Origin of the sequence: Lunatimonas lonarensis, assembly GCF_000390185.1 — a bacterium.
Taxonomy (GTDB): Bacteria; Bacteroidota; Bacteroidia; order Cytophagales; family Cyclobacteriaceae; genus Lunatimonas; species Lunatimonas lonarensis.
Genome location: NZ_AQHR01000070.1, coordinates 1 through 57671, shown reverse-complemented (window position 1 = coordinate 57671; position 57671 = coordinate 1). Strand labels below are relative to the sequence as shown.

Below are 57671 nucleotides of genomic sequence, written 5' to 3'. Positions count from 1 at the left end.
CGGCGCCTGATTCGATTACGGCGGTGCCTGCGTGAAAAACAAGTGCATTGTTTTTGCCATCCGGTTCCAAGCCAGTAATTTCCTTGTCTTTTTCGTAGCTTCCGGGGTAGCCACCGGCAACCATCACCACAGTGGTGGTAATGAAGTCTTCGAGTTCGAGGCTGTAGTTTTTCAGTTCTTGGTTGGCGATCCCATGCAGCAACGCGACGAAGTCACTTTTGATCCTTGGCAACACAGCCTGTGTCTCCGGGTCACCCATGCGCACATTGTATTCGATCACGAAGGGTTCGCCATCCTGGTTCATCAGTCCAATGAAGATGAAACCTTTGTAATCGATGCCTTCCTGCTTAAGCCCGGAAAGTGTTGGCTCGACGATTCGCTGGGATACTTTGGCCATAAACGCTTCATCGGCAAATGGCACCGGACTGACGGCCCCCATCCCTCCGGTATTGGGGCCGGAGTCACCATCGCCAATCCGCTTGTAATCTTTCGCTTCCGGAAGGATTACAAAATCCGAGCCATCCAGTGCCACAAAAACAGACAGCTCTATCCCGGTTAGAAATTCTTCAATAACCACTTTTCGGGAAGCCGCTCCGAATTTTTCATCCAAAAGCATGGCTTTGAATTCCCGTTCAGCCTCCTCATGGCTTGGACAAATCAATACCCCCTTTCCTGCAGCCAACCCATCGGCCTTTAGCACAATAGGCAGTGGCTGCTTATGTATATAGGATATGCCCTCCGATGCGGTTTCTTTGGTGAAGGTTTCATAGCCGGCGGTTGGGACGCCGTATTTTTTCATGAATTTTTTCGAAAAATCCTTGCTTCCTTCCAGTTCAGCCCCATCGCTACCTGGCCCAACGATGCCTATATGGCGGGTACGGTCATCTTCCTGAAATCGGTCCCTTAGACCTTTAACCAGTGGTTCCTCTGGGCCTACCACCAGCAGATCAATACGATGACTCACGCAGAAATCCTGCATGCCGGCAAAGTCCGTAACGTTAATGGCAATATTTTCTCCAAAAGCAGATGTCCCGGCATTTCCCGGAGCTATGTAAAGTTTTTTGCAAAGCGGGCTTTGCGCAATCTTCCAAGCAAAGGTGTTTTCTCTGCCACCACTGCCGATCAATAAAATGTTCATTGTTGTTTGGTTTAGTTTGCGTGGTCAGAGATGAATTTAATCCGATAGACACGAATCTCTTCTTCGGAAAAATCCTCGTCTTCCAACTCTCTTAGCGCGTCCTTGATATGGTCTGACTCAGCGGACATAAAGTAATCATGGAGAATATCTTCGCGCTCGTCATCCATGATATTGTGGACGTAGTAATTGATATTCAGTTTGGTACCACTATATATGATCTGTTCCACTTCGTGGAGCAGTTCGCCCATGCCAATGTTTAGGTTGTTGGCAATTTCATCCAGATCGATTTTGCGGTCTATTTGCTGGATGATGGAGATTTTTACCTTGGACCGGGTGCCGGAGGATTTGACCACTACATCCGAGGCAGTGATGATATCGTTTTCCTCTACGTAGTTCTCGATCAATTTCAGAAAGGTGGAACCAAACTTGGTGACTTTTCCCATCCCAACCCCGTTGATCTGGGCGAGTTCCTCGCGGGTCGTCGGGTACACCGTCGCCATTTCTTCCAACGATGGATCTTGGAAGATCACGTAAGGGGGAAGCCCTTTTTGTTTGGCGACTTTCTTCCGCTCGGCCTTTAGCAATTCGAACAGCTTTTCGTCGTACGCCTTTCCCACGCTGTTCAACTCCTCTTGGGATACTGTCTCGGCGATCTCGTCGAAATTGTGGTTTTTGCTGATCAGCACAGGGTAGGGCTTCTCAGCGAATGCCTCACTCTCGTCGGAAAGCCGTAACACACCGTAATTCTCTATATCTTTCTCCAAGAGGCCGAATATCATTGCCTGGCGGATCACCGTTTTTAGGTGTACTTCGTCTTTCTCTTTTGCTTTGCCGAATACGGGCAGCTTGTCGTGTCCGTAACTGCTTATGTAATCACTCAATTCACCCCGAAGGATCTTCACGATATGGTCTAGGTTAAAGCGCTGCTGGGTAGCCCTGACTGCTTCGATTACCAGTAGGATGTCTTCCTGCCCGTCAAATGTCTCCTTCGGTTTTTTACAGTTGTCGCAAAACCCACAGTCTTTATCGAGTTTTTCACCAAAGTAATGAAGCAGGAAGCGCCGACGGCAAACAGAGCTTTCGGCGTAGGCCGCCATCTCCTGAAGCAGGATTTTGGCGTTTTCCCGCTCATTTACAGGCTTGTCCTTGTTGAATTTTTCCAGTTTGATGATATCGTCGTACCGATAAAACATCAGGCAGTGGCCTTCCAGCCCATCCCGACCCGCACGGCCGGTTTCCTGGTAGTAGCCCTCCAGTGATTTGGGGACATCGTAGTGAATTACGTAGCGGACATCTGGCTTGTCTATGCCCATACCGAATGCAATGGTCGCGACGATGACATCCACCTCCTCGTTCAGGAAATCGTCCTGGTTTTTTATTCGTACATTTCCATCCAGGCCTGCATGGTAAGGAGCGGCATTGATACCGTTCACTTTGAGCAGTTCAGCGATTTCTTCCACCTTTTTTCTGCTGAGGCAGTAAATGATGCCAGACTTGCCTTTATGCGACTTAATGTACTTGATGATCGCTTTCTTCGTCTCGTTTTTGATTTTCGGCTTCACCTCATAAAACAGGTTGGTCCGGTTAAACGAAGACTTAAACAGGTCTGCTTCCTCCATCTGAAGGTTTTTTTGGATGTCCTGTTGTACTTTAGGCGTGGCGGTGGCAGTCAGCGCGATCACAGGCAGGTTATTGCCCACCTGGCTGATAATGGATTTGATCCTTCGGTATTCCGGCCTGAAGTCATGGCCCCATTCTGAAATACAGTGCGCTTCGTCGATAGCCACAAAGCTGATATTGGAGTTGCTCAGAAATTGGATATTTTCCTCTTTCGTAAGTGATTCGGGCGCCACGTAAAGCAGTTTGGTTTTTCCCGAAGTCACTTCGCTTTTGACTTTGTTGGTCTCGGATTTGCTTAGGGTGGAATTTAGAAAATGGGCGTTTACGCCAAATGAATTCAGTTGATCCACCTGGTTTTTCATCAACGCGATCAACGGGGAAATCACAATAGCTGTTCCGCCTTTGATAACCGCAGGTAGCTGATAGCAAAGGGACTTTCCAGCCCCCGTAGGCATTATTACAAAGGTATTTTTTCCTTTCAGGATATTATCGACGATAATTTCTTGGTTTCCCCTAAACTGGTTAAAACCAAAAATTTTCTTTAAATTTTCTTTTACAGTAGAATCCACTCCATCACTTATTTAAGGATTTGCACCGTTTTTACCCTGTAGGCATGTAGGATTTCTTTCCTACTTTTGTACAAATTTAACGATAAACAACAGCAAAATTGAAGTTAGCAAAAAATATTAAATTAAGTGCTATAAAAGTTCTTCAAAACGAGGCTGAAGCCATTCAGGGGCTGATTCATCAGTTGGATAGTCAATTTGAGGAGGTGGTCCACCTGATTTTGAATTCTTCTGGCAGGGTGGTGGTGACGGGAATCGGTAAAAGTGCGCTTATTGCTGGGAAAATAGTGGCTACTTTTAACTCTACCGGCACACCGGCACTCTTTTTACACGCTGCCGACGCGATCCATGGGGATTTGGGTATGATTAAACCGGAAGATGTTGTAATTTGTCTATCCAAAAGTGGCAATACCCCTGAAATCAAGGTGTTGGCACCTCTTTTGAAGCGTTTGGGGTCCAAATTGGTTGCGCTGGTTTCCCAACGGGACAGTTATTTGGCACAGCATGCGGATTACGTGTTGTTTGCAGGGTTCAAAGCGGAGGCCTGTCCCAATAACCTCGCGCCTACCACCAGCACCGCTGTGCATATGGCGATGGGGGATGCACTGGCAGTTTGTTTGTTGGAGGCCAGAGGGTTTTCGGCAGAGGACTTTGCGAGGTATCATCCGGGTGGTTCCCTGGGAAAGCAGTTGTACCTAACGGTAAGTGACTTGGTCACAGGCAATCAACGTCCGTCTGTTCACCTAGAGGCAGACCTCAAAGAGGTGATTTTGGAGATTAGCAGCAAGCGGCTAGGCGCCACCGTGGTGTTGGATCCAAGCGATCAGGTCGTCGGGATCATTACCGACGGAGACTTACGGCGTATGCTGGGGAAATACTCGGATTTGGAAAAAGTGAAAGCAAAGGACATTATGACCCTAAACCCAAAAACCATCGCCGTATCGGATTACGCAATCCGAGCATTAAATCAGATGAAGTTATTTAACATTACCCAATTGGTCGCCCTAGAGGAAGGAAATTATAAAGGCCTTGTGCATATCCACGATCTCATGAAAGAAGGCATTGTTTAATCAAATCCCCATGCAGCCATACATTGTCATTCTTGCAGGTGGATTGGGAGCCAAGCTGTGGCCGGAGAGTCGGCACAGTAAGCCCAAGCAATTTTTAGATCTTTTGGGAACAGGGAGGACCCTGCTTCAGATGACCTATGACCGCTTTCTCCCCAAGTTTTCCAAAGACCGCTTCTTGGTAATCACCACTAAAAAATACCTGAACTTGGTAAAGGAACAGCTTCCCGAACTGGATGAACAACAGATCCTGCTGGAGCCAATCCGGAGAAACACGGCTGCATCGCTCGGACTTGTCGCTTACCTCATCCGAAAGCTGGATCCGGATGCAGAGGTGATTGTCAGTCCTTCCGATCAGGTGGTGTTTAACGAAACGGCTTTTTTTGGGGTGTTGGATGTAGCTCTCCAGGCGTCAAGGATCGGTCATCGGCTCGTAACCGTTGGCATACAGCCACATAGCCCTGAAACGGGGTATGGGTATATCCAATACTTGGAAGGAACGACCGACCCTGTCAAAAAGGTGAAAACGTTCACGGAAAAACCAGACCTGGCACTCGCACAGACCTTTTTGGAAAGCGGAGATTTTTTGTGGAATTCGGGAATTTTTATCTGGAAGAATGAAAGCTTTATCCGTGCCATTGAGTTGCATATGCCCGAAATGGCCGAGGTGTTTGAGGAAGGGGATCCCTACTTCGAGGGTCCTGAAGAGGCCGCGTTTTTGAGGAAAGCCTACAGCCTGATCAAAAACATTTCTGTCAACGCCGGTATTCTCGTGAAATCAGACGACGTATACGTGGTGACGGGGAATTTCGGGTGGTCTGATTTGGGTACCTGGCGCACCCTGTTTGAGTTCAAAAACAAAAACCATGGAAGCAACGTCGCCGAAGGGCATGCTCTGTTGTTTGATGCGGAAAACTGTTTCGTAAAGGCAGGGCCCAATCGTTTGGTGGTTGTTCAGGGATTGAAGGATTATCTGGTTGCGGATAGCGAGAACGTGGTGCTTATTTGCAAGATCGAGGAGGAGAACCGATTTCGGGAGTTTTTAAATGGGGCAAAGGATAAGGGGGCGGAGTTCATCTAAGGACGGGCTACTGGGTTAGCCCTCTTCGTTTTCCTTTCCCCGTAGATGTGCAGTAAGCGGGTTTTTGGCAGAAACGCCCAGGTCGCGCAGCTTTTCGGCTTGGCTGAGTAGATTTCCCTTTCCGGTGGCCAGTTGGTTCATGGCCTGTTCGTAGGCCCTCGATGACCGGTCCAGGTTTTTGCCGATTTCCTCTAAATTTCCCACAAAGCTGGAAAATTTATCGTACAACAAGCCTCCTCGTCGGGCGATCTCCATGGCATTTTTGGACTGATCGTCCCGCACCCAGAGGTCTTTGATCATTTTGAGAATGGCTATCAAATTACTACTGCTGATCAGAAGCACTCTTTTTTTGTAGGCATATTCCCAAAGCTGGGCGTCGGTCTGCACAGCCGTCATGTAGGCGGCTTCCAGCGGAACAAACATAATTACGAAATCCAATACATTGGAATACGATTCATACTGCTTGCCCGAAAGTTCATCAATATGGTTTTTGATGGCCTTCAGGTGATCCCTTTGAGCCAAGGACCGTTCGGTTTCAAGTTCTGCGTGGAAGAATTTTTCATAGGCTAGCAAGGATACCTTTGCATCTATGAGGACTTTTCGCTGGTCGGGGTAGATGATGGTCACATCCGGCTGCATGCGATTTCCTTCGGGTCCACGAAGATAGTTTCCGCGCTCATCCCGCAAAAATTCCTGAACAAGATAGTGCCTACCGGGTTCAAGCCCAGAGTTCTGGAGTATGGTCTCCAAGATGGCCTCTCCCCAGTTGCCTCTAACCTTGGCATTTCCCTTCAACGCGTTGGTCAAATTTCTGGCCTCATCACCAATTTGCCTGTTTAGTTCAGCGAGCTCCTTCACCTTCTGTTCCAGCGAAAAACGCTCCTTTGACTCCCTGTCGTAGGTCTCCTGAACCTTTGTGCGAAAGGATTCCAGTTCCTTTCCGAGCGGGTGAAGGATCCGCTCGATGTTTTCCTGATTCTGAAGGGTAAATTTTCTGGATTTCTCCTCTAGAATACGGTTGGCCAAGTTTTCAAAGACGAGCGCATTCCTGTCATTGAGCTTGGCGGCTTCGGTCTGGGCGAAGCTGAGCTTTTCTTCCAGTTGCTTTTTTTCTTGGCAGATTACCGCATTCTCCACCAGCAACTCCTGTACCTGTTGCTGTAGCTGATCCTTCTGTTGTTGGGAAATTCCCTGTATCCTGAAAGCCCAATAGAGGATCGCGGATATCAGTAAAATAGTGGCTCCGGCCAAATATTCCATACGCTGATTGCGGATAGCGGCGTTACCGGCGTTGTCTCAAGGCCTCGTAAATCACTACTCCTGCGGCCACCGACACATTCAGGCTGTCCACCTGACCCTGCATGGGGATTTTTACGAACTCATCGCTGACGCTCATCAGATCCTGTGAAATGCCGTCTTCTTCAGAGCCCATGACCAGTAATGTAGGAGCAGAAAAATCCGCCTGGTACATCTCTCGATCGGTCTTCTCGGTGACGCTGACTACATTTAACCCCATTTTCTTCAATTCCTTTACCGCATAGTAGAGGTTCTTGGCCCTACATACGGGCAGGAAATTCAATGCCCCTGCCGAGGTTTTGATTGCATCGGAGTTGATCTGTGCGCTGCCTTTTTCGGGAATTACGACGGCATGTACCCCCGCCACCTCCGCTGTTCGACAGATGGCACCAAAATTCCGCACATCGGTAATCCTGTCCAGCAGCAGGATTAGAGGAGCCACACCTTTCGAAAAGCACCCGTCAACCACATTGTCGAGGGATGCGTACTCGATTGCGGAAGTGTATGCGATGACACCCTGATGGTTCTTGCGCGTAATTCGGTTAAGCTTTCCATCCGGCACTCTGGAAATCGGCACGCGGTGCTCCTTCGCCAATTGGATCAGTTCATCGGTCAGTTCGTTCTTTTGCTCCTTTAGGATAAGGATTTTATCGATTTCCTTCCCGGCATGCAGGCTTTCCATGACTGCCCGAATCCCAAAAATGTAGTCTTTTTCGCTCTCCTGTTTGTTGATCAGAAAGCCACTATTCCGTTTCTCCATGCTGTGATGTTTCTGAACCACTCGGGTTGATAGGCCCGGGAGCGGTTCAAGGTGTAGTAATGCGGGCTTAAATTGTTGCGTACGCGCGCAAAGGTAAACGTAATTTTTGAATTTGAATTCGAGGCCAGGTAATTCCAAACCTCCCGATCAGCTTGGAAGAAGACCTCCTGCGGAGGCCCCATGATGATATAAACCATCCCTCGATCGGTTGCCCAGCCCTCTCGGAAGTCTGTAAACAGAATGTTTGCAAACTCAATCTGCCGAAAATATTCACGGATAAGTACTCTTGCCTTTTCTTCGCTTCGGGTCATGCGGATCCAGTATTCATCCAGTGCGAGCTTTTTGTTTTCCGCCTGCAGGAGCGTTTCGTGTTCCCGCCTGGTAGATATGTAGGTTACCATTTGAACCATTTCCTCCCAGGTAGAAACCCTGGGGAAGGCTTTTTGGGCCGTCTTCACCAACAGTCCTGTGTCGGATGCGGTATCGGATTGTACAAAGTAGTATCCCCGGTCTTCAAATGGCTGAGGTACATTTAGGAGAAAAGAACCCTTGTATTCCACGTCGATTTCTTTTTCTACGGAAGCGGGCTTGGTCTCCATAGGGGGCAGTGGAACCGGAAACTCCTGGGGATAGAAGAAGTGGTGTAAGCTAACACTGCCAGAGCCTTTGAAAAGAAGCGATTCACCGACATTAAGGTACAATTGATCAAAGGGCACATCGTTTCCAAAATAGGCCCCATAGCTTGGCAGATCCTGAACGAATGGGCTGATCAGGTCGATATGGTACACGTATTCGTCGCCCTGTCGAGTGTCCTTGGCCATAAACACCGCAAAGGCTTCGGTTTGGGCGGCAGGGATAGTCACCTCATCTTCAAAAACAAAATGCCTATTAGTGTCCTTGCTGAGGGCGTCACGGTCGAGTGCGATAAGCATATCGTCGGAGATTTCTTCCTGAAATCCGGAGACGATGGCATAGCTGAACAGGTAATTGTCAAAATCCATGTCCTCCTCGATTTTGTCGACCACCAATTGCAACCGGAATGCCCGGTCGCCCGTCTTTAACGGAATGACCTTAAGAGCAATCCTCGAATACCTTGAGTACCTCAGGTTTTGATTCATCTCTCCAAGTGTCGCTTGGCCGAATGCATGGGAGCAGGAAAACAGCGCCAAAAACAGGCCTGTAATAATTTGTCTCATAGTCAACCTCGTTGTTTATTGTCGTGGGTTTTTAAAAATAACCTTATTTTTGTCGAAAATAACAAAATTTTCAATGGCTACCTATACAACGGAAATCACCTCCGATAAGTTGGTAAGTGATAATCCTATCCATCAACGTCTTTTGAAGGCATACATTGCGGCAAAGCCGTGGATAAAAGGAAAACTTCTCGAGGTTGGATGTGGAGAGGGACGAGGGGTAGAGGTCTTAGCCCCCAATGCAGCCTCCTATTTGGGTCTTGATAAAATTCCCGACGTTATCGACAGACTTAGGGAGCGGTTTCCGGACTGTTCCTTCGAGCAGAGTGTGATCCCCCCGCTGTCTACCTTGCCATCAGATACGTTTGACTGTGTGGTCAGCTTTCAGGTGATCGAGCACATTCAAGATGACCGGCATTTTTTGGAGGAAATCTACCGGGTATTGAAGCCTGGCGGTAATGCTATTATTTCGACGCCGAATATCCATTTTAGCCTCTCACGTAATCCCTGGCACGTAAGGGAATACACGCCTGGAGAATTGAAGCAACTATGCGGAACAGTGTTTTCTGCCGTAGACGCAAGGGGGATCGGAGGAAATGCCAAGGTAATGGCCTACCACGAAGCCAACCGGGCCTCCGTACAAAAAATAATGCGCTGGGATTTTTTGGGTTTGCAGCGAAGGCTTCCTGCTGCCCTGCTTAGACTACCCTATGAATTTCTCAACCGCTTGAACAGAAATAGGCTGCACCGCTCGCAGGGTGATCAGGTGACAGAGATTAGCCACGAGGATTATCTTTTGATGGATGATCCGAGCCAAGCTCTGGACCTCTTTTACATCCTGACAAAATAAAAGGGTTGGTAGCCTGCTGGGCAAGCTACCAACCCATACTATATTTAAAGCTTAGCGGCGATTCATTCTAGGCATTCCTCCCTGCGTCCCCAAAAGCCGGTCAAACTCGTTTTGGATGCGTGTAGAAAGGTCTGTGTAGCCTCTTTCCCGGAGTACCGGTATGAAATAGCGTAGCATCTCTACGGAAATACTGGCCTCCCGGTCCATGGTCCTCCCGGTTTGGTCGTAGAAATCCAGCAATTGGATGGCTTTGTCGGACATCTTCTCTATAATATCCAAGGCCTGCGCGTCTTTACCGAGTTCGAATAGCAGGGGTACCGACTGCCCACTGGCAAGATCATAGGGGATTGCTTCGTGGGGGAATTTTTCAAGGCTCAAATCCATGATTTCGGCCGCACGCACCGTATCTTCCTCGTCGATCATCGCGATGGTAATGCTATTGAGCACGCTGCGGTGGTTGGAGGTGAAGCGCCTGTATTCATCGTCGAAATAATTTTCCGGACGGTTCATGTTGCGATAGGCAAATTCGTTCATCACATTGTGGTAGGCCAAATCAGTGTTTACCAACTCATCCTGATTGTCCGGTTTTTGGACAGGCAATAGCCTGTAGGTAAGTCCTTCCATGACCACGTGGTTGCTCAGATCAAACCCAATGGTCGCCAACGAGGTATTGTTGAAGTAAATGGGACGCTTCCAATCGTTGGTCGCGATGAGATCCAAGAGCATCAGGCTTCCTTTGGTGATGTAATTCCCCCGTATTCGGATATTCAATTGCGGGATGACCAAATCCTCAAACTGCGGCGGTATGATTCCCTGTTCCATAACTGATTCCGGGTCTATGTTAAGCGTCAGGTTTCTGGAGGGAACAGTAAATAGATTGCCTGAATAGTTTGAAGTTAGCCTCAGAAGGTCACTGTTGTTTTTCAACAGCTTTAGGTATTCTTTCAACGGAATTGATTCCAGGTTTCTTTCCACCACATACAACACATCGTTGGTGCCCTTCTTGTAGTTTTCGTATTCGAGGGTAAACTCCAGCGCGGCTGATTCGTTGACCGGCCGTTCCATTTGTTTTACGTACCAATCGGTATCGAAATAGCTCAACACGATTACCCGCACATCTGTACGGAAGCCCTCTACTTCCTGCACATACCATAGTGGGAAGGTATCGTTATCTCCACCTGTAAATAGGATGGCGTTAGGTTCACAGGAGGCAAGGAAATTTCTGGCTGAGTCGACCGAGAAAAATCGGTCACTTCGGTCGTGATCATTCCAGTTTTGGGTTGCCATTATCAGGGGTACGGGGAGGGTGATTCCCAGGGCGATCGCCGAGGCCATCACTCCGTTGCGGTTTATTCGGGTCAGCTGACTGGCCAGTGCCATTACGCCGAACCCGATCCAGATCGCAAAGGCGTAAAAGGAGCCTACGTAGATATAGTCCCGTTCGCGGGGCTCTACGGGTGGGGAATTCAAGTACAAAACCAAGATGACACCCATCATCAAAAAGAGCATCATCGTCACCCAGAAAGAGCGACTATCGTACCTTGCCTGAAAAAACATACCTATCAACCCTAAAATCAGGGGAAGCATGAAGTAGTTGTTATGCGCCTTATTTTCTTTGATGTAGGCCGGGAAATCAGTAGTTAGTGTATTCCAGATGCTTAGGTACGGGGCATCTGAAAAATCACTTTCTCTGCCGGAAAAATTCCACATAAAATACCTCCAGTACATGTGGCCCAGCTGGTGGGAAAACATGAAATAGAGATTATCCGCGAACGTGGGTTCCTCACCTTCCCGAAGGCCCAGTTTGGAGCGGTAGATCTGCCTATGCCTTTCCTGGGTGGAATAAATACGGGGCAGGATGGTGGTCTTGCTGGGATCATAAATGCTTACCAGCTGATAGTCCACGATTTCGTATCTGTCCTTTCCTTTAGCATAAACGGGAGCACCTTCCTTCTGATCAATCACATCAGCCGTGAAGTACTGTCCATGCAGAAGCGGCCTGTAGCCATACTGCTCCCGCTTCAAGTAGCTTACGAAGCTGATTACATCCCGGGGGTCATTTTCGTTAATGACGGGGTCTGCATTGGCACGGATTACGATCAGCGCGTAGGACCCATATCCGATCAAGATGAAAGTCAGGCAAAGCAGTACCGTATTCAGGATGACCTTTTGATGATTGAGGGAGTAGATGATGGCCGCTACCAACGCACCCACAAAGACAATCACGAAAAAGATAATCCCTGAACCAAAAGGCAGGCCGAGGCTATTGACGAAGAAAATCTCCATCGATCCAGCCACACTTGGTAGTCCGGGGATGATAATATTATTGATAATCACCAAGGCAATACCCCCTAGCACGAACGCGATGAGACCACCGATCAGCGTTGGCTTTTGATATTTTTTAAAATAGACCACCAGGGCAAGTGCTGGTAGCGTGACCAGGTTCAGCAAGTGAACGCCGATGGAAAGACCGACGAGGTAGGCGATAAAGACCATGTATTGATTCTCTTTTTGAGGATCTTCTATCACATCCCATTTGAGAAATGCCCAAATGACAATCGCAGTAAAAAACGAAGACATGGCATATACCTCGGCTTCTACCGCGGAAAACCAAAAGGAATCCGAAAAGGTGTAGCACAGCGAACCGATTATTCCGGCACCCATGAGCATGGCCGTTTGCCCCGAAGTTTCCGAACCTTTTTTAACCTGCAACAGCTTTCTTCCCAGTAGGGTGATGGTCCAAAAAAGAAAAAGAATAGTAAACCCAGAAAACAGCGCACTCGCGATATTCATCCAATAGGCAACCTGCAGTACATCCCCAAACGCAAGGAAACTGAACATCCGGTAGATTATCAGGAAAAATGGGGCTCCCGGAGGATGAGGCACCTGTAACTTGTAGGAAACGGCAATAAACTCTCCCGGATCCCAAAAACTAGCGGTTTCCTCTACCGTCAAAACATAGGTAAGTGTAGCGACAAAAAATACAGCCCATCCTGTAAGGTTATTTACCTTATTGTATTCATGCATGTTGGTCTTATTTGATAAGGGAAAGCGAAAATAAAAAAATATTCAGGAATAACTTTTTTTTTAACTTAATTTAAAAGTCGAGGAGAGATAAGGCTGGATTTGTGAGCCGTCGAGTGTCGTTTTTTCCCTGATTTCGAGGGATTAAATTTTTGTTGGTTTTTACAAATCAGGAGTTTTTGTAAAAGATAAAAAAAAATATTATTTTAAAAAATGAAATAAATGGATCTTAATTGGTGCGAAAAAAAATTAAAAAATACTTTTTTATTTTACATTTTAAGTTTATTCGATATTTAACCCTTTTTTCCGGAATAAATTTCAAAATATTTTTTTTGTATTTTGAACACAGAAATTTGGTGTTTAAATTAATTTTTTCCTTACCTTTACATCGGTGATTTTATCAAACATAATTTTTAAGTCAAAACGCAAACAGCCATGAAAAACAATTTCGGAAAACTGATCAGAGTAGGGATCGTAGGAACAGGAGGTATTAGTCGGGGTTTGGCAAAGTTGATTGCCAGACGCAAAGATATGGTTATCTCCAAGATCTTGACAAGGAGAAAGGGTGCTATCAGCGATTTGGGCGTTAGTCAGGAGTACCTGACCAATGACATGGATCGAGTATTGGAGTTATCAGATGTAGTGGTAGTAAGTACGGGAGATGCCATCTACTCAACCAAAGTGATAAATAGAGCTTTTACCTATGGTGTTCCTGTAGTGACCATGGATGCAGATACGCAGGTTTTGACTGGGTCTTGGTTATCTAAGCGAGGTCTGATAACAGAGGCTAATGGTGATCAGCCTGGCGTTTTGGCATCCTTGAACAAGGAGATTATCCAGATGGGATTCAAGCCGTTGGTTTACGGGAATATCAAAGGATTCCTGAATCAAAATCCTTCTTTGGAGGATATGCTCTACTGGGCCCAAAAGCAGGGCTATAGCCTGAGTTCCGTCACATCCTTTACGGATGGGACGAAGCTCCAAATAGAACAAGCACTGGTAGCCAATGGCCTAGGTGTTGACATTTTGCAGCGTGGGTTGACAGGTTATGAGACCAATGATTTTCAAGAAGGTGCTTTTGCCCTGGGAAAAGCAGCAGATGAGGCAGGGAAGGTCATAAGTGATTATATCATTTCCAGGGAATCGCCTCCAGGTGTGTTCATTACGGCCACACATCAAGAGGATTTAGCTCCAGAGCTAAAAACCTATAAACTTGGCGACGGTCCGTATTATCTGATGTACAAACCTACTCATCTGTGTTTCTTTGAGATACCCGGTACCATCCTCGATCTACTCTACCGGGATGAAATTCTCTTGGATAACGGAAGTGTACCGCATGCTTCTGTAGCTACCATTGCGAAAAGAAGGCTGGAAGCAGGTTCCGTGATATCCAAGGGCATTGGAAGTATGGATGTTCGTGGCGAGGCGATATCCATTGCGGAAGATCCAAACCATGTTCCTATTGGATTGATGAGCGAGGCTTACCTGAAGAGATCCATCGAACCCGGACAGTTGATCACATTTGACGATATCGAAATACCGGATTCTTTGGCCTACGATGCATGGAAGGAAACTTTAGTGAATGTGGATCAATCTCCTTGGTCAAAGGAAACGGTTAAGAAATAAAAGGTAAGCTGTTAATTTTTTTATATAATTGCCAATCAAGTCTATTTGCTTGGTTTTCCGTAAGGAAGGCCGGGTAAGTAGGCTTGTTTTTCGTTTATGGGATTTTTCGCTTTTAGTACACAATAGATAAAAAAACGGATTCGTTTGAAATTAATTGAAATTGAATATTGTTTCCTCTCTTGATCCATTAACTAATGCGCGATGATTGAAACGGCCATAAAGCTGTATAAGAAGTATTGCCCTGCGCCTGTAGGAATGTCTGTAATGCTTTCATTGTTTTTTGTGCTGTTTTTTTTAGACAGTACCTCTGCTCGTGCACAAATGGAAACCGATAGTATCTTTACGGATATCGGAAAATCAGACAATTATCTTCTGCTGGACAAATCGCTCCAGTTTAGAATCACCGACGCGGTGAACAGTATGTACAATTTCGATTTTGCCACGGCCGAAAGGGGGTTTACCGTTTTGAAGTATACCTATCCGGATCATCCACTCCCTTATTTTTTGATGGGTCTTAGTCAGTGGTGGAAAATTGCCGTGGATATGGAGAACAAATCCTATGATTCAGCCTTCCTGAGTCAAATGGATGAAGCGATCGAAAAAGCGAAGGCAATGTACGACAAGGATCCCAACAACAAAGAGGCGTCGTTTTTTTTGGCGGGGGCTTATGGGTTTCAGGGCAGGTTGCATAGTGAACGCCAGAACTGGACGAAGGCTACCTTCGCCGGTAAGAATGCGCTGAAATACTTGGAGTTGAGTAAAGGCGAGGACGAGCTCAATCCAGAGCTTTTGCTTGGAGATGCCTTATTTAATTACTTCTCGGTATGGATCCCCAAAAACTATCCTTTGCTCAAGCCGGTCATGGTGCTGTTTCCAAAAGGAGATAAAGACCTTGGCCTTAGGCAGTTGGAGGACGTAGCCACCAATGCATTTTATGCAAGGGTAGAGGCACAGTACTTCTTGTTTAGGCTATATGCCTCGGAGGAGCGTCAGCCGTTTAAAGCACTCACCATAACCTCCTACCTACACGATAAATACCCCAATAACCCGTACTTTCACCGGTTTTTTGCCAGGCAATTGTATTCGGTTGGTCGTGGAGACGAAGCCAAGGACGTCTCCCTGGAGATTTTGCGTAGGATCGACGAAGGATGGACTGGCTATGAGGGGAATAGCGGAAGGTACGCTGCGTTCTTCGCTGCCCAGCATTATGAGCGAATCGGAGATACCGCGACTGCAAAGAGGTACTATCTGAAGGCGGTGTCCTTTGGAGAAGAGACAGAAAGCCAAGAAAGTGGCTACCATCTGTATGCGTTGATCCAATTGGGGAAAATCGCCGTAGCCGAAAATGACAAAAAGAAGGCTAAAGTATATTTTGATCAAGTGAAAAATTACGCGAAGCGCAAACATCCTGCGCACAAAGAAGCAAGGGATTTTATCAAAAAGAATAAGTTGTAGGTTTTATTCTGGGAGGTATTATTCTATAAATCAACAGGAAATTTGAAATTTGTGTGTATTAATAAGTTGTTCAACCTATTTTTTTCGATTAATCATATAAATATGTAACAATATTTCGTCCGCATCTTCGTTTTTTCCGTAAATACCTTTAAAATAAATTCAAAATAGATTAAATTTGCACCGCATATAATTCGGTAAATTCTTTAAAATATGGATAATTACGTAAAAGTGAAATTTGACAAGATAGATCGAAAAATTCTGGAGATCTTGCAAGCAAATGCGAAAATCACAAATGCCCAGTTGTCAAAGGACATCGGTTTATCACCGGCCCCTACGCTTGAGAGGGTGAAGAAGTTGGAACAGAGTGGTATTATCAAGAGTTACCACGCGAAGTTGGATCCGGAGAAAATTGGGCTAGGGGTAAGCACATTCGTACTCGTAGGATTGGTTGGGCACAACAAGGCAAATATAGAAGCCTTTATGAAAGAAATCGATCAGATTTCAGAAGTGATCGAATGTCACCATATTACCGGTACAGGCGATTTTATCCTGAAGATAATTTCAAAAGATATTACTTCGTATCAGAAACTGATGCTGGAGAAGGTAAGTGAGATAAAGGAGGTGGATTCGATGCAGTCCATGGTGATCTTGTCTACGTTCAAGGACAGCAAAGTACTGCCTATCCCGGCCTAATCCGAAAATCATCTTTACAAATTAAGATAAATAAAGGTGGCCAATCGGTCACCTTTTTTACTGTGATGCAGAATCCCTGGAAAACACTTTCAAAGCAGGAAATCTATTCCAATCCCTGGATAAGGGTGGAGGAACACCAGGTAATCAACCCCAAGGGCGGCCGGGGCATATATGGGCAGGTACATTTTAAGAATATTGCCATAGGCATCATTCCTTTGGATCTACAGCTCCATACCTGGATCGTCGGTCAATATCGGTATACCCTCGATGAGTATTCGTGGGAAATACCTATGGGGGGCAGCCCAATGGATGATATGCCGGAGGAAGGGGCACGAAGGGAGTTGAAGGAAGAAACAGGCATGACGGCGAAGATTTGGCGCAATATCCTGAAAATCCACACCTCCAATTCCGTTACCGATGAGGTGGGTTATGTGTTTTTGGCGGAAGATCTCACACAGGGAGAGACCGAGTTTGATGAAACGGAGGACCTGAAAATCGTACGCTTGCCATTTGTGGATGTAGTCGAGATGGTATTGGAGGGAAAGATTACCGACGGTATCAGTATTGCGGGAATCCTAAAGGCGGAGAGGATTTTAAAGGAATCAGGCCGCCTGTAGTTTTTTTGTGATGGTAGGTGCAAATTATACAAAACACGTAGGGGTAACCTTCCGGTTGGCCTATCCTGTGATGCTGAGCCAACTTGGTCAGGTGCTCGTCGGGGTAGCAGACAATATCATGGTGGGCCGACTTGGCGCAGAGACCTTGGCCGCTGCCTCCCTGGCCAACAGTATCTTTTTCCTCATTTTGATGTTTGGGACAGGTGTATCCATGGCCATTACGCCTTTGGTAGCCATGGCCGATGGGGAAGGAAACAAGCGTAGCATATCTACGGTTTTTCAGCATGGTTTTGCGATCAATACGGTGTCGGGGGCACTGTTGTTTTTGCTGATTCTTTCCCTTTCGCCAGGCCTTCATTTTCTGGGTCAGCCGGATGAGGTCGTCGTTTTGGCCATCCCTTACCTGCTGATCATCACGTTCTCCCTCGTGCCTTTGATGTTTTTCCAAACCTTCAAGCAGTTTATCGAGGGCCTATCCCAAACCAAGCAGGCCATGAACATCACCTTGGCCTGTAATGCGATAAACATATTCCTAAACTGGCTGTTGATTTACGGGAAATTAGGTTTTCCGGCCATGGGGCTCAATGGTGCAGGCTGGGCTACATTGATTTCCCGTGTTTTGATGGCCTTGATTATTCTCTATTACGTCCGAAGGTCCAAGCGGTACCGTTCTTATCACTTGCCTTTTAGCTTTTCGAAACTCCGAAAGAAAATAGTAGGCCGTCTGTTGAAAATCGGTATACCTACCGGGTTCCAGTTTGTATTTGAAGTTGGGGCGTTTAGTACTGCCGCGATCATGATGGGCTGGTTGGGGGTAAATGCGCTTGCGGCCCATCAGATTGCGATCAACCTGGCTTCCGTCAGTTATATGATGGCTTCCGGGCTGGCGGCCGCAGCAATGGTTCGGGTAGGAAATCAGTTGGGGAGGAGAGATATCCATACGCTCCGGGAGGTGGGATTTTCGATTTTCGGAATGGTTGCATTGTTTATGTCTGTGTTTGCGATCGTGTTTATTGGACTTAGAAATTACCTGCCCCTCATTTACATAGATGACCCGGGCGTTGTACAGACTGCCGCTGTCTTGCTGGTAATTGCGGGGATCTTCCAGGTTTCGGATGGGATGCAGGTGGTGGGCCTCGGTGCGCTTAGAGGGCTATCTGATTTAAAGGTGCCAACCTTGGTTACCCTAGTGGCCTATTGGGTTGTAGGCCTTCCCTTGGGCTACCTGCTGGCCTTTCCGTTTGGACTGGATGAGCTGGGTATTTGGATTGGTCTTTTGACCGGCCTGACGGCCACAGCAGTTTTGTTGTTTTGGCGTTTCCATCGTATCAGTAAGCGCATGCTTTCTACCCATCACGAACCGGTAGATAACACGTCCATAAAACCTGCGGGAGCGGGGTAAAACCAACTGGATGAGCGTAAAAAAGGAAAATAGCTATGAAGAAAGACTTATATATCGTCACTGGCAGCAGTGAGGGACTGGGGAAGGCCCTGGTAGAAAATCTTTTGTCCGATCCAAGGGCATTGGTTATTGGCGTGTCCAGATCGGCGCAAATAAGTTCGGATCGGTTTACCCCGATCGAACTTGATCTAGCTGACACAGAAGCCTTGATCCAACGAATGGCGGATTTTTTTCCCTTAGGCGATTTTGGGTCGGTCACCCTGATCAATAATGCCGGATGGATAGGGGAGATCTCACCGCTGGGCGACCTGTCCGAGCTGGGTATTTTGAAAGTTCATTTGATAAACCACGTAGCTCCTTCTATTCTGGTGAATGGGTTTGTGCGACAATACGGGGAGTTGCCCGCACGTAAGTCGGTTATTAACATAAGTTCGGGTGCAGCGAATAAGGCGGTGGACGGCTGGTCTGGGTACTGCTCTTCCAAGGCAGCCCTAAACCAACTCTCTCTGGTGGCACAGGCAGAATCTGACCTAAAAGGTTACGGTATTCGTTATGTTGCGTTGTCTCCTGGCATCGTGGACACGCCTATGCAAGCGGAAATTCGATCGGCTTCAGAAGATAACTTCAGCCAGCTGGCGAAATTCAGGACCTTTAAGGATGAAAATCAGCTTAGCACTCCCGCAGATGCTGCTGCAAAAATAATTTTTCTGCTCGCCAACTTGGAAAGTATGCCAGGTGTATTACATGATATTCGTTCCTTTTGATTTTGGGAAGTCAAAAAACCAAAACTGTGCGTTATGGGCATTAAGTTCTTGCCACCGGGCGGCTGAACAGACAAATCCAAACTGGCCACAAGTGGGCAGATTGTCCAACGAAGATCCCAATGCCACTATAAGATCGGTCATACCGGGATTGTGCCCAAAGACGAAAAGGGTTTCTACACCGCCGTCCGTTTGCCGAATGGCTTTAAGCAGGGAATGGGGCGAAGCGTGGTAAAGCGACGGCGAAGCAAGAATGGCTTTTTCGGGGTATTGGAAGACTTTTGCGGCCATTTTGGCGGTTTCGAGGGCCCGTACCGCATTCGAACTTACCATGAGATCCGGCAATACACCTTTTTCTTTCAGTCGTGTGGCCATGTCCGGTGTGTCCCGTATTCCCCTTGGCGCCAAGGGACGTTCGTGATCACTCAAGAACACATCATCCCAGGAAGATTTGGCATGTCGCCACAAAACCAAGCGTTTCATTTGTCTATAATTGTTTTTCAAAGGTCACAACTTAGTCCCGTTTTATCGGGATGGAATCTCGCATGGCAGCCCGGGATAGCTATCGGGGCATCCCAGTGTGTGACGGCTATATAACGCTTTCACGCCCAGGGCTGGCTCGATCGAACGGGCCTGATTGCCAAACAACGTTATAAAAATGCATGATTTGTCAAAGCGAATCAACTTTTTCTTAAATTATCCGCTGAAATCATGCATAATTCATTCCCTATGAAGAGTTGCTTCTTGCTTAAATATGGTGTCTTAATCGTTATTGTCCTGGCACTGGCGGCGTCCTGTTCGGTTGATTCAAAAGAGGAAATCGGAGCCTACGATAATTGGGCGGTCAGTTTGGGAGATAAATTCAGCTCCCAATATTCCCATTTGGCGCAGATCAACCGAGATAATGTTGACCAACTAGAATTAGCCTGGGTTTTTAGATCGGGAGATCTCTCCGATTCACGCAATACGCAGATTCAATGCAATCCAATCATTATAGATGGCGTGCTGTATGCCAGCACCCCGACTATGAAAGCAGTGGCCCTGGATGCAGGCACAGGGGCACTGCTTTGGGAGTTTGATCCCAAGACGGAGTTTGCTGTGCCCATTACCATGAATCGAGGTCTGACGTTTTTTGAGGATGGTTCGGGGGGAAGGATTTTCTTCTCTGCTGGCCCGTATTTATTTGCCTTACATGCAAGTAGCGGCGGTTTGGTTGAGGAATTTGGCGATGGGGGCAAGGTGTCTTTGAAAAAGGGACTGGGAGAATGGGCTCAAAACCTCTACGTGATCTCTACCTCACCAGGCATTGTATATCAGGATAAAATTATCGTAGGCACGAGGGTTTCTGAAAACGACGATGCCGCTCCTGGCTATATTCGGGCTTTTAATGCCATTACAGGAAACCTTGATTGGGTTTTTCATACCATTCCGCGTCCAGGGGAGTATGGCTACGAAACGTGGCCTGCCGATGCCTACACGCGGGCAGGCGGAGCTAATAGTTGGGCCGGTTTTAGCCTAGACGAGTCCCGCGGGATCGTATTTGTGCCTACGGGATCAGCCTCCTTTGACTTTTGGGGAGGAAGACGCTTGGGTGACAACCTGTTTGCAAATTCAGTAATTGCGTTGAACGCAGCGACAGGAGAGCGAATCTGGCATTATCAGACAGTCAGGCATGATATGTGGGACAGGGATCTTCCGGCACCGCCAAATCTGGTTCGCATCCAACGAGGTGGCAGAACCATTGACGCGGTGGCCCAAATCACGAAGACAGGTAGGGTTTTTGTTTTTGATAGGGATACCGGAGAGCCACTTTTCCCTATCGAGGAATTGGAGATTCCCGCTTCGGATTTACTTGGTGAAGTAGCCGCCACGTCCCAGCCGCTGCCCGTATTGCCTCCACCTTTTTCCCGGCAGGTTTTTACAGACGATGAAATAACGGACATATCCCCGGAGTCAGAGGCCTACGTGCGTGAAGTGCTTCAAGGCAAGCGCTACGGACACATGTTCATGCCGCCGAGTACGGAGGGGACGGTCATTTTTCCGGGGTTTGATGGGGGAGGAGAATGGGGAGGAGCTGCTTTTGATCCGAGTTCTGGATGGCTCTACGTAAATGCCAACGAGATGCCATGGATACTTACCATGGTCCCCACCTTTGATCAGGCATCCATGGGCGTGGGTAGATCGGTTTATATGCTCCATTGCAGTATGTGCCACGGCCTGCAACTAGGAGGGGATCCGACCGGCGATTATCCGTCGCTGGTTGGTATAGCCGACCGGTTTAGCAGTTCAGAAATAGAGCAGTTGATAGCAAACGGTAAGGGTAGAATGCCTGGTTTTCAGCATCTAAAAGCATCAGATCGGGAGGCACTTGTTGCTTATCTCACCGACACGGACGAGTCTGCCGTAGATGGACACGAAGTAGGAAAGGAATCCAACACTGGTGCCGTGTTGTACTCCCATACGGGATATAATCGGTTTTTTGACCAAGATGGCTATCCGGCCGTGAGGCCTCCCTGGGGGACATTGAATGCCATTGATCTAAACGAGGGAAGAATAGTTTGGCAGGTGCCCTTGGGAGAGTTTGCCGAGCTGACAGAGCGTGGTATTCCGAAAACCGGAACCGAGAATTACGGAGGGCCGGTTGTCACAGCAGGAGGCCTTGTTTTCATAGGTGCCTCAAAGGACGAATATTTCAGGATCTTTGATAAACAGACAGGCAGGGAATTGTGGAAATATAAGTTGCCAGCGGCCGGCTATGCTACCCCTGCGGTGTACGCCGTGAATGGGAAACAATACGTAGTGATCGCCGCGGGTGGAGGAAAGATAGGCACCCCTTCGGGAGATTATTACCTGGCTTTTTCGCTAAGAGAATAAGCAAATGGTGAATACTTTTCGCATGCTCAACGCTATCGGAAATTGTTCCAAGGGTAGGGAAGGTATTACGTCGGACTGCCTTTCACAGATCTCCTTATGATGAGAGAGCTGAAACGAAAGTTGTTCGAGCCAATTTCCATTGTTCCGTTGGCTCTTTTTCGTATCGGTTTTGGGCTCCTGTTATTTTTGGAGGCAGTTGGTGCGGTTTTTACGGGTTGGGTAAGGGAAGTATTCTTGGAACCATCTGTACACTTTTCTTTTATACCATTTTCCCAGTGGCTGCGGCCTTTGCCAGGAGATGGGATGGTTTACTATTACCTGGTTATGGGGGCGATTGGGCTGTTCGTAATGCTGGGGCTTTGGTATAGGCCGGCCATCATTGCCTACTTGGTATTATGGACACTAGCCTACTGGATGCAAAAATCCCACTACAATAACCACTATTACCTGCTCATCCCATTAATGGGTATTTCCGCGTTGCTTCCCGCAGGAAGGTTCTTTTCGCTGGATGTGCGATTGGGTTTTGCAGATCGCCTTTTCGATGTGCCCCGTTGGAGTTCGTGGGTGTACATAGTCCTACTGTTGGTGGTCTATACAGCTGCTTCTCTGGCAAAGGTGCAGCCCGACTGGTTGGACGCCAAACCTTTACAAATATGGTTTGCTGCAAAGAAGGACTATTTGCTGATCGGTGACCTTCTTCAGGAAAGATGGCTTCAGCTGGTTTTAGCCTATGGAGGGATTTTATTCGACGGGCTGATTATACCTGCATTGATATGGAATAGAACCCGTTGGACGGCGATCGTTTTTGCACTCTTTTTCCATCTTTTTAACAGTTTTGTTTTTCATATAGGCATCTTCCCCTATTTGATGTTGTTTATGTCCGTATTTTTCTTTCCCGCCCACCAGGTTAGAGACGTTTTCTTTCCCAAGTTGAGGGTTGCAAATGAAGGCATATCCCTGGTTCAGTTTCATGCGTCTCGTCAAAACCTGCTTATCTTGCTGTTTTCCGCTTTTTTCCTTTTAATGATCTTTCTTCCCCTTCGCCATCACCGGTATACCGGCGACGTCAATTGGACGGAATCGGGACATCGGATGGCGTGGAGGATGATGCTGAGGAATAAAGTTGGTACGGCGTCCTTCGAAGTGGTGCTGCCCGACGGTCAGCGAATTTCCCATCTCCCTTCCCAGGATCTTACACCAAAGCAGGTTTCGATGGTAGCTACCAAGCCTGACGTGATATGGCAATATGCCCAATACCTCAGTAAGGTATATGCGGAGGAGGGGATGGGAGATGTTGAGGTTTACGCTTTTGTCAAAAGCAGCCTCAATGGAAGGCCGCTAAAGCCGCTCGTAGACTCCCAGGTAAATTTGGCAGCAGAGCCATGGAGGTATTTTCAGACGCAGCCCTGGATCATGCTGTATGAAGACACTGGCTTTTGGGGCAAGTAGTCTTTATGTTTGCGGAGGGAAGTTTACGAAAAGTTTTTAGCAGCTCTGTTTTTTAGTTAGTTTTGCCTTCCTAACACTAGCTGAATAACCTGATGAACAACCTAAACCCTACCCTCACGAACGCTTGGAAATCCCTGAGTGTGCTCGCCCAGAAAGAACGGTCGATACGTCAGCTCTTCGAAGCGGATAAGGCACGCTTTGACAGGTATCACGTCACCGTCAAGGATGTTTTACTGGATTTCTCCAAAAACCGGGTAGATGACGAGGTATGGAATACCCTTATTCAACTGGCACATGAGACCGATCTCGGCGGTGCGATTGAGGCGATGTTTTCGGGAAAGCCGATAAATGGCACCGAAAATAGGGCTGTTCTACACACTGCTCTTAGAAACAGAAGCAATACGCCGGTGTACGTGGACGGCAAAAACGTGATGCCGGATGTAAACCAGGTATTGGCCAAGATGAAGACCTTTGCCGATAAGGTATCCAAAGGGGTTTGGAAGGGATATACCGGCAAATCGATCCGATCCTTGGTGAACATTGGGATTGGAGGCAGTGACTTGGGGCCGGTAATGGTGACCGAGGCGTTAAAGCCATACCAAAACCCCAATTTGGATGTATATTTTGTCTCAAATGTGGATGGAACCCATATCACGGAGGTACTGAAAAAGGTGAATCCCGAGACGACGCTCTTTTTTATTGCCTCCAAAACCTTCACAACACAGGAAACAATGACCAATGCCCACACCGCTAGGGATTGGTTCTTGAAAAACGCCCACAGTGAAGAGGAGATCGCCAAGCATTTCGTAGCACTTTCTACCAATTCAAACGCCGTGATGGAGTTTGGAATTGATATTGACAATATGTTCGGTTTTTGGGATTGGGTAGGTGGTCGTTATTCTCTATGGTCTGCGATCGGTTTGACGATTGCTTGTGCCATTGGTTTTGATAATTTCAGGAAATTGCTGGAAGGTGCCCATGAAATGGACAATCATTTTCGTAAGGCTCCATTTGAGCAAAATATGCCCGTGATATTAGCCTTAATCGGAATTTGGAACACCAATTTTTTAGGTGCCGCATCCGAGACCATTTTGCCTTATGATCAGTACATGCATCGATTTCCGGCCTACTTCCAACAGGGCAATATGGAAAGCAATGGTAAGTGCATTGACCGTAGCGGAAATCGGGTCGATTATACCACCGGTCCCGTCATTTGGGGTGAACCGGGTACGAACGGGCAGCATGCCTTTTACCAGCTTATCCATCAGGGAACCCAATTGGTGCCCTGTGACTTCATCGCTCCGGCGGTCAGCCATAACCCGGTAGGCGACCACCACATAAAGCTGATGTCTAATTTTTTCGCCCAGACAGAAGCTCTGATGAATGGCAAATCACTGGAGGAAGTCAAGGATGAAATGATCCGTGAGGGAAAATCCCCAGAGACCATTGAGAAAATCGCGCCACATCGCGTTTTTGAAGGAAATCGTCCAACCAATTCGATTCTTGTGAAAAAGATAAATCCGTCGACCCTCGGTGCATTGATTGCGTTGTACGAGCATAAGATTTTTGTGCAAGGTGTGATCTGGAATATCTTTAGTTTCGATCAGTGGGGAGTAGAACTGGGAAAGGTACTTGCCAAGTCCATCCTTCCCGAACTGGAAAGTGACGAACCGATCAGTTCTCATGATGCTTCCACGAATGGATTGATAAATGCATTTAAGGTTTTCCGAAAGGTGTGATCGAGAAAATAGATTGCTTATCTCATGGTTTTCAGCATCAGTGATTTGATATGCAATATGGGTTTGGGGCTTCCCATTTCCGGATAATGTTTGCATGGGAAGCCCTGAAATCGAGTTTGGTGGGAGGATTGATTTTACTTGGCTGTCATTTCTAGGACTGTTCGCGAGATTCCGCCGCTCGATGGGTCAATGTAGTAGGAAACCATCTGTTTTTTGGCGTTTGAGCTTTCTATCCCAGATGCGATTCCGGCTCCGATTAGCCCACCGATCAAGGCCCCCGTGGAGACTCCCTGACCGCTTGGAATTCCATATCCTTGGAAAAATAGTTCATAGTGGGAAATTGATAATGGGAAAAACTCGCGTTGATGATAGACATACACCTCACCATCCAGTGCGATTGCCCACACTTTTTTGACTTTTTGGTTAGAACCCTCAAACTTTGGGATGACTTCAAAGGTCCCCAGCCAGGGGTTGGATTGCCTAGGCCTTTTTTCGATGTAGAATGAATCCATATTCGATGGATTATTGTTTTTCAGTTCTTCATAGTCGGCGTATACACCGTTCTTTATGGGTTGAGTGAAAATAGGGTAATTGTATTTGATGGAATCGGGTAAGTCTGTACCAATGTCCGATAAGGCAATGGCATAAAGGTTTTTTTTGTCTGACAAATCGACCGAGGAGAGACGCTCAAAGCTCATCTTGAATGCACTGGCGATGTTTGTCGGGTGTTTTTTGGTGACATCGGTTCCGGTAACCTCAGCTACGACGGTAGTTTGTAGCACCCTGTATAGCGAAGAAGCATCCTCTAAAAGGAAATCGACCGAAAGCTCACAGGTTCCGGTCTCCTTCGAAAATCCTGTCTTTTCAGCGATCTTCAAATTTCGGATGACGACTTGGATTTCAGGTCCTTCCGAACCAAGGTTGTTTCTCAAAAAGTCAAGGATTTCGACGTCAAATGGATTGGTGAAACCTGCGTTGACCCTCATATTGCCCATGCCTTTTTGAGTCCAACCGATATTGGATTTATCTACCCGTTCATCGATCACTTTGGTGATTGTAAAAGGTGTGGCAGAGAGATCAATTCGCTGATCATTTAGCGTTAGAAAATGGGTTTGTCCGAAGACAGGCGTGTAGCCTATCAGTAGGCTGGTCACCAGAATGGAAAGGATGCGTTTCATAAAAAGAATTGATTGATTGTGTGTTTGGGAAGTTATAGCTCCCCTGTTTTGGAAAAAGGATTTATACGTTAAAATTTGAAAACAATCAACAGGTTGCGTTTAAAAGAGGAGCCTATACAGGGCATCTTTTATCCGTATTCCAAAGGTTACCCTTTGGAAGGGAACGCGGTAGTTTCAAAATAAAGGCAGAGCCAACTTTTGAAAAAAGCAGTCAGAAAGTGAGTCAAAAGTCTTGGCCTACTTTTTCCCTCCGCTTGGTTTCTTTCCCCTTGCCCGAGTTGCATTCCGATATTCTTCGTCGGTATGGTAGCGGGTTTTGGCTCGATTCAGTGTCTTTTCTCGGTACTCGGGGTCATTTTGATACCTTTCCCGGTAGGTTTCCCTCGCTTTTTCTCTAAATTCCTCGTCCTCCCTATATCGTTCTTTAAGTTTGCGGAGAATTTTATCCTTGTTTTTTTCGTAGTAGGATTTGGATTTTTGATCTGCCATATTATTATCGATCCAAGGTGTCCTGAAAAATCTTTCTTTACTATCGAGCCGATAGCACTATCCCAAATATACTTAAAATCTCTTATTTAAATCTCTGATATTGTATAAAATTATCCTTAAAAATCTGGTTTGTTCACAAGAAATACGGATTGAAAGCCTCGTAAAAGGTTGTAACCTGCCTTTGGAGCGATCACAGTATGCGTATCACCTCATTCATTACGCGGGTCATAACCGGTTCGGCGGTCTTGGCGGCGTCGATGACATCCGCTAGGGAAATCTTCTTAATCTTGCCTGGTACGCCCAAATCCGTAATGGCAGAGATGCCAAACACAGGGATATCCATGTGTCGGGCTACGATTACTTCGGGAACTGTGCTCATGCCGACTGCGTCTGCTCCAATAGCCCGCAGGTACCTATATTCAGCGGGCGTTTCCAGTGTTGGTCCCGTCACTCCAGCGTACACACCCCGATGGAGGGTTAGCCCGTGTTTTTTTGCATAGTTAATCGCTGCTTCCACTAGGTCTATACGGTAGGGTTCGCTCATGTCCGGAAATCTTGGCCCCATCGAATCCAAGTTTTTGCCGGTTAATGGATTTTCGGGAAAAAGGTTTATATGGTCATCGATGACCATGCATTCTCCGACCTTATAGGCGGGATTTAAGCCACCGGATGCGTTGGAGACCAACAGGTGCTTTATTCCCATTTGCTTCATGACACGGATAGGGAAGGTGACTTCTTTCATGGTATACCCTTCATAGTAGTGGAAGCGACCCTTCATTGCCACGACGGACTTGCCCTGGACAGTGCCGAACACCAGCTTTCCGGCATGTGAATCTACCGTAGATAGCGGAAAATGGGGTATGTCCTTGTAGTTGACCTCACTTTCTACTTGGATAGAGTCCAATAAACCGCCCAATCCGGTGCCAAGTACAATTCCGATCTCTGGCGAAGTATCGAAGCAGTCGGTAAGGTATTGAAAAGCGTCGCCGATTCGTTGAATGTAAGGTTGGTTACTAGGCATAATGACTAAGGTTAGTGAGGTTTTAACATGTCAAAAGTAGGACTTTAAAAAATAAAACTGGATATGTTCCCGATTTAAACCTGTTTTTGAGAAACTTTACCCTGCTGTTGGTTGTAGTAATGGGGTTACGAAAATTTTCCAAAAGCATTTATGATTAAAATCATAGTCGGCACAAACCGTAAGCCTTCCATTTCTGAAATGATTGCCTTGCAATACCGTGAAATTCTAACGGATTTGGGACAGCCCTCCGAGATTGTTTCACTCAGCGACTTGCCGGACGACTTTGTGTTTTCGGCACTCTACGAGAACAACGGAAAGAATCCCGCTTTCAACAAAGTACACGAGCAGGTTAAGGAGGGCAGTAAATACGTTTTTATTGTGCCGGAGTATAACCACTCCTTTCCGGGGATATTAAAGGCCTTTATAGATGGTATGACCTATCCCAACAGCTTCCGGCACAAAAAGTGTGCGTTAGTGGGGATATCCTCAGGCGTCGGCGGTGGCAGTATAGCCATGAGCCACCTTACCGACGTTTTTCATTACCTGGGAATGCATGTTCTCGCCTTTAAGCCAAGACTGGCAAAGATTGAGGAAAATATGTCAGGTAATCTGCTCACCAACAGATTGTATCTTGACTTATTGCGGGAACAGGCGGATTTGCTGATTGCTTTTTAGTCCACGTTATCGTGCAGAAAACGGTTGTTGCTGATTATCTCGTTATCATCGTTCAGGTTAAATTTGGATAGGTTTCGTTCGGAGCTGTGCCCTACTTCCTGTAGCTGTACATTTTTGCGCAGGTAAGCCGGAACCTCCAGTTTTTCCTTGAACTCTTCGGGCGACTGGTCTACGGATCTTTTTTGTTTCAGCCGTTCGAATTTTTCGTAAACCCTTTTTACCGCGGAGTCGCGCATTTCGTTGTAATACGAGAGGTGCGGGTTGGTCTCCGGCTCTGCTTTAGGCTTCGGTGGCACGTAGTTGTTGTCCGCCTTGTCGAATAGCGTCAATACCTTTCTTGGTTCAGGGGTCGGCACAGGTTTTTCAAAGATATACTCCTCGTCGTTTTCAGCGGTACTCTTCAGGTTATGCACAACGGGGGTTTCTGGCCTGGATTCTGGCTCTGCGTGTGGTTTTTCCTCCGCTTTGGGTTGATCTGCCTGTACTGGAGTGGGGATGATAAACGAAAACTGTTGACCTGTTTGAGTGCCGACTTCCTCCACCTTAGAAGTTTTTCCGGACTCTAGGTCGATGACTTTTTTTGACTCGTCAGCCTTTTGGCCCATGATCTGATGTTTCTCCGTGATCGACTCCGGCTCAAAACCGGTGGCAATTACGGTAACTCGGATGCCCTTCTTCAAGTCTGGATCCATACCTTGCCCAAAGATGACGTCCGCATTGTCTCCCGCTCGTTTGGTGATATATTCGGTAATATCGCTCAGTTCATCCATGGAAAGCTCCTCTTCTTCGCCAAACATGATGGAAAGGAGAATCTTCTTCGCTCCTTTTATGTCCACGTTGTTTAGCAGAGGCGAGGAGATGGCCTTTTCGGCGGCCTTGATGGATCGATCCTCGCCCTCTTCCGTGGCAGAGCCCATTACCGCTGCACCTGCGTCTTTCATTACCGTCTTTACGTCCTCAAAGTCGACGTTAACGTCCTGATGTACGGTGATGATTTCCGCGATGGACTTGGCGGCGGTCGTCAGGATATTATCTGCCTTTCCAAATGCCTGGCGGATGGGAAGGTTGCCGTAGATTTCACGCAGCTTGTCGTTGAGGATCACAAGCACCGTGTCGCAGTTCTCCCGCAAGGTTTCGATACCCAGCTGGGCAGACAATAATTTTTTCCTGCCTTCGAAAACAAAAGGAGCCGTAACAATCCCAACGGTAAGGATGTCCATGTCTTTGGCTATTTTGGCTATCACGGGAGCCGCACCGGTACCTGTACCGCCTCCCATACCGGCCGTGATGAAGATCATCTTGGTATTGTCCGAAAGCAATTCACGGATTTCCTCCTTGCTCTCCATGGCAGCATGTTTTCCCTTTTCGGGATTGGCACCGGCACCCAGCCCTTCGGTAAGATGGGTGCCGATTTGGATTTTTAGGGGCACGGGACTGCTTTTTAGGGCTTGCGCATCGGTATTGACGACGACAAATTCCACGTCTTTAATGCCTTGGTTATACATGTGGTTGACGGCATTGGAGCCTCCTCCACCCACTCCGATCACTTTTATGATGGATTTGTGGTTTTTGGGGATGTCAAATTGATAGTCTTTCATGATTTCTGACGTTTTCCTCGTAAATGGTGAACTATAGTTTGGCTAATTTGATGGTGTGCATTATGGAAAATAGGAGCGCATAGAAGTGGTGATCAGTAACTTTGGGCCTCGTCTCCCATGTCATCGGTGATAAAGTTTTTTAGTCGCTTGGTTATGTTGGTAATGATATCCTTGGGGCCATTTTCCAATCGATTGGTTTTATTTCTTGCATTCGCGGCCATTGGGCTGTTCTGTTCCTTGGCCCGGTAGGTTTCCTCACGGTCGTCCAATGCCTTAAAGCCTGCCAATACAAGTCCAACGGTGGTGGCGTACATGGGGCTTTTTATTTCCTCCACTTTGGATTTGCCCAGGTGCTCATTGGGATAGCCGATGCGGGTATCCAGTCCGGTTACGTATTCGAATAATTGGGAAGCACCGTTAAGAAGTGACCCGCCACCGGTAAGGACTATGCCACCCGCAAGTTTTTTGTACGTTCCACTGGCCACAATTTCCGAATGGACCATTTCGATGATCTCCTCCATCCTGGCCTGTATGATGGAGGCGAGGTTTTTCACGGAAATTTCTTTCGGAGGCCGATTGCGAAGGCCCGGAATAGAAACGATTTCATTAGGGTTGGCTTTTTCAGCAAGTGCCTTTCCGAATTTTGTTTTCAAGAGCTCCGCCTGGTTTTGCATCACCATGCAGCCTTCTTTGATGTCTGTCGTAATGATGTTTCCTCCGAAAGGGATCACCGCGGTATGGCGGATGATGTTTTCATAAAAAATAGCCACATCGGTGGTTCCCCCTCCAATGTCCACCAAACATACCCCCGCTTCCCTGTCTTCCTCGCTCAGCACGGAAAGGGAGCTTGCCAATGGCTCGAGAATTAGGTCCTTAGAGATCAGGCTGGCCCTTCGTACGCATTTGCTAATGTTATTGATGGCAGTGCTCTGCGCGGTGATGATGTGAAAGTCTGCCTCCAATCTCACGCCGGACATTCCTACCGGGTCTTTGATCCCGTCCTCGTAATCCACCGTATAGTCTTGGGGCATAACGTGGATAATGTTGTTGCCAGGCGGGACGATGATGTTTTCCATATCGTTGGCAAGGCGCCGCACATCCTCTACCGTGATTTCGTCGTCTTGGTTGTTGCGGATAATCACTCCATGGTGTACGGAGCTGCGGATATGCTGACCTGCAATGCCTACGATTACCTCACCAATATCCACGTTAGACATTTCGGAGGCCTCGTTTACCGCTTTCTGAATGGCGTGGGTAGTCTTGTCAATATTGGTGACAATTCCTCTCGTTACCCCTTCGGATACCGCTTTGCCCATCCCCAAAACCTCCAGTTTCCCAAATTCGTTTTTGCGCCCGATAACTGCGCAGATTTTTGTGGTACCGATATCCAGTCCCACCACTAGTTTGTCATTTTCCATAGCGCTCTTTATTTATTCACAAATAATCTGATCCTTGAATTTCACGTTTACCCGCTCGTAGGTATTCCAGCCTTTAAGTGGCACGATTTCGGTATAGTAGATGCTTATTTTCTTGAATTTCTCTTCAATAGACTCTGGTTTTCCAAATTCGATCACCTGCTTACCTACCTGCTGTTGAAGAATCACATCGCCGTTGGCGAGTAACTCTATTCCACTGATCTGGGCATGCCAAAGCTTATCCCGATCAATAAAATGAAGGAGTTCCAGAAGACTATCTCCATCCGTCCCCAAGCTTCCCGTTTCCAGTATGCGATCTGCACCTCGTCCCTGAATGGTTATGACTCTAGGGGTAAAGTGGGTGGACGTGGGCAATATCACTCCCTCCGTACTGATATACCCATCCGGTGCCATGGGGCGGGTAATCCGTGCCAGGGGAATATGCTGCGCTACCTTTACCATTACCTTGCCCTTTAGGTCAACAAATACCTCTGCATCCTTTACGAAGGGATGGTTCTCCACCTTCTTTTCGAGTTCATACAGAGGGATCGTACTTACCTTAACGCCGGGTTTGAGTTGCTCAAAATCATTCTCGAGCATTCGGTGGATCTCCTTTTCCTCCACGAAATACAGTTCGCTAACGCCTTCCACGTAAACTTCCAGCCCGGTAAAGGTTTTCTCGTCCCCTTTTATCTCTACAAATCCTACATAGATGGCAAGGATCATGCCCATAGCGGCAAACAAAACCCATCGCTTCAATTTCCAGCTTCTGTTAGTTCCCATTGCTAAGCCATTTATGGATTGGTTCTACGAGTCGGTCAATATCTCCCGCTCCTATGGTGACAAGCACCTCGGGTTGGGTTTGCGCTAAGTAGGGGATCAACCCCTCTTTGGTCTGTAAGCTTTTCACCGGAGCCTTTATCCCTTCCAGCAGCATGTCGGAAGTGACGCCGGGAATGGGAAGTTCTCTCGCCGGGTATATGTCCAGTAGGATTACCTCATCGGCAAGGGAGAGACTTTCTGAAAACCCTTCGGCAAAATCCCGGGTACGTGTAAACAAATGGGGTTGAAATACAGCGGTGATCCTTTTGTTTGGATAAATCGCGCGAACAGACGCCAAAAAGGCCCGGATTTCCTCCGGATGATGGGCATAGTCGTCGATGTATACGTGATTGGCATCCTCGAAAACCAACTCAAATCGTCGTTTAACACCTCGGTAAGATAAAAGACCCGCTTTTACCGTTTCTTCATCGACACCAAAGTGAAGGGCAGTCGTGATGGCTGCCAGGGCATTCTCAATGTTGTGAAAGCCTGGTAGGGGTAAATATAAATCTTTGATCTCCTCGTCTTCGTTTACATAGTCGAACCGGAAACCTCTGATACCGGCGACAATGTTATTGGCGCGTATACGTTTGCTTCCGATACCATAGGGTATCGATTCCACACTTGGGTTTTTGAGGGGTGCCAGTTTTTCGAGTGCTTTATACTGCCCTATTATCATGCCCTTCGGAGCGGTCAATGCCAGAAAATCCCTAAAGCCCTCCATGACATGGCTGCCGTCGGCATAGATGTCCAAGTGATCTGGATCCGCACTTGTCAAAATGCTGATGTTGGGGTGCAGGTGTAAAAAGGACCGGTCAAATTCATCTGCTTCCACCACGACAATTGGGTCTTGGTCGCTCTCTTCATCATTAAGAATCAAGTTGCTTTGGTAGTTCTGTGTCAAACCTCCCAAGAAGGCAGCAATGTTTTTTCCAGCATGTTTTAGTAGGTGCGCCACCATGGACGAGGTAGTGGTTTTGCCGTGGGTTCCGGCTACTGCCACTGAGTACATATCCTTCGTGATCAATCCCAATACTTCGGAGCGCTTCTTTAGCTCGTATCCCTGTTCCGTCAGGTAGTTTTTCAGTACGCTATCCTTTGGAATTGCCGGTGTCCAAATGACTAAACGGTTTTCGGTTGAGGCCAAAAACGACCCGGGAAGTTCACTGATGCTGTCCGTGTAGGTGATTTTCATTCCCTCGGATTCCAGCGAGTGGGTAAGAGGGGAGGGTGTTTTGTCGTAACCCCATACCGGTACACCGATGTGGTTAAACCAGCGGGCGATGGCACTCATGCCGATACCACCGATACCCAGAAAATAGACGCTATGTAGATCTTTCAAATTCATTGAATCCATTTTTCCATGACTGCTACAATTTCATTGGCTGCCTGGGGTTTGCCCATCTTCAAAAGGTTTTCCCCCAATCGTTGGCATTCGTCCGTGTCGTTGGCCAGTTTTTCCAGAACTTCACCTAGGTTGCTGATGGCTTCTCTATCCTTTAGCATCCAAGCAGCTCCTGCGGAGACACAGGTTTCAGCGTTTTTGGTTTGATGGTCTTCTGCCACATTTGGCGACGGGATGAAAATTACAGGCTTGCCTACCAGGCTAAGCTCAGACACCGATAGGGCCCCCGCGCGGGATACCACGATATCTGCCACCGAATAGGCCAAATCCATTTCCCGGATAAATTCCATCGGATGAATGTGCTTTAGCCCGGAGCGATCCACCCTTTCATTCATTTCATTGAAATAGAACCTGCCGGTTTGCCAAACAACCTGATAACCATTGCTTTCCCAAGCCGCCATGGAGGCAGCTACTGCCTCGTTGATGGTTCGCGCCCCTAGACTGCCGCCCAGCACCAGTATCGTTTTTCTGCGTCCATCCAGCCCAAATGCATCCCGAGCCTTTATTGCCTTTCCCTCTAATTGCAGGATATCGGAGCGTACCGGATTGCCGGTATAATGAATGCGGTCGCCTGGGAAAAACCGCTCCATTGCCGGATAGGCTACACAAATAGCCTTTGCATTTTTGGCCAAAAGCTTATTGGTAAGGCCGGCGTAGGAGTTTTGCTCTTGGATGACCGAAGGAATCCCCTGTCGCTGCGCGGCAAATAGCAATGGACCGCTTGCGTATCCACCCACTCCCACTGCGAGGTTGGGTTGGAACCTTTTGAGTATTTCATTGGATCGCTTTACGCTCTTCCATACCTTCAAGGGGAAGTTTAGGTTTTTCAGCGTTAGGCTTCGCTGTAGCCCGGCAATGGTTAACCCTTCGATTGGGTACCCGGCTTCGGGTACTTTTTGCATTTCCATCTTTCCCTCCGCTCCCACAAACAGTATCTCACTGCTTGGGTGGGCAGCCATCCAGGCGTTGGCAATGGCAATGGCGGGATAAATGTGCCCTCCGGTGCCACCTCCACTAATGATTATGCGATATATTCGGTTACCAGTGCTCATTTAGGCTACCCTTGCTAGGTTCCGTTCAATGGTTGTCTCGTGTTCTACGCTGTCAGCATGGTCTCCTCTGCTTACACTCAAAATGATTCCCAGGGAAATGCCCGTGAATATCAAGGAGGTGCCTCCCATGCTCAGCATGGGAAGTGGCAATCCGGTGATGGGAACCAGCCCCACAGCGACAGCCATGTTTATCATCGCCTGAATGACCAGGGCGAAGCTAAGTCCCGCGGATAACAGCCCACCGAGTGGCCTCGTAGAGATGGCCACCACCCGCATGCCGCGGTAGAGTAAGGCCAGGTACAAAAAGAGTACCGTGACTCCGCCAACCATGCCATACTCTTCTATGATAATGGCGTAGATAAAATCAGAGTAGGGATGGGGAAGTACATTACGCTGTTCACTCTTGCCTGGTCCTTTGCCGGCTACTCCACCAGTCGCGATGGCGATGTACGAGTGTTTGGCCTGATAAGGAAGGTCTTCCTCACCTTCGCTAAGGAATTTCTCGATTCGGTAGAAAAAGGTACTGCCTCGTTGTCCGATCAAGATGGCCGTAGACAGGGCAAATGCGCCAATAATCAGAGCCATAACCAGGTATTTCACAGGCACCCTGCCTATAAACATCAGGAGGAAACAGGTCGCCAGTAACATTACCCCGGTTGACATATTCGCAAGTCCTATCAGCCCGCAGATGATTCCGATCCAAATCAGGATGGGGACTACGGCACCTTTCCAATCTTCAATGCTTCGTTGTCGTTTGGCCAGCATGCCGGCTACCGCGGAAATCAGCGCCAGCTTAGCCAGATCGGAAGGCTGAAATGCCTGGTTGATCACCGGAATCGTCAGCCATCGGTTCGCCTCATTGATGGTGGAGCCAAAGAAATAGGTGAACACCAATAGCGGTATACTTACCCAAAGGGCCAAAAGACTCAGCTTGGAGAAATACCGGTAGGGTATATTGTGCACCGCCCACATTACCACCAAACTGGCCATTACCAGTGCACTATGTTTGAAGAGGTACAGCTCTGTGTTCCCTCCGGCCGTGCGGTATGCCAAGGATCCCGTAGCCGAATAAACGACCAGAATGCTGATCAGCGATAGAAGGATTACGATAATCCATATCACGGGATCGCCTTTTAAGTTTTCATTTAGCCAATTTCTAACAGCCGTCATGATGATGTTCTCCTTTCTGCCAAGCGGTTGACCGCAGCTCTAAATTGATCTCCTCTGTCCTCGTAGTTCTTAAACAGGTCGAAGCTCGCACAGGCAGGAGAAAGCAAGGCCGTCTCCCCGCTGTTAGCGTATGTGAGGGCAAGAGAGATCGCTTCTTCCACGGATTGGGTTTCAGAAATCCGGGGAACAATGTCCTCAAAAGCCTTTTTTAGTTTTTCGTTGTCCTTGCCTAGGCAAATCAGGTGGCTAACGTGCCCCTTTACCAGCGGGATCAGCTCGTTGTAATCATTTCCCTTGTCAACGCCTCCAGCGATCCAGATCAAGGGCTCCTTGTAAGCTGCGAGCGCATACGCAGTGGCATCCACGTTGGTGCCCTTGCTGTCATTGATGAACCGTATACCGTTGAAGGTGCCCACTGCTTCCATGCGGTGGGGTGCATTTACAAAGCTTCGAAGCCCTTCGCGTACCTGTTCTTCGCCAACACCGGCAATCAGTGCCGCCTGAATGGCAGCAAGTGCATTGATTTGATTGTGCTTTCCCCTTAGGTTGGTTTCCGAAAGGTCAAACACCATATTATCGTCCTGCCAGGTAATATGAAGCATGTCATCCGTTACAAAGTGGCTTGGGCTATAAGCAGCATCCCAGGCGATGGGGATCCGGTTTATTCTGCTTTCCCAGCTGGCCACCCGCTGCCGGATAATATCCTGCTCATTGAAGTAGATCACGTGGTCATGGAGATCCATGGAATCCATGAGTTTGAATTTGGCTTCTGCGTAGGCACCCATCTGGTACCCATACCGGTCTAGGTGGTCCGGAGTGATATTGAGTAGAATAGCCACTGAGGGTTTGAGTGTTCGAAAGCCTTCGATCTGAAAGCTGCTGACCTCCAGCACCCACCAAGTGTGGTCCTGATCTACCAACTGCCCCGCCCAACTTTGGCCTACATTACCGGCAAGGCCCACGTCTTTTCCGCCTTTTTTCAGCAGGTGATGGGTGAGCAGTGTGGTGGTGGTTTTGCCGTTGGTTCCTGTGATTGCGATGATTTTTCCACGGCTGTAACTACTGGCAAATTCCAGTTCATCAATCACCGGCACCTGGTTGGCCATCAGTGATTGGATCATTGGCAGCGAATAGGGTATGCCCGGGCTTTTGACCACTACATCGACGTCCTCAAAGAGATCGCTGCTGTGCTTGCCTTCTTCGTAGCGGATTCCCGCTTGGGATAGCAGTGTTTTTCGCGGAAGCGCGATACTGCCCGAGTCGGATACCATCACGTGATAGCCCTGCTTTGCCGCTAGCAATGCTGCGCCTACTCCGCTCTCGCCTGCTCCTAAAATGACTATCTTCATTTTTCTATTCGATGCTTGCGTCATGGCCTTGGTCATTTTATCGTAGTTTTAATGTGGCCAAGGCCATAATGGCAAATAGAATCCCCACGATCCAGAACCGAACGGTAATCTTCGGCTCAGGAATGTTTTTTTTCTGGTAATGGTGGTGCAGGGGTGACATGAGGAATATCCTTTTGCCCTCCCCGTATTTTTTTCGGGTATATTTAAAATAGCTGACTTGCGTGATCACAGACAAGAGTTCGATGAGGAACACGCCGCAAAGTAGGGGCAGCAGTAACTCTTTGCGCAGCGTAAGGGAAAGAACGGCGATCACACCTCCGATCATTAGGCTGCCGGTATCTCCCATGAAAACCTGGGCTGGGAAGGCGTTGTACCAGAGGAAACCGACACAGGCTCCCACAAATGCGGCACAGAAAATCACCAGTTCACCTGAATTGGGAATGAACATCACATTGAGATACTGTGAGAAAATCGCGTTGCCGCTGATATAGGCATAGATGGCGATGGTAAGGCCGATAATGGCCGAGATTCCAGCCGCAAGCCCATCTATCCCATCGGTGATATTGGCACCATTGGAGACGGCCGTTACTATAAATATTACCAATCCAATGTATAGGATAGGCACAAAGAAATCACCCAAGAAGCCGAAGATCACTTCGTAGTTCAGCTCATTGTTTTTCAAAAAAGGGATGGTGGTTTTTAGTGATTTTACGTCCTGAAAACCGGGTGTGTCCACGATACCCTCCTCTACGGAAACCGGTCGGTTAAATTCCCGGATAACCACGTCGTCGTGAAAGTAGAGGGTAGCGCCTACAACGACGCCAATTACCACTTGACCGACAATCTTAAACCTGCCCGCCAGTCCTTCTTTGTTTTTCCGGAATACCTTGATGTAGTCGTCCAGAAATCCGATTCCTCCCAGCCAAACCGTGGTGCCCAACAACAAAAGAATATACACATTGAAGACGTTGGCAAATAGGAGTGTGGGGATAACGATCGCCGCGATGATCATCAAACCTCCCATGGTGGGTGTACCCTTCTTTTCCGTCTGCCCCTGAAGGCCCAGTTCCCGTACCGTTTCTCCGATCTGTTGCTTTCGGATCCAGCGGATGATGCTCTCGCCGAAAGTGATCGTAATGATAAGGGAGAACAAAGCCGCCATCCCTGCCCGGAACGAGATATACCTGAACACCCCGGCTCCCGGGACATCAAATGCTTGATCCAAATAGTCAAAAATATGGTACAACATCAGGCAGAGTGGGTTAATTTCAATAGTTCGGTAACGGTCTGTTTGTCGTCAAAGGGGTATTTAACCCCCTTGATCTCTTGATAGGTTTCATGGCCTTTCCCTGCTATGAGGATAATGTCTCCTTTTTGTGCAATAAGGCAGGCCGTTTTGATGGCTTCCCTTCGATCTGCGATAGAGAGGGTCTTCCGCAGATCCACCGGATTGATTCCTGCTTCCATTTCCCGGATGATTTCTCCGGGATCTTCGTAACGCGGATTATCTGAAGTGAAGAGTGCCTTGTCACTATGCAGACAGGCAATTTTGGCCATAATCGGACGCTTTCCCTTGTCCCGGTTGCCCCCACAGCCAACGACGGTAATAAGCTTTTCTCCGCCTGTACGTAGGTTTTGGATGGTTTTCAATACGTTTTCTAAGGCATCGGGAGTATGTGCATAGTCAATGATGGCCGTGACACCGTTGAACACTACCTGCTCAAAGCGACCCGCGGCACCTCTGAGTTGCGAGAGTTGCATGAGCACTTCGTTTGGCTCCTCGCCCAGTACGACCGCTGTGCCGAGCACACCGAGGAGGTTGTAGGCATTGAATTCCCCGATCATTCGAAACCATACCGATTGGTTGTCTATGTCGAGTTCCATACCGTGCAGCGTATTGCTGATGATTTTTGCCTTAAAGTCTCCCGGATATTTCAGCGCGTAGGTGTAGATACTTGCCTGCGTGTTTTGCACCATCACCATACCGCGTTTGTCGTCTGCGTTTACCAGGGCAAAAGCTCCCTGCGGCAAGTCGTCAAACAGTTTCTTTTTTGCTTTGATATAGGCATCAAAGGTTTCGTGGTAATCCAGGTGATCCCGGCTTATATTGGTAAAGATGGCGCCCCGAAACTGTAAACCGGCAATTCGCTCCTGTACGATGGCATGGGAACTGGCTTCCATAAAGCAATAGGAACATCCAGCCTGCACCATTTCGGCCAACAGACTGTTGATGGCAAGGGCGTCGGGGGTAGTGTGGGTGGCTGGGATGATACGGTCGTTGATTCGGTTTTCCACTGTAGAAAGCATTCCCGCCATGTAGCCCATATCCCTGTAGAGCTGATGCAAGAGGGTGACCATGGTGGTTTTTCCATTGGTACCGGTCACTGCTATCAGTTTCAGTTTTCGGGAGGGATGCCCGTGGAAGTTTGCGGCGATCCAGGCCAGTGCCTTGGAGGAATCGGTCACCTGTACGTAGGTAACCTTTTCGTTCAAGTTCTCCGGTAGCTGCTCGCATACCACTGCTACACATCCTTGGCTTATGGCTGCTGAAATATAGGCATGTCCGTCGGTCTGGGTGCCGCGGATGGCTACGAATAAGTCACCTGACGCAATGGCCCGACTGTCAAAGTGGATTTGGCGTATGGGCAGTTCCATGTCTCCCTTGGTGGAGAGCAGAGATACTTTGTATAATATGTCCTTTAATACCTGCATTACCCTAGTACCAATTTGATGATCTGATCTTTCGAAGCAACCGTTCCGGCAGTCAGGGATTGATCCTTTACCCTTCCCTTTCCGCTATATTGTACCCGTAGTCCTGCGCTTTCAAGGACATGTAGAGCGTCACGTAAGGTCATTCCGGTTACATCCGGGATCTGATGGTTATCTACCTTGTTGGATATCCATTGGATGGACTTGTTGCTTACCCTCGACTTCACCCAGCGCTCCTGCTCCTGATAATGGTTGGAAATGCCAAACTTGTTGCATAGCATCTGCAGATCCTCGGTCAGCCCCGCTTGAATGTAGGGCAGGTCGGAGGCGTAGGAGGGCTGTTTCTTCGTGGATTTTTTTTCCGGGCTTAGCTCCAGATCCTGCGCATGGATCTTGTCCGCGATTTCCTTAAAAACGGGTGCGGATATATCGCCCCCGTATGCCTGGAAGCCTTTGGGACTATCAATGATCACAATTGCGCTGTATTTCGGGTTTTCGGCCGGGAAGTACCCTACAAAGGAGGTGTAGTAGGTCTGCGTGTATTTGCCATCAATAAGTTTTTGAGCGGTTCCTGTCTTACCGGCGATTTTGTAGTTTTCATTTTTGATGTTTCTGGCAGTTCCGTTTTCTACTACCCCCTCCAGCAAAGATTGTAGTTGCTGAATGGTTTTCTTCGAGGCAATCTGCTTTTGTATTACCTCGGTAGGGAAGGTTTCTTTGACGGAGTTGCCCTTGCTGATCTGCTGAACGATCATGGGCTTGACCATTTTCCCGTTGTTGGCAATTGCGTTGTAGAGGGTCAAGGTCTGTAGGGGCGTCACCTTCAGTTCGTACCCAATGGACATCCATGGCAGGGTGGTTCCATACCAGGTCTTGGTGCCCGGCTTTTTGAAAAACGGGATTGCTTCGCCTTTGAGCTGGAAGCCAAGGGGCTGGTCCAATCCGGCTTTTGATACATAATTAAGGAAATTGGAGGGAGAGGTACCGAAATGATCGTTTACCAGACGGGAAACACCGATGTTGGACGATTTTTCAAAAACTTCCCGAACCGTAATCTTCCCGAATCCTCCGGTTTTGGCATCCCGCATAGATCGGTCGTAGAATCGGTAAACGCCGTTTCCCGTGTCTATGCTGTCGTTCAGGTTCGTTTTCCCCTCTTCCAGCAGTGCCAACATGGATAGCAGCTTGAACGTAGAGCCGGGTTCAGTGAGTCCTTGTTCCCCAACACCATAGTTATAGTATTCACCATAGCCAGCTCCTTTTTTGTTTTTCTCGAGGTTGGCCAGTGCCTTGATATGTCCGGTGGCTACTTCCATCACGATGACTGATCCGTACGTCGCATCCTTGTTCATCAGCTGGCGTAAAAGGGCGGACTCTGCCACGTCCTGTATATTAATGTCCAATGTAGTGGTGATGTCGTACCCGTCTTCGGGCTTTACGTCATCGGCGTCATGCAGTGGTTTCCAGCTGCCTCCTGCAATCTTTTGGAACAGCGACTCACCATTTTTTCCCTGAAGGTACTCATTGAAGCTGTATTCAATACCGACACCATATTGGTCCTCGTTCAGGAAGCCCACTGTGCGGCCTGCCAGGTTTTTGAAAGGCCGGTACCGTTGATCGACTTTTTCGAAGATTACACCGCCGCCGAGACGGCCTTCACGGAGTATGGGCCACTTCATCAGGGCCAGTTTTTCCTGATAGCCGATGTGTTTGCGGTTGATTATCAGGTATTTTTTACCGCTCACGCGGGCATCTTGGATCATTCTCCTGTAGGCAGTGGCGGACTTGTCCTTGTAAAAGCCCGCCAGCAGGGTGGATAGGGAGTCAATGTTGGCACGGAATTTTTCCTCAGAGACGATGCTAGGATCCAGTACGACGCGGTAAAAGGGCAAGCTCGTGGCCAACAGGCTGCCATCGCTGCTGTAGATGTTGCCGCGGGTAGCCTTTACGGGCCGGTACTGAAGGTGGATATCCTCGGAGATTTCCTGCCATTTTTCTCCCTCTACCCATTGGATGGTGCTGATACGGTAAAAGATAGCCCCGGCAATCAGCGTGGTTGCCAAGAAGGCTATTCTCACACGGAATAATATGGATCGTTTGATGTTCACTTTTTCAAGACGATTTTATGGGGTGGTCTATCAATTTCTTCTATGCCAAGTGGTGCAATTTTCTTGGCCACTTCCGATTGCTTTCCGGCGTACATAAAGGCCGCTTCGAGCGTGGTTACGTCTGCACGGATGTCTTCGACCTCCTGTTGTAGGATTTCGATTTTTCGGATTGTATTTTCTGCCTTATGGTTGCTCCATATATAGATTAGCGCCAGCGACGCCGCATATAGAAAAGGAGGAACCAGACCGACGGGTACCCCTTCCCCGAATAGGCCGGTGAGTGCCAGTTTTCGTTCAATGAAACCGAACAGGTTGCGCCGGTTTCCCGGCTGTTGGATACCGGGCCTGGCGTTGACTTTGGATTTAAAGGTGTTGCCTGCCATACCTATCTTTTTTCTGCAATTCTCAACTTGGCGCTTCTGGCCCGAGGGTTGGAAGCCACCTCTTCTGAATCGGCCACAAGGGCCTTTTTGTTGACCGGTTCCAAGGGTCGCTGGATGTTCCCAAAGAAATCCTTGTCTACCTCTCCATGGAACTTCCCCTTTTGTATGAAGTTTTTTACCAGACGGTCCTCAAGGGAATGATAGCTCATGACCACCAGTCGCCCACCGGGGGCCAATACCTCCGCACTTTGGGTCAGCATATCTCTTAAGGCTCCCAATTCATCGTTTACCACGATGCGTAGGGCCTGAAAGACCTGGGCAAAGTATTTGAACTGTTTGCCGCGTGGGGCAAAGCGCTCCAGGAGACTTTTGAAGTGGGCGATGGTTTGAATGGGGTTTACGGCCCGCTCTGCCACAATCGCCCTGGCGAGGCTCTTTGCGTTCTTTACTTCGCCATACTGCCCAAATATCCTGTGGAGTTCCTCCTCTTCGTAGCTATGGAGGATACTGGCAGCGGTAAGGTCTCCCGATTGATTCATCCGCATATCCAGGTCTGCATCATAGCGGGTGGAGAATCCCCTGCCAGGCTCGTCGATCTGATGGGAGGAAATACCCAAATCAGCCAAAATGCCATCCACCTGGTGGACACCATATAGCTTAAGGTAACGCTTCAGATCCCGGAAGTTGGCCTGTAGGAAGGTGAACCTATCGTCATCCGGTACATTGTCCAATACATCGCTATCCTGGTCAAAACCAAATAAATGACCCCCTTTTAGGTGTTTTAGGATTTCGCGCGAATGCCCACCACCACCGAACGTGAGGTCCAGGTAGGTCCCTTCAGGCTTGATGTTCAAGCCCTGAATGCATGCTTGGAGCATGACCGGTATATGGTAGGTTTCATTATCCATTTTTTCCCATAAATTCCGAGTACATTGCTGCGTAGTTTCCTAGGGCCGCTTCTTCCCTTGCATCGAGCGATTCAGTATTCCAAATTTCGATGCGGGTACCAATACCGATTACGCTTGCCGAATCCTCGAGCTTTGCGTATAGCAAAAGGTTTTTGGGTATGAGGATCCTGCCAGCACTGTCCATTTCCACAATCACCTCCCGTCGAAAGTAGGCCCTTTGGAAATCCCTGACCCGTTCGTCCGTGGCATCCAGATTTGCCAGAAGGCTATATTCTTTTTTCGCTTCGAGGTGTGTTCTTAAGACCAGGCAGTTTTCCAGCCCTTTTCGGAGGTAAAGTTCGTTGCTGGGAGATTCGGGAAGTGAAGCTTTCAGCCTCGCAGGGAGAACCAGGCGCCCTTTGGCGTCCAGTTTGCATATATAATCTCCCGTGAAAACTCCCATGCCTTTTTTAAAAATTACCGTAAATACAAAAGTAATAAATCATCAAACACTATCTACCACAATGCCCCACTTTTTACCACTTGAGTATAAAAGTATCCAAAAGTTAGAATCAATGCAATCTTTTTGTCAAAAAAAACAATCCACTATCCGCTGAATTTCACGGGTTTAGTAGCGCTTTTTTTGAAGTGAAAAGTCCCCAAAAACCTGTTCTGGCTCTGATTATGGGTTTGTAGGATACAAAATGAAATTGACAGCTAGGAATTTGGATTTCAGTTCATAAAAGTAAAGTGGGGGAAAATCCCATGGAAATGCAAGCTCTGAAAAATATTGGTTTTGTCCGGTTATTTTTTTCGCTCTATGGTGTAGGTGACCAGGTCGGCCAAGGAAGCTTTGTATTCGGAGGCGGGAAGGTCATCGAGGATTTCCAACGCCTCCCGGTAAAAGTTGTTCATGATTTTTTCGGAGTACTCCAGCCCACCTGATTGCTTTACAAAGGATATCACCTCATTTACCGCCTTTTTATCCTCGTTTTTGTTTCGGATAAGGTAGATGATTCGTTTTTTGTCCAGCCATGAGGCATGGTTTAGGGAGTATATAAGGGGAAGGGTCAGTTTTTTTTCTTTAATATCGATACCCACAGGTTTGCCCACCACGTCTTGCCCATAGTCAAAAAGGTCGTCTTTTATCTGAAATGCCATACCGACTTTTTCGCCAAACAGCCGCATTTTCTCGATAAGCCCTTGGTCCGACTGCGCGGTAGCTGCTCCCACCGAACAGCAGGATGCAATCAGGCTTGCTGTTTTTTGCCGGATGATGGTATAATACACCTCCTCCGTGATGTCGAGGTTTCGGGCTTTGGCGATCTGTAGCAGCTCACCCTCGCTCATTTCACGTACCGCATGGGAGACAATCCGAAGCAACTCAAAGTCTCCGTTGTCCACACTGAGCAGCAGCCCACGGGACAGGAGGTAATCCCCAACCAAAACGGCGATTTTGTTTTTCCACAGCGCATTGACCGAAAAGAATCCCCTGCGGTAGTTGGCATCATCTACCACATCATCATGTACCAGCGTGGCGGTATGCAGCAACTCGATCAGGGCGGCACCACGGTAGGTGGATTCGCTGATACCCCCGGACACACCCGCTGTGAGAAACACAAACATGGGGCGCATCTGCTTGCCCTTTCGCTTTACGATGTAGGAGGTGATATGATCCAAAAGTTTCACGTTACTTTTCATAAAAGCGCGAAACTTTTTTTCAAAATCAGCCATCTCCGTTGCAATCGGGGCCTGTATCTGGGTTAAATCCTGCTTCATTTTGCCTATGGTGGTGCAATAATACGACCTATTCGTTCATTGACAAAACGGCATTCCTGAATAATCTGTTTGGTTACTTTCAAAAAATTCAAATCTCGATTGAAAATGTATAACTTGGCATTTATTCCAAAAGCAGCCCTTTTGTTTACGGCATAAGGGTTCTGGTTTTTTCTATCTTTGTAGTTACCAAACACTGAAAACTTGACTGACGACTATATCAAGCACGCCTATGATCCGATTTTGCCCCGTAAGGATGAATGGCCCGTCGTAAAGCTAGCCAAAGACCGGAAAGCGTTTATCACCTTGGTGACCGAAGCCAGTATGGCACGGATACTGGAGCTGACAGGTAATCGACTGCACCTGTTGAAGGAAGAGCTGGAAACCGCTCTTTACAGGGAGCGGATGCGCTTAAAGCAAAATCCATGGTTGGTAGATCCGGATGATGAGCCGTTGTTCTGGTCGAAAATAAAGTCGTCGCTGCTCGCCGTGGAGTTAGAGCAGGGCCTATCCTCGGAACAGAAACGAAAGGCCTACCTGGATATACTTGAGACGATTGTACGCCGGTATGTGGAGGAAATAGCCAGTAACTTCAAGCATTCGCACTACAAGATGACCCGTAGTATGGTCACCTTTGGTTTTTCCCGGTTGCTCAATGCTGCGCGGGTAAAGGGGGTTAAGTCATTTTTCAGCAACCAGTACAGTCTTCAGGATAAAATTCAGATAATCGGAGAGACCGATCAGCTCCGTGACCTGGCCTCAAAAGGGACCATCGTTATGGTGCCTACCCACTTTTCCAACCTGGACAGTATTCTAATAGGCTGGACCATCAGCACATTGGGGCTGCCGCCCTTTATTTACGGTGCCGGTCTAAACCTGTTCAATATTCAGATTTTTGCGTATTTCATGGATGCGCTGGGTGCTTATAAGGTAGACAGAAGAAAGAAGAACTTGGTATACGTGGAGACGTTGAAAACGTATTCCTCAGAGGCCATTCAATTTGGCTGCCATAGCCTGTTTTTTCCGGGTGGAACCCGGTCTAGAAGTGGAAATATTGAATCCAAGCTGAAACTGGGACTGCTCAGTACGGCTGTGGAAGCCCAGCGTGCAAATTTTGAAAAGAATTTAAACGACGTTTCCGGTAAGATTTTCATTGTGCCCGTTACGATCAACTACCATTTCGTGCTGGAGGCACCAAGCCTGATACATGAGCACCTGAACCTCATGGGACAGGAGCGCTACTACAAGGAGACGGACGAATTTTCCACTTCGTATAAGATTTCCAAGTTTTTGGTCAAGTTCTTTACCAAGGGATCAGATATTTCGGTATCCATTGGCAGGGCCATGGATATCATGGGCAACTATGTAGATGAAGAGGGTAGGAGCTTGGATAAATTCGGACGGATCGTTGATTGCAGGGATTATTTTGTTTCCAATGGCAAGCTGACGGTAGACACCCAGCGGGAGGAGGAATATACCAAGGCACTCGGAAACAGGATCGTGGAGGAGTTCCACAAGATCAACCGGGTTTTTAGCAGCCATGTGGTTGCCTTTACAGCATTTAACCTGATCAAGCGGGCCAACAAAAAGCTGGATCTTTTTAGCCTGCTCAAGTTGCCGGAGGAGGATATTTCCATACCCTATGACACCTTTAAAGCAGCTTGCACTCGGGTGTTGGACAAAATTCGCCAGCTAAAGAGCCAAGGAAGGGTACACATGGCGCCGCATTTAAATGACGACATAGACCGAATTATCCGGCACGGACTGGACAATGTGGGTATGTACCATGCCAAACGTCCTCTGGTGCTCGGTAAGTCACAGGAGATTCTCACCGAGGACCTTAACCTATTGTACTACTATCATAACAGACTGCAAGGCTATGAGCTCGAAAAGCTATTCAAGGGATAAGTCGGTAGGCGTGATCGGTGTGGGCAGCTTTGGCGTGGCAATTGCCAACCTGTTGGCCGAGAAAAACCGTGTACTGGTCTACGCCCGAGATCCAGAGGTCGTGGAGGAAATAAACACCCAACACACGGCTAGAGGAAGGGCCTTGGCTCACTCCATTGTGGGTACCGGAGATCCGGAGTTTATCTGCCAGGCCTGTGGCACCCTGTTTCCGATGATTCCTTCAGGGGGGTTTAGGGAAGTTATGCGGCTATTTGCGCCTTTTTTGCACCCTTATCATTTTCTTATTCATGGCACAAAGGGTCTATCACTGACCTTGCCCGAGGGAAAAACCATGGATGAGGTAAACAAGATAAGCCGGGAGCACATTTCCACCATGAGTGAGGTGATCTTGCAGGAGACCGTGGTGGTACGGGTAGGGTGCCTGGCAGGCCCCAATCTTGCCAAGGAACTGATGCAGAAGCAGCCGGCTGCTACGGTGATTGCCAGCCGGTACAACGAAGTGATATTGGAGGGACAGCGGCTACTCCGTTCGGACAACTTTCAAGTGTACGGCAACTCGGATATCATAGGGGTAGAGCTCAGTGGTGTGCTCAAAAATACGATTGCCATCGCAGCCGGAGCACTCTCCGGGCTAGGCTTGGGGGAAAATGCCAAGGGACTTCTTGTTTCTAGGGGGATGGTTGAGCTGATTTATCTGGGAAATGCGCTGGGGGGCAGTACCAAGTCGTTTATCGGCCTTGCGGGTATAGGGGATCTGGTAACTACCTGTAACTCCACCCTGTCCAGAAATTTTACAGTGGGATACCGACTTGCCAAGGGAGAACAATTGTCAGCCATCGTAGCCGATATGGAAGAGGTGGCGGAGGGCATCAACACGGTGCGGTTGATCAAACTTTTTTTGGAGAGCAAGGATCTGCGGGCACCCATTACCGAAAACCTCTACAAAGTCCTTTTCGAGTCTTTTAAAGTGGAAACAGCCCTTCAGTACCTGATGAAATACCCCTTTAACGTGGATGTGGATTTCCTGTGAACGGAGAAACCATAAAACGCCTATCGGTGTATGCTGATGATACTGCCAAAGGATGTACGGTATACTCACGGGTTTTATAATACATCCAAAATGGCTGCCGCCGGTGTACCAATCCGATCTAAGGTCTCGGGTGTAATGTATCGTCGTTGATCGCTTTGCTGTGGCTGGTCCTTTCTGCAAAAATAGCTATGGATCGCCCGCCGGGGTTTGTCGGTGTGGTTTTTGGTGCCACCGTGCCATGTGTGTGAATTGAATATGACCACAGATCCGGCTTCTGCTTCGATGACTTTTTCTTCCGGGTGGGTATCCATCGGATTTGCCATCACTTCCTGGGGCAAGTGCTGGCTTAAATGCGTGCCAGGCACGATTCGGGTAGCGCCGTTGGCAGCGTAGAAATCGTCCAATAACCAAATGGAATTACAGACCCGGTAATCTCCTGCCGGTACTGCATCCGGGTAATCGGCATGGAGTTTCTGTAGCCCGTCGCCAGGTTTTGCCGCACGATAATTCAACGAAGAAAGCTTTAACTCTCCACCGAGGACATGACGGATAGCTGCCAATACTTTTGGGTGGGTATAAAAAACATCAAACTCTGTTCCCTTATTGACCAAGTTGCCCAATCGGTCCGCACCCGCCTCTTTCGGGTGTCTGATAAAGGGAGACTCTGCCAACTCGCTGCCTGCCATTTCACCTTCCGATTCCAGCAGTTGGCCGATTTTTGACCGGATGGCTTCCAACTGATCGTCATTAAGTAACTTGCCTAGGTTTAGGTAGCCATTTTTATCCAGAAATTCAATTTCTGATTCGGAGAGGAGCGTCTCGCTAACCCCCAATTCATTGAGTGCTGAGTTGCTATCCATGGTTGGACTGAATTATCGGTTTATTGTGTTTATTCCGATTGAAAATTAGTGTATTCCTCGAAAATCTACTAGGGTGACAGCAAAAAAATCATCCCGTTGTTTCCAGCTTTGCGAGCCGCTGTAGTAATGGGGGGTGGGAGTAGTTCATAAAGACGTACCAAGGGTGTGGGTTAAGGTTGGTCAGGTTGTTGACGGATAGTTTTTTCAGGGCCGTCGCCAGTGGTTGCCCATCAAAGGTAGATTTGGCAAAGGCGTCTGCCTCAAACTCATGTTTTCTGCTAAGTATATTCATGCCCACTCCGATCAGTGCCGAAAGGGGAGAGAATAACATGGTGAAGCCAACTAAATTCAGGTGGACAGCCATTTCGCTACCTCCGAGGGCAAGACTCAGCGATTCGCTGAAGATCAATTGGGCCAGAACGAAAAGGATCAGCCCGGTTTGCAGAATTCCCAACACAAGGTTGGTCACAATATGGCGTTTTTTGTAGTGGCCGATTTCATGGGCCAGCACGGCAACCAGCTCGTCGGTGCTGTGCTGGGCAATCAATGTGTCGTACAAGACAACCTTTTTCCGTTTGCCAAACCCGGAAAAAAAGGCGTTTGCCTTGGATGATCTTTTGCTGCCGTCTATGACAAATACGTTTTCCAATGGGAAACCGGCCTTGCTGGCGTAGCTGAGGATCGCCTGCCTCAGTTCTCCCTCTTCCAGAGGTGTAAGTTTATTGAAAAGAGGAAGGATGTAGCTGGAAAAGAGTCCGTTGACCAATACCATGAACACGCCGGTAACCAGCCAGAATTGCCACCAGAAATCAACCCCCATGTAGTTGACCAATAGAAGGAAGGTGAGCAAAAGTGAGCCGCCAATCACGATTGAGAGTAGGTATCCTTTGAGCTTGTCGGAAAGGAAGGTACCCATGCTCGTGTTGTTGAACCCGAACCGCTGTTCTATTACAAACGTGTGGTAATAGTCAAAGGGAATACCCATCAGATCGGATCCAAGGTAAAGCACCGCAAAATAGAGGGCCGGAAGCCAGAGTGGGTGTATGGTAAATTGGCTGAGAAAAGCATCCAGCCAGCCAAAAAAACCAGACGCAAGAAATAAGATCGTTAGACCGAAGGAAAAAAAACTGGCCACAAGGGAAAAGTTGAAGTTTACGCGTTGGTATTCATTTGCCTTTGTAAGCTTTTCGGTGTCTAGATAACCCTCCATGGTCTTTGGGATCCCATTTTCTTTCCGGCGAATATTAAGCCAATTCAGGAATTTGGAAGAAATAAAATTAACCGAAAGAATACCTATAAGCAGGTATGTGATCGTGTTGGGGTCCATGGGACATTGTGTTAGAATTTTGGACAGGGCAGGATGGTCGACCTTTTTGGGGGTGCCCCGGGATTTTTGGGAGGGAACACGTACGAAACACTTATTTCGTGTGCACCTCCGGACTGAATCCCCAATTGGGAAACGGTGTAGTCAAAGCTGTACCCTATATTAAGGCCCGAGGGCAGATTGAACCCTACCATCAGTACCAGCGCGTCCCGGTTACTTTGTTGTTCAACCGGCTTGTAGGGGAGTCCACGGTACCATAAGCCGAATAGGATCGGTTCCATATAAAAATACGCACCTAGGTCCAATTGTTCAAATGGCCCCTGTTTTTTGAAATTCACGGTAGGAGTAAAGTATCGCTCCCGGTAGGTGTGGGTAAAATCACGCTTCATGGGCCCGTTTCCAAGGGATATTCTGTACCCTGCATGGAAAGAGTACTTCATGGGCAGGTGGCTGAACCCATCTTGAACAAAGCTTTGGTTGGGTTGGTTTATGTGGTGTCCTGTGAATCCAAGCCAGAAGGTTTCGGTAAAGAAAAGTCCACCGAGGGAAAGGGAAAGTAGGTTGACAGGTTCTCCAAACCCCGCCAGTTCGGTGCCCGGTAACAAGGGGCCGAAGGGGTTGGTGGGGTCGATATTATTGGCGAAGACCAAGCTTTCGTAGAAGCCTATGTCGCGTCGCATATACGTTGCCTGAAATCCCGGGCGGAAATAGGCACCCTCTGCCAGCCGGAGTTCGTAGGAAACCATTCCCGATAGGGAGGTGGAATGCAAACCGGCTGCACCCTCTACGTCGTTGGTGGCCAAAAAGCCCACACCGGTGTTGTATTCTTCCAGAAAGGTGTCCACATAGGCAGAAAACGTACTGAAGTTGGCATCCAATCCCGGCCACTGATTGCGGTAATTCACTCCTACCCGGGTACTGAGCTCTGATCCGGCAAAAGCAGGATTAAGGAACAGCGGGGCCGCATAGTACTGACTGTAATGGGGGTCTTGTCCAAAGGATTTGGTAGCCAAGACCATAAACAGGACGCTGAAAAAAACTCTATTTAATTGCGACTTTAACAAAGATTTATTCGTTAATTGAATACTTATCAGCTTATAAACGGATGGCGGCTTTAAAGCGTATTTAAAGCAGCGTGTAAATTATGAAATCTCTTTCAATCTACATAAATCATGGTATTTTTGTTTTGATAGCCATGGTTTTATTATTTTTTGATTTTCAGGCTGCTAAGGCTCAGGGATTTAATAATAATGAGTGGATTTTTGGGTACTGCGAAGGAGGCGAAAACAACTACCTATCGTTCGGAAAGGATGGCACGGCCCGTGTCAGAACCCTGTCACCCTCGGTCGTTCTTGGCAAAGGTAATACAGCCATGGCCATAGATCCCATATCAGGAGACATTCTTTTCTATACAGACGGAGCTCTGGTGTACAACTACCTAAACCAGCCCATGCAGGGTATCATTGGGGAGTTGGGAGGGGACGAAACGGGCAGACAGACCGTGGCGATCGCCGTACAGGAATTTGACCCGATTCCAGGGGGAAGCCGTTCTTTTTATCTTTTTTTTATCAACCGCCGCGGTGAGTTGGAGTACGATGTGGTGGACATGAATAACCAGGGAGGTGCGCCCGCCAGTCAACCTCCCGCAGGGGCTGTATCAGGTGGAGGAATCCTAGGTACCGCACAGGGTGGAGTCGCAGTTATCAAGACTCCGGCATCGGAGAGTCATTTGGTGTTTTTTGATAACGGAAATCTACAGGTGTACCGAATTGAGGATCAATTGGGGCAGTTTACCTTGCTGCAGAGCGAGGCACTGGATTTTGTGCCCGAGGCGTTTGTGTTTGATGAAGGATCGGAGAAGTTTGTGGTCATCCCACAGGGTACGGGTGCTGATTTGATAGTCTTTGATTTTGATGCTTCCTCGGGGACATTGGGAAATGCGCAGACGCTGGAAAATACGGGGGGCGATGATCCCATTTTTGGGGTGGCCTTTTCTCCCGATGGATCCATGCTGTATTTTTCGCGGGGAAACCAGCTTTTCAGAATCGGTGCGGATGGATCCCTGGCCGATGAATTGCCGGAAGAAGAGGAGGAGGAAGACCAGGAAGATGAAGACCCAGAGATTCTTACAGGACCGGTGGAGGTTGCGCTGGGGCATGACCTTTTCCGGATTTATGACCTTCGCGTAGGACCGGATGGACAGTTGTATTACATTTATGAAGAGACTGAGGGAGGCCCCCAGTTTTTAGGGAGGATCGTCAATCCGGATGAGGAGGCGTTGGGCGAGCTGACAGTCGAAGCCGACCCTTTTGAGGGTACAGACTTTTGTGGAAGGGTATTCACGGTTTTTACCCCCACCATTGACGTGGGTCCGGAAGTGGATTTTACATGGGAGCCGTTCGATCCCTGTATGAACAATCCGCTGCTGCTGACCAGCCAAATTTCTCCACCAAATTACAGGCCTGTAAGCTTTAATTGGGAGATTTTGCCTCCATTGGTAGATGAGGATGGAGAGGAGATTGAAATGGATCTTAGCAAAGAGCACTTGCTTTTGCCTAGAGAGGCTACTTCCGAACAGCAGGTGACGGTGGTGCTAACGGTTACCTTTGCCAATGGAGAGACACGGGAGGTCACCCAGACCATCAATTTTCAGGAGAATGATCTGCAGGTTCAGTTTAATCCGGCAGATACTACCTTGTGTGATCCGGCATGTATAGACCTGATGCCGCTAGTGGACGTGCAAAGCGGACAGGATCAAGGTGGGCAGCCTGGTCAACCAGGAGTTGGTCAACCTGGCTTCGGTCAGCCCGGTTTTGGACAACCAGGGTTTGGTCAACCCGGTTTCGGCCAACCTGGGGTTGGTCAGCCGGGGTTTGGCCAGCAGCCCGGACAGGGAGGCAATTACGAATATTTTTGGTCGAATAAGCGGGAAGATGGTTGGGGTCCCGAGGCTCCCAACGAGGTATGTAGACCCGGGTACTATTGGGTATTGGTTAGGGAAGTGGGATCCACCTGTTATTCGTATGCGGGCATTCGGATCCAGATGTGGGATGTACAAGACCAAACCAACAATATCTGGTATTTTGGCGACGGCGCCGGTCTGGACTTTAATCCCGACCCGGACGATCCCGATGCGCCAGTGCCTAGACCCATTCCGAGCAGGCATCCACGAAACATCCCTGCGGGTGTGACCACCGTCTCCGACCAGGCTGGTCAGGTGCTGTTTTTTACGGATGGGGAGACCGTATGGGACCTCAATGGCAATCCCATGCAAAACGGCTTGGATATAGGTGGAGATCCGCAGTCTGCGGGCAGTGTGATCGCTGTGCCGGTTGCTTCGGACGAGACGCTGTTTTACCTTTTCACTACCCGACGGGGAGCAGATGGCAACAGCGTGGTCAGTTTTTCCATGGTGGATATCAAAGGCAACAATGATGACGGCGTAGGCAATGTCGTCACCAAAAATAATTTTCTGTTCAGTTCTAGTACCGAGCACTCGGCGGCACTCAATGCCGGAGATACAACCTGGGTGGCTTTCCATGAGGCAGGAAACAATACCTTCCGTATGTATCCTGTTTCAGGGCAGGGCATTGGGCAGCCGGTATTCAGTTCAGTCGGGGGTGTTCATAGCTTTGGTTCCAGTTCGGGAGTAATGAAATTTTCCGGTGACGGATCCAGGCTGGCCATTACCTTTCAGGAGGGGGGGATGAACAAGTTGCAGATATTTGACTTTGATCAGAATACCGGAGAGCTTACCGAGTTCGCCCTGCTTGATTTGGGAACGGACGGCGACGTGTATGGGCTAGAGTTCTCTACAGACAATACCCGGGTCTATGTGTCCTACCGAAATGGCGGTCCCGGCGTAGAGGAGTTTTATCTGAGTAGCGTGGAGGAAACCGATGATTCGGATCCCGATAACCCGGTGACGACCCGCTGTCAGGAATGCTTCGACTCCGCAGTGGAAAGGCGCGAGATCGAACAGTGTATTCTTGCGAGTCGGGCGGCTATCTCCCAAACGGGTGGATTGCCCTTGGGTGCGTTGCAGGTGGGGCCAGACGGGCAGATTTACGTGGCAGTGGTCGGCTCAAACCAGATTGGGCAGATTTTGCCCGGTAGGGGGTGTAACCCAAGTACGTTCAACCAAGACGCGGTAGAGCCCATGCCGGGTACTACCAACCTAGGCCTTCCTTCTTTCGTCCAGCAATCGGGTTCCAATATTCCGGAGCCAAGCCTTGCCGGTCCCAATAGGCTCTGTGTGGGAGCTGACGAGGGTGCCGTGGGGCTTTTTGAAGGTGGGGGAGAGCCGGACATCGATTTATACAACTGGACCATATTCAATGAGCAGGGGGAAATTGTAGATCAGTTTTTGAACGGTGCCGAGGAGCTACAGAACCTTGAGTACCAGTTCGCCACTGCCGGACTTTTCACGGTACAGTTGGAGGTGAATCGCTGCGGGGAGCCGTGGGACGAGATCTTCCGGCTGGAGGTAGAGGTCGTCGATTCTCCGGAAATCATCCTTCCCACCGACATCGCCTTGTGTGCGGATGCTGTGCTCGAGTTGGTTGCGGTAGATCCCGATGATCCCCGATTGGACGAATACGTGTTTGAGTGGGTAAATGCCGCCGGTGAAATCGTAGGAGACCAGAACGTATTGGAGGTAACCGAGGAAAGTATCTACACGGTGACCGTGGCCTATCGCCTGCCCGAGGATGCTGACCCAGAGATGTTTCAGACCTGCCCGGTATCCCGCTCTGTATTCGTTGGCCCTCCTTTTGATTTTGATATCGATCAGTCGGAGGAGGAGGTGTGTTTGGGCGAAACGGTCACTTTCACGCCAAATTCCCCCGTGTCGGGTTCTTGGTCCATTCATCGGGAGGGTTCCCAAGATCGAATCTCCCTTCCGGATACCCTGCAACTGACCTTGAATACCGCCATCTTGGGTGAAGCAGGCGATTATGAGCTGTTCTTCTTGACCTCTGACCCGCTGGACGAGACCTGCCTTTTTGAGCGATCTGCCTTCCTACGTGTGAATGCCGGGCCGCAATTTGAGGTGATTGCCACTTCGCCCGCCCAAAGCTGCGAGATCGGCGACGGAGTGCTTGAGATTCAGGCTGGTGTTCTCTTGGATAGCTTGGTAGTGCAAGAAACCGGTCAGCTTTTCTTTGACGTTCTTCCCAACGACATTATCGTGGTAGATGGGCTTGAACCTGGTATTTATACCCTGTTGGGCTTTGCAAACGGGTGTTCCTCCTCGCAGGCAGCTGTGATTGAAAATGCAAACCCGCCCTCGGATGTGTTGTTTGAGTTGGAAACCCGGGATGAACAGTGTGCTCCGGAGGGATTGGTGGCCGGCGGCATTTCCATCTTGTTTGGCAATGGGCCTGCATCAGGAGTGTATGAAGTACTTGGGTTGGATACCGGGGAGCTGATTTCGGAATCTTTTGCCAACCAGTCCGTCATTGCGTTAGACCTCCCGCCAGGGAGGTACTTGGTTTCTGTCACGGATGTGGGAGGTTGTGAGGTGCCTGCCCCCTCTGAGGTGATCGTCAATGAGTTTTCCGAGTCCGTTGAAGTAGAGCTTTTCAGCCCCAACCTATGCGGCCCGGTGGTATCTACCAGTATCACCGCTTCAGGAGATTTTTTGGCGGTCGACCGATTCGGTTGGTTTAGGGAAGTTAATGGTGAATTTATTCCGATTACCGGTGAGAGCGGGATGGTGATTTCGGTCAGTGAGCCCGGCCGATACGAGGTCAGGCTGTACAACGAGTTCGACTGTATTATCGGGAGCGGGGTCATAGACGTAATCCAGTCAGCCACGGAACCACCTGTACTGAGTCCACGCTACGTAATCTGCACGCTGGATGGAAATCTCGCGGAGCTACAGGCCGGTGCAGGGTTTGCCTCGTATTCCTGGAGCCTCGACGGGCAGGAGTTGGGACGTGAGGCCCGATTTGTGCCTACCTTGCCGGGGCGATATGAGTTGCTTGTGACGGATGAAGCGGGTTGCGAATTCCTGGTTGATTTTGAAGTAGAAGAGGACTGCGAGATCAATGTACGGTTCCCCAATGCCATTATTCCGGGAAGCCCTACCAGAAACTTCCTGCTGTACACCAGGGGGCCGATCGATAAGCTGGGGGTGTACATATATAATAGATGGGGTGAGCTGATTTATTATTGTGAGGAAACCAATCCCTCCGAGGAAATATCTATTTGTACCTGGGATGGCTATGTCAACGGCCAAAAAGTCCCGGTGGGAACATATCCGGTCGTTGTGAAGTTTAGTAATCAGCAACAGCAAATCGAACGAACAATACGAAGAGCGATCGTAGTAATTGAGTAATCTATGGTAATTTTAATTTCCCCGGCAAAGACATTGGACTGGAGTGACAGTAATGTGGATCTTTTTACCCGTCCGGACTTTAAAAAAGAAATTAGGGAACTGGTATCCCTGATGCGCAAAAAGGATCCCTCCGAAATCCGGGAGTTGATGCACGTAAGTGAAAACTTGGCCACATTAAACCACGAGCGTTATCAACGGTTTCAGGAAGAGTTTTCGATGGGCAATTCCAAACAGGCGCTATTGGCTTTCAAGGGAGACGTCTACACCAAAATCGATGTGGAGAACTATGGAGAGGCGGACTTTGACTTTGCCCAAAGTCACCTGCGTATCCTTTCCGGATTGTACGGTCTGCTACGGCCGATGGATTTGATTCAGCCCTACCGCCTGGAGATGGGCGTCAAGCTAAGGAATAACAAAGCAAAGGATCTCTATGGGTTTTGGGGGCAGAAAATTGCCCAAGCCATCAATGATGCGGCAAAAGGCCAGGAAATCGTGAATCTGGCCTCGCAGGAATACTTCAAGGCGGTGGATCGGGAGAGCCTCCATTCAAGGGTGGTCACGCCGACTTTTAAAGAATACCGGGACGGTACGTACAAGGTAATCGGCCTTTTTGCAAAGCAGGCTAGGGGACTGATGACCGATTTCGTGATCAAAAACCGGTTGACCGATGTGGAGCAACTCAAAACCTTTCAAGCAGAAAGGTACGAGTACTCCGAACCGCTCAGTACCGAAGACGAGTGGGTGTTTGTAAGGTAGTTGCAGTTAAGTAAAGGATCGATCGATTTAGGTTTTAGGGGCTGCTGTTCGGGTGGTTTGATGCAGTTCAAAAAACCATGGAAATAGGTTGATTTGTGGCAATTCGGGATCCAATCGCTCGGAATCGATCCTATCGCTTGCCGCCCATAGGGTCGTTTTTTTTACATAAAGTCTATTATTAAATTACACAAAATGTCACTATCTT

The 57671-nt window shown here is 48.3% G+C and carries 44 protein-coding genes (1 of these 44 running past the window's edge); 17 read left to right on the top strand and 27 right to left on the bottom strand.

Annotated features, from left to right (window positions below):
- Together purD and recQ are read right to left on the bottom strand one after the other, a co-directional pair.
- On the bottom strand, positions 1 to 1138 hold the 5' portion of the coding sequence (purD, locus tag ADIS_RS11745; protein ID WP_010854737.1) for a phosphoribosylamine--glycine ligase. It extends 164 nt beyond the left edge of the window; only the first 1138 of its 1302 coding nucleotides appear in the window; the start codon lies at positions 1136 to 1138; the stop codon falls past the left edge of the window.
- An 11-nt stretch (positions 1139 to 1149) separates the two neighbouring features.
- Positions 1150 to 3327, bottom strand: coding sequence for a DNA helicase RecQ (gene recQ, locus ADIS_RS11740; protein WP_010854736.1), 2178 nt, complete (start codon positions 3325 to 3327; stop codon positions 1150 to 1152).
- Positions 3328 to 3425: 98 nt separating this feature from the next.
- Between recQ and ADIS_RS11735 the strand changes: the two genes are divergently transcribed.
- Both ADIS_RS11735 and ADIS_RS11730 read left to right on the top strand, forming a co-directional pair.
- Entirely contained in the window at positions 3426 to 4394 is a 969-nt protein-coding gene (locus tag ADIS_RS11735; RefSeq protein ID WP_010854735.1) for a KpsF/GutQ family sugar-phosphate isomerase, read from the top strand.
- 10 nt (positions 4395 to 4404) lie between these two features.
- Positions 4405 to 5472, top strand: a complete 1068-nt coding sequence (locus tag ADIS_RS11730; protein WP_010854734.1) for a mannose-1-phosphate guanylyltransferase — start codon at positions 4405 to 4407, stop codon at positions 5470 to 5472.
- A 15-nt stretch (positions 5473 to 5487) separates the two neighbouring features.
- Here the strand turns inward: ADIS_RS11730 and ADIS_RS11725 are convergent, their stop codons facing one another.
- The 3 genes from ADIS_RS11725 to ADIS_RS11715 are packed head-to-tail and all read right to left on the bottom strand — an operon-like array spanning position 5488 to position 8724.
- Positions 5488 to 6732 (bottom strand): DNA recombination protein RmuC, encoded by a 1245-nt coding sequence (locus ADIS_RS11725; RefSeq protein ID WP_010854733.1) that lies wholly within the window; start codon positions 6730 to 6732, stop codon positions 5488 to 5490.
- Between the two features lie 22 nt (positions 6733 to 6754).
- Positions 6755 to 7528: a 23S rRNA (guanosine(2251)-2'-O)-methyltransferase RlmB gene (gene rlmB / locus ADIS_RS11720; RefSeq protein WP_010854732.1), complete on the bottom strand. Its 774-nt coding sequence runs from the start codon at positions 7526 to 7528 to the stop codon at positions 6755 to 6757.
- Positions 7501 to 8724, bottom strand: a complete 1224-nt coding sequence (locus ADIS_RS11715; protein ID WP_010854731.1) for a GWxTD domain-containing protein — start codon at positions 8722 to 8724, stop codon at positions 7501 to 7503. Before ADIS_RS11715 ends, rlmB begins: the two co-directional genes overlap by 28 nt.
- Before the next feature lie 73 nt (positions 8725 to 8797).
- On the opposite strand from ADIS_RS11715, the gene ADIS_RS11710 reads away from it, so the two are divergent.
- On the top strand, positions 8798 to 9571 hold the full coding sequence (locus tag ADIS_RS11710) for a class I SAM-dependent methyltransferase (RefSeq protein WP_010854730.1): 774 nt from the start codon (positions 8798 to 8800) through the stop codon (positions 9569 to 9571).
- A 51-nt stretch (positions 9572 to 9622) separates the two neighbouring features.
- On the opposite strand, the gene ADIS_RS11705 is transcribed toward ADIS_RS11710, so the two are convergent.
- A complete protein-coding gene (locus ADIS_RS11705; RefSeq protein WP_010854729.1) occupies positions 9623 to 12598 on the bottom strand; it encodes a glycosyltransferase family 117 protein in 2976 nt (991 codons plus the stop codon).
- Positions 12599 to 13030: 432 nt separating this feature from the next.
- On the opposite strand from ADIS_RS11705, the gene ADIS_RS11700 reads away from it, so the two are divergent.
- The 6 genes from ADIS_RS11700 to ADIS_RS11675 all read left to right on the top strand — a co-directional run bounded on the left by ADIS_RS11700 (position 13031) and on the right by ADIS_RS11675 (position 19152).
- Positions 13031 to 14221, top strand: coding sequence for a homoserine dehydrogenase (locus ADIS_RS11700; RefSeq protein ID WP_010854727.1), 1191 nt, complete (start codon positions 13031 to 13033; stop codon positions 14219 to 14221).
- A gap of 321 nt (positions 14222 to 14542) precedes the next feature.
- Complete coding sequence (locus ADIS_RS11695; RefSeq protein ID WP_238325426.1) at positions 14543 to 15676, top strand: tetratricopeptide repeat protein; 1134 nt, start codon at positions 14543 to 14545, stop codon at positions 15674 to 15676.
- Between the two features lie 210 nt (positions 15677 to 15886).
- Positions 15887 to 16369, top strand: coding sequence for an Lrp/AsnC family transcriptional regulator (locus ADIS_RS11690; protein WP_010854724.1), 483 nt, complete (start codon positions 15887 to 15889; stop codon positions 16367 to 16369).
- A gap of 65 nt (positions 16370 to 16434) precedes the next feature.
- Entirely contained in the window at positions 16435 to 16986 is a 552-nt protein-coding gene (locus tag ADIS_RS11685; protein WP_010854723.1) for an NUDIX domain-containing protein, read from the top strand.
- 10 nt (positions 16987 to 16996) lie between these two features.
- A complete protein-coding gene (locus ADIS_RS11680) occupies positions 16997 to 18388 on the top strand; it encodes an MATE family efflux transporter (RefSeq protein WP_010854722.1) in 1392 nt (463 codons plus the stop codon).
- Positions 18389 to 18423: 35 nt separating this feature from the next.
- On the top strand, positions 18424 to 19152 hold the full coding sequence (locus tag ADIS_RS11675) for an SDR family NAD(P)-dependent oxidoreductase (protein WP_010854721.1): 729 nt from the start codon (positions 18424 to 18426) through the stop codon (positions 19150 to 19152).
- Here ADIS_RS11675 and ADIS_RS11670 read toward each other — a convergent pair.
- Positions 19129 to 19632, bottom strand: coding sequence for a SixA phosphatase family protein (locus tag ADIS_RS11670; RefSeq protein ID WP_010854720.1), 504 nt, complete (start codon positions 19630 to 19632; stop codon positions 19129 to 19131). The genes ADIS_RS11675 and ADIS_RS11670 overlap by 24 nt on opposite strands.
- 228 nt (positions 19633 to 19860) lie before the next feature.
- Between ADIS_RS11670 and ADIS_RS11665 the strand changes: the two genes are divergently transcribed.
- The 3 genes from ADIS_RS11665 (at position 19861) to pgi (ending at position 25211) form a co-directional block, all read left to right on the top strand.
- Positions 19861 to 22023, top strand: coding sequence for an outer membrane protein assembly factor BamB family protein (locus tag ADIS_RS11665; protein ID WP_155907403.1), 2163 nt, complete (start codon positions 19861 to 19863; stop codon positions 22021 to 22023).
- A gap of 96 nt (positions 22024 to 22119) precedes the next feature.
- Complete coding sequence (locus ADIS_RS11660) at positions 22120 to 23472, top strand: HTTM domain-containing protein (protein ID WP_010854718.1); 1353 nt, start codon at positions 22120 to 22122, stop codon at positions 23470 to 23472.
- A gap of 92 nt (positions 23473 to 23564) precedes the next feature.
- The gene (pgi, locus tag ADIS_RS11655; protein ID WP_010854717.1) at positions 23565 to 25211 is read left to right on the top strand and encodes a glucose-6-phosphate isomerase; all 1647 of its coding nucleotides are present in this window, start codon (positions 23565 to 23567) and stop codon (positions 25209 to 25211) included.
- A gap of 134 nt (positions 25212 to 25345) precedes the next feature.
- On the opposite strand, the gene ADIS_RS11650 is transcribed toward pgi, so the two are convergent.
- The 3 genes from ADIS_RS11650 to ADIS_RS11640 form a co-directional block, all read right to left on the bottom strand.
- The gene (locus ADIS_RS11650) at positions 25346 to 26389 is read right to left on the bottom strand and encodes a hypothetical protein (protein WP_010854716.1); all 1044 of its coding nucleotides are present in this window, start codon (positions 26387 to 26389) and stop codon (positions 25346 to 25348) included.
- A 237-nt stretch (positions 26390 to 26626) separates the two neighbouring features.
- The gene (locus ADIS_RS11645; RefSeq protein ID WP_010854715.1) at positions 26627 to 26878 is read right to left on the bottom strand and encodes a hypothetical protein; all 252 of its coding nucleotides are present in this window, start codon (positions 26876 to 26878) and stop codon (positions 26627 to 26629) included.
- 190 nt (positions 26879 to 27068) lie between these two features.
- Positions 27069 to 27899 carry a purine-nucleoside phosphorylase gene (locus ADIS_RS11640; RefSeq protein ID WP_010854714.1) on the bottom strand — a complete coding sequence of 277 codons (831 nt, stop codon included), beginning with the start codon at positions 27897 to 27899 and terminating at the stop codon, positions 27069 to 27071.
- Positions 27900 to 28049: 150 nt separating this feature from the next.
- On the opposite strand from ADIS_RS11640, the gene ADIS_RS11635 reads away from it, so the two are divergent.
- Positions 28050 to 28574 carry an NADPH-dependent FMN reductase gene (locus ADIS_RS11635; RefSeq protein ID WP_010854713.1) on the top strand — a complete coding sequence of 175 codons (525 nt, stop codon included), beginning with the start codon at positions 28050 to 28052 and terminating at the stop codon, positions 28572 to 28574.
- On the opposite strand, the gene ftsZ is transcribed toward ADIS_RS11635, so the two are convergent.
- From ftsZ to ADIS_RS11565, 14 genes are all read right to left on the bottom strand, one after another.
- Entirely contained in the window at positions 28571 to 30172 is a 1602-nt protein-coding gene (ftsZ, locus tag ADIS_RS11630) for a cell division protein FtsZ (protein WP_010854712.1), read from the bottom strand. The two genes, ADIS_RS11635 and ftsZ, sit on opposite strands and share 4 nt — an antisense overlap.
- Before the next feature lie 92 nt (positions 30173 to 30264).
- Complete coding sequence (gene ftsA / locus ADIS_RS11625; RefSeq protein ID WP_010854711.1) at positions 30265 to 31590, bottom strand: cell division protein FtsA; 1326 nt, start codon at positions 31588 to 31590, stop codon at positions 30265 to 30267.
- Between the two features lie 12 nt (positions 31591 to 31602).
- Positions 31603 to 32370 carry a cell division protein FtsQ/DivIB gene (locus ADIS_RS11620; protein ID WP_035805733.1) on the bottom strand — a complete coding sequence of 256 codons (768 nt, stop codon included), beginning with the start codon at positions 32368 to 32370 and terminating at the stop codon, positions 31603 to 31605.
- Entirely contained in the window at positions 32360 to 33757 is a 1398-nt protein-coding gene (gene murC, locus ADIS_RS11615) for a UDP-N-acetylmuramate--L-alanine ligase (protein ID WP_010854709.1), read from the bottom strand. Before murC ends, ADIS_RS11620 begins: the two co-directional genes overlap by 11 nt.
- Positions 33754 to 34866, bottom strand: coding sequence for an undecaprenyldiphospho-muramoylpentapeptide beta-N-acetylglucosaminyltransferase (murG, locus tag ADIS_RS11610; RefSeq protein ID WP_010854708.1), 1113 nt, complete (start codon positions 34864 to 34866; stop codon positions 33754 to 33756). The genes murC and murG overlap by 4 nt, the downstream gene beginning before the upstream one ends.
- Positions 34867 to 36036 carry an FtsW/RodA/SpoVE family cell cycle protein gene (locus tag ADIS_RS11605; protein ID WP_010854707.1) on the bottom strand — a complete coding sequence of 390 codons (1170 nt, stop codon included), beginning with the start codon at positions 36034 to 36036 and terminating at the stop codon, positions 34867 to 34869.
- Positions 36033 to 37385 (bottom strand): UDP-N-acetylmuramoyl-L-alanine--D-glutamate ligase, encoded by a 1353-nt coding sequence (gene murD / locus ADIS_RS11600; protein WP_035805746.1) that lies wholly within the window; start codon positions 37383 to 37385, stop codon positions 36033 to 36035. The genes ADIS_RS11605 and murD overlap by 4 nt, the downstream gene beginning before the upstream one ends.
- A gap of 37 nt (positions 37386 to 37422) precedes the next feature.
- Complete coding sequence (mraY, locus tag ADIS_RS11595; RefSeq protein WP_010854705.1) at positions 37423 to 38634, bottom strand: phospho-N-acetylmuramoyl-pentapeptide-transferase; 1212 nt, start codon at positions 38632 to 38634, stop codon at positions 37423 to 37425.
- Positions 38634 to 40097, bottom strand: a complete 1464-nt coding sequence (locus ADIS_RS11590; protein WP_010854704.1) for a UDP-N-acetylmuramoyl-L-alanyl-D-glutamate--2,6-diaminopimelate ligase — start codon at positions 40095 to 40097, stop codon at positions 38634 to 38636. Before ADIS_RS11590 ends, mraY begins: the two co-directional genes overlap by 1 nt.
- Positions 40097 to 42202: a penicillin-binding protein gene (locus ADIS_RS11585; RefSeq protein WP_035805730.1), complete on the bottom strand. Its 2106-nt coding sequence runs from the start codon at positions 42200 to 42202 to the stop codon at positions 40097 to 40099. Before ADIS_RS11585 ends, ADIS_RS11590 begins: the two co-directional genes overlap by 1 nt.
- Positions 42199 to 42585, bottom strand: coding sequence for an FtsL-like putative cell division protein (locus ADIS_RS11580; RefSeq protein ID WP_010854702.1), 387 nt, complete (start codon positions 42583 to 42585; stop codon positions 42199 to 42201). The genes ADIS_RS11585 and ADIS_RS11580 overlap by 4 nt, the downstream gene beginning before the upstream one ends.
- 2 nt (positions 42586 to 42587) lie before the next feature.
- Positions 42588 to 43493, bottom strand: coding sequence for a 16S rRNA (cytosine(1402)-N(4))-methyltransferase RsmH (rsmH, locus tag ADIS_RS11575; RefSeq protein ID WP_010854701.1), 906 nt, complete (start codon positions 43491 to 43493; stop codon positions 42588 to 42590).
- A complete protein-coding gene (locus ADIS_RS11570) occupies positions 43486 to 43935 on the bottom strand; it encodes a division/cell wall cluster transcriptional repressor MraZ (RefSeq protein WP_010854700.1) in 450 nt (149 codons plus the stop codon). The genes rsmH and ADIS_RS11570 overlap by 8 nt, the downstream gene beginning before the upstream one ends.
- A gap of 341 nt (positions 43936 to 44276) precedes the next feature.
- The gene (locus ADIS_RS11565; RefSeq protein WP_010854699.1) at positions 44277 to 45251 is read right to left on the bottom strand and encodes a polyprenyl synthetase family protein; all 975 of its coding nucleotides are present in this window, start codon (positions 45249 to 45251) and stop codon (positions 44277 to 44279) included.
- 201 nt (positions 45252 to 45452) lie between these two features.
- Here ADIS_RS11565 and ADIS_RS11555 point away from each other — a divergent pair, with 201 nt between their 5' ends.
- A complete protein-coding gene (locus ADIS_RS11555) occupies positions 45453 to 47156 on the top strand; it encodes a 1-acyl-sn-glycerol-3-phosphate acyltransferase (RefSeq protein WP_010854697.1) in 1704 nt (567 codons plus the stop codon).
- Entirely contained in the window at positions 47128 to 48186 is a 1059-nt protein-coding gene (locus ADIS_RS11550) for an NAD(P)H-dependent glycerol-3-phosphate dehydrogenase (protein ID WP_010854696.1), read from the top strand. The genes ADIS_RS11555 and ADIS_RS11550 overlap by 29 nt, the downstream gene beginning before the upstream one ends.
- Positions 48187 to 48260: 74 nt before the next feature.
- On the opposite strand, the gene ADIS_RS11545 is transcribed toward ADIS_RS11550, so the two are convergent.
- The 3 genes from ADIS_RS11545 to ADIS_RS11535 all read right to left on the bottom strand — a co-directional run bounded on the left by ADIS_RS11545 (position 48261) and on the right by ADIS_RS11535 (position 51434).
- Positions 48261 to 49046, bottom strand: a complete 786-nt coding sequence (locus ADIS_RS11545; protein WP_010854695.1) for a phytanoyl-CoA dioxygenase family protein — start codon at positions 49044 to 49046, stop codon at positions 48261 to 48263.
- Positions 49047 to 49134: 88 nt separating this feature from the next.
- Positions 49135 to 50373 (bottom strand): M48 family metallopeptidase, encoded by a 1239-nt coding sequence (locus ADIS_RS11540; RefSeq protein ID WP_010854694.1) that lies wholly within the window; start codon positions 50371 to 50373, stop codon positions 49135 to 49137.
- 11 nt (positions 50374 to 50384) lie between these two features.
- On the bottom strand, positions 50385 to 51434 hold the full coding sequence (locus ADIS_RS11535; RefSeq protein ID WP_035805727.1) for a PorP/SprF family type IX secretion system membrane protein: 1050 nt from the start codon (positions 51432 to 51434) through the stop codon (positions 50385 to 50387).
- An 80-nt stretch (positions 51435 to 51514) separates the two neighbouring features.
- Between ADIS_RS11535 and ADIS_RS11530 the strand changes: the two genes are divergently transcribed.
- Positions 51515 to 56710 carry a T9SS type B sorting domain-containing protein gene (locus tag ADIS_RS11530; protein WP_010854692.1) on the top strand — a complete coding sequence of 1732 codons (5196 nt, stop codon included), beginning with the start codon at positions 51515 to 51517 and terminating at the stop codon, positions 56708 to 56710.
- Positions 56711 to 56713: 3 nt separating this feature from the next.
- Positions 56714 to 57466, top strand: coding sequence for a peroxide stress protein YaaA (gene yaaA, locus ADIS_RS11525; protein WP_010854691.1), 753 nt, complete (start codon positions 56714 to 56716; stop codon positions 57464 to 57466).
- Positions 57467 to 57671: the final 205 nt, after the last annotated feature.

Excerpts from the sequence above, each read along its gene's own strand:
- ADIS_RS11715 (WP_010854731.1), bottom strand. The coding sequence starts at position 8,724 with ATGAGACAAATTATTACAGGCCTGTTTTTGGCGCTGTTTTCCTGCTCC.
- rlmB (WP_010854732.1), bottom strand. The coding sequence starts at position 7,528 with ATGGAGAAACGGAATAGTGGCTTTCTGATCAACAAACAGGAGAGCGAA.
- ADIS_RS11645 (WP_010854715.1), bottom strand. The coding sequence starts at position 26,878 with ATGGCAGATCAAAAATCCAAATCCTACTACGAAAAAAACAAGGATAAA.
- ADIS_RS11540 (WP_010854694.1), bottom strand. The coding sequence starts at position 50,373 with ATGGACCCCAACACGATCACATACCTGCTTATAGGTATTCTTTCGGTT.
- ADIS_RS11570 (WP_010854700.1), bottom strand. The coding sequence starts at position 43,935 with ATGGGAGTTTTCACGGGAGATTATATATGCAAACTGGACGCCAAAGGG.
- pgi (WP_010854717.1), top strand. The coding sequence starts at position 23,565 with ATGAACAACCTAAACCCTACCCTCACGAACGCTTGGAAATCCCTGAGT.
- ADIS_RS11545 (WP_010854695.1), bottom strand. The coding sequence starts at position 49,046 with ATGGATAGCAACTCAGCACTCAATGAATTGGGGGTTAGCGAGACGCTC.
- mraY (WP_010854705.1), bottom strand. The coding sequence starts at position 38,634 with ATGTTGTACCATATTTTTGACTATTTGGATCAAGCATTTGATGTCCCG.
- ADIS_RS11680 (WP_010854722.1), top strand. The coding sequence starts at position 16,997 with ATGGTAGGTGCAAATTATACAAAACACGTAGGGGTAACCTTCCGGTTG.
- murG (WP_010854708.1), bottom strand. The coding sequence starts at position 34,866 with ATGAGCACTGGTAACCGAATATATCGCATAATCATTAGTGGAGGTGGC.
- ADIS_RS11635 (WP_010854713.1), top strand. The coding sequence starts at position 28,050 with ATGATTAAAATCATAGTCGGCACAAACCGTAAGCCTTCCATTTCTGAA.
- ftsA (WP_010854711.1), bottom strand. The coding sequence starts at position 31,590 with ATGGAAAATGACAAACTAGTGGTGGGACTGGATATCGGTACCACAAAA.
- ADIS_RS11685 (WP_010854723.1), top strand. The coding sequence starts at position 16,435 with ATGCAGAATCCCTGGAAAACACTTTCAAAGCAGGAAATCTATTCCAAT.
- yaaA (WP_010854691.1), top strand. The coding sequence starts at position 56,714 with ATGGTAATTTTAATTTCCCCGGCAAAGACATTGGACTGGAGTGACAGT.
- ADIS_RS11705 (WP_010854729.1), bottom strand. The coding sequence starts at position 12,598 with ATGCATGAATACAATAAGGTAAATAACCTTACAGGATGGGCTGTATTT.
- ADIS_RS11530 (WP_010854692.1), top strand. The coding sequence starts at position 51,515 with ATGAAATCTCTTTCAATCTACATAAATCATGGTATTTTTGTTTTGATA.
- ADIS_RS11660 (WP_010854718.1), top strand. The coding sequence starts at position 22,120 with ATGATGAGAGAGCTGAAACGAAAGTTGTTCGAGCCAATTTCCATTGTT.
- ADIS_RS11605 (WP_010854707.1), bottom strand. The coding sequence starts at position 36,036 with ATGACGGCTGTTAGAAATTGGCTAAATGAAAACTTAAAAGGCGATCCC.
- ADIS_RS11665 (WP_155907403.1), top strand. The coding sequence starts at position 19,861 with ATGCATAATTCATTCCCTATGAAGAGTTGCTTCTTGCTTAAATATGGT.
- murC (WP_010854709.1), bottom strand. The coding sequence starts at position 33,757 with ATGAATTTGAAAGATCTACATAGCGTCTATTTTCTGGGTATCGGTGGT.
- ADIS_RS11690 (WP_010854724.1), top strand. The coding sequence starts at position 15,887 with ATGGATAATTACGTAAAAGTGAAATTTGACAAGATAGATCGAAAAATT.
- ADIS_RS11580 (WP_010854702.1), bottom strand. The coding sequence starts at position 42,585 with ATGGCAGGCAACACCTTTAAATCCAAAGTCAACGCCAGGCCCGGTATC.
- rsmH (WP_010854701.1), bottom strand. The coding sequence starts at position 43,493 with ATGGATAATGAAACCTACCATATACCGGTCATGCTCCAAGCATGCATT.
- ADIS_RS11590 (WP_010854704.1), bottom strand. The coding sequence starts at position 40,097 with ATGCAGGTATTAAAGGACATATTATACAAAGTATCTCTGCTCTCCACC.
- ADIS_RS11695 (WP_238325426.1), top strand. The coding sequence starts at position 14,543 with ATGGAAACCGATAGTATCTTTACGGATATCGGAAAATCAGACAATTAT.
- ADIS_RS11710 (WP_010854730.1), top strand. The coding sequence starts at position 8,798 with ATGGCTACCTATACAACGGAAATCACCTCCGATAAGTTGGTAAGTGAT.
- ADIS_RS11675 (WP_010854721.1), top strand. The coding sequence starts at position 18,424 with ATGAAGAAAGACTTATATATCGTCACTGGCAGCAGTGAGGGACTGGGG.
- ADIS_RS11730 (WP_010854734.1), top strand. The coding sequence starts at position 4,405 with ATGCAGCCATACATTGTCATTCTTGCAGGTGGATTGGGAGCCAAGCTG.
- ADIS_RS11650 (WP_010854716.1), bottom strand. The coding sequence starts at position 26,389 with ATGAAACGCATCCTTTCCATTCTGGTGACCAGCCTACTGATAGGCTAC.
- ADIS_RS11620 (WP_035805733.1), bottom strand. The coding sequence starts at position 32,370 with ATGGGAACTAACAGAAGCTGGAAATTGAAGCGATGGGTTTTGTTTGCC.
- murD (WP_035805746.1), bottom strand. The coding sequence starts at position 37,385 with ATGAAGATAGTCATTTTAGGAGCAGGCGAGAGCGGAGTAGGCGCAGCA.
- ADIS_RS11550 (WP_010854696.1), top strand. The coding sequence starts at position 47,128 with ATGAGCTCGAAAAGCTATTCAAGGGATAAGTCGGTAGGCGTGATCGGT.
- ADIS_RS11725 (WP_010854733.1), bottom strand. The coding sequence starts at position 6,732 with ATGGAATATTTGGCCGGAGCCACTATTTTACTGATATCCGCGATCCTC.
- ADIS_RS11670 (WP_010854720.1), bottom strand. The coding sequence starts at position 19,632 with ATGAAACGCTTGGTTTTGTGGCGACATGCCAAATCTTCCTGGGATGAT.
- ADIS_RS11700 (WP_010854727.1), top strand. The coding sequence starts at position 13,031 with ATGAAAAACAATTTCGGAAAACTGATCAGAGTAGGGATCGTAGGAACA.
- ADIS_RS11640 (WP_010854714.1), bottom strand. The coding sequence starts at position 27,899 with ATGCCTAGTAACCAACCTTACATTCAACGAATCGGCGACGCTTTTCAA.
- ADIS_RS11565 (WP_010854699.1), bottom strand. The coding sequence starts at position 45,251 with ATGAAGCAGGATTTAACCCAGATACAGGCCCCGATTGCAACGGAGATG.
- ftsZ (WP_010854712.1), bottom strand. The coding sequence starts at position 30,172 with ATGAAAGACTATCAATTTGACATCCCCAAAAACCACAAATCCATCATA.